Consider the following 56375-nt stretch of genomic DNA (forward strand, 5'->3'; position numbering starts at 1 on the left):
CTGGCCGTCTTGGCGTGCAGGCCGGCGGTGTTCACCAGGTACTTCTGCATGTAGGTGGTGAATGTGTAGAAAATCAGCGAACCGCCGGCGGTGTAGCCCAGCACTGTGATAAACGCGGCTTTGTGATGACGGAACAGCGCGGCCACACTGCCGGCGTTTTTGTCCTGGCGGGTTTCCTGGCTGGTGGTTTCTTTCAGGGTGCGACGCAGCAACAAGGAGATCAGCGCCGCAATCGCGCCGATCACGAACGGAATGCGCCAGCCCCAGGCGCGCAGTTCCTCTTCGCTGAGCAGCTGTTGCAGGATCACCACCACCAGCACGGCCAGCAATTGCCCGCCGATCAGCGTCACGTATTGGAACGAGGCGAAGAAGCCGCGCTGCCCCTTGAGCGCCACCTCACTCATATAAGTGGCCGTGGTGCCGTATTCGCCGCCCACCGACAACCCCTGGAACAACCGCGCCACCAGCAGCAATGCCGGGGCCCAGGCGCCGATATCCTTGTAGGTGGGCAGAAAGGCGATAACTAGCGAGCCGGCGCACATCATCAGCACCGAGATCATCATCGAGTTCTTGCGCCCGTGCTTATCGGCCACTCGACCAAACAGCCAGCCGCCGATCGGCCGCATCAGGAACCCGGCGGCGAACACACCGGCGGTGTTAAGCAGTTGAACGGTGGGATCATCCGATGGGAAAAACGCCGGAGCGAAATAAATGGCGCAGAAGGCATAGACGTAAAAGTCGAACCATTCGACCAGGTTGCCGGAAGAGGCACCGACAATCGCAAAGATGCGCTTGCTGCGTTCTTCGCCGGTGTAATGACTGGTGGTGGTGGTCATAGTGTTTTCACTCAGTGGGAACGGTTATAGCCTAGACACACTTTGCAACAGCCATGTTCCGAAAGCGGTGCCTGAGACGGCCTGATCGGGGGGCAAGCCCCTCCCACATCTTGACCGCACCGCCTATCAACTGTGGGAGGGGGCTTGCCCCCGATCAGGCCCTACCAAACGAATCAATAATCGAAGAACACCGTTTCCTTATCGGTCCCCTGCAAAATCACATTCCACTGATACACACCGTGCGCGTCCGGCTTGGCCACCAAGGTGCTCCGGCGCTCCGCGGGCACACAGGCCAGCAAAGGGTCATCCCCATTCAGTGCCTCGCCTTCGAAATAAATCCGCGTAAGCAAGTGCTTCACCAGACCACGGGCAAACACCAATATCACCAAGTGCGGTGCCTGGGTCGTGCCGTTGAGCCCCGGCACACTACCCGGTTTGATGGTGGTGAAGCGAAACCGCCCTTCGGCGTCCACCGGCACGCGGCCGAAGCCTTCAAAACTCGGGTCGAGGGCTTTGTCCTGCTCGTCCTCGGGGTGGTCGTACTTGCCGGCCGCGTTGGCCTGCCAGACTTCCAGCATGGCGTCATTGACGACCTCGCCCTTGCCATCCACCACTTGCCCGCTGATCGCCACGCGCTCGCCAAGGGTGGCCGGGGTGGTCAGGTCTTCGCGGTTCAGCCAGGTCAGACCAATGTGGTAGTACGGCCCGACGGTGTGGGACGTGGTTGCGTTGAGTGTCATCTTATTTCTCCATCGGCGTGGCATCGCGGCCGCGCAGGACGATGTCCCAGCGGTAGCCGAGGGCATAGGACGGAATGGTTTTTTCCAGATCGAAACGCGCGATCAGGCGTTCCTTGGCACGGGTGTCCGGCACGCAGTTGTAGATCGGGTCGTATTCGAGCAGCGGGTCGCCGGGGAAATACATCTGGGTCACCAAACGCGTCAGCACGCTGGGGCCGAACAGCGAAAAGTGGATATGGGCCGGACGCCACGCGTTGTGGTGGTTGCCCCACGGGTAGGCGCCGGGCTTGATGGTCTGGAACTGGTACCACCCGTCGGCGTCGGTAACGGTACGCCCGGTACCGGTGAAGTTGGGGTCCAGCGGCGCATCGTGCAGGTCGCGCGGGTGGTTGTAGCGCCCGGCCGCGTTGGCCTGCCAGATCTCCACCAGAATGCCTGGCACCGGCAGGCCGTTTTCATCCAGCACGCGGCCATGGATGATGATGCGTTCGCCCTGGGGCTCGCCGTCATGCTGGGCGGTGAGGTCGTTGTCCTTCTCACCGACCCGCTCGGCACCGATGGTCGGGCCGGTGATTTCCGACAAGGAATGGGGCAGAAACACCAACGGCTTGGACGGCGAACGCAGGTTCGTCGACTGGTACGCCGGATGCAGGTATTCAGGCTGGGTGCCCGCCTGGGGGCGCCGGTAACCGGGCTTATCACTCATGGAGCCATCCTCTCTTATTAGACTCAGACGCGTTCGATCGCCAGGGCCAGGCCTTGGCCGACGCCCACGCATAGGGTGGTCAGGCCTTTGCGGCCGCCGGTTTTTTCCAATTGATGCAGGGCCGTCAAGACCAGCCGCGCGCCGCTCATGCCCAACGGATGGCCAAGGGCAATAGCGCCGCCGTTCGGGTTGACCTGCGGCGCATCGTCGGCCAGGCCCAGTTCACGCAGCACGGCCAGGCCTTGGCTGGCGAAGGCTTCGTTGAGCTCGATCACATCGAAATCGCTTACCGCCAGGTCCAGACGGGCCAACAGTTTGCGCACCGCCGGCACCGGGCCGATGCCCATTACGCGCGGGGCTACACCGGCACTGGCCATGCCCAATACGCGGGCGCGGGCCGTCAAACCGTGTTGGCGCACAGCCTCGGCGGACGCCAGAATCAGCGCCGCCGCGCCGTCGTTGACCCCCGAGGCATTGCCGGCGGTGACGCTCTTGTCGGGGCCGTTGACCGGCTTGAGTTTGGCCAGGGCTTCCAGGGTGGTGTCCCGTGGATGCTCGTCGCGCTCCACCACGGTTTCGCCTTTTTTATGGGCGACCCGCACCGGCACGATTTCCTCGGCAAAGTAACCGGCGGCCTGCGCGGCAGCCGTGCGTTGCTGGCTGCGCAGGGCGAACGCGTCCTGGTCGGCGCGGGAGACGTTGTAATCGTCGGCCACGTTATCGGCGGTTTGCGGCATCGCATCCACACCGTATTGGGCTTTCATCAACGGGTTGATAAAACGCCAGCCGATGGTGGTGTCTTCCAGCGTCATGTTGCGCGAAAACGCGGCATCGGCCTTGCCCATCACAAAGGGCGCACGGGACATCGACTCGACGCCACCGGCAATCACCAACTCCATCTCGCCGCTGGCAATGGCACGAAACGCAGTGCCGATGGCCTCCATGCCCGAGGCGCACAAACGGTTGAGGGTCACGCCCGGCACGCTCTCCGGCAGGCCGGCCAGCAGCAACGCCATGCGCGCCACATTGCGGTTGTCTTCGCCGGCCTGGTTGGCACAGCCGAGGAACACCTCATCGACCGCGTCCCATTGCACCGACGGGTTGCGCGCCATCAGCGCCTTGATCGGCAGCGCCGCCAGGTCGTCGGCGCGTACGCTGGATAAACCACCGCCAAAGCGGCCGATGGGGGTGCGAATGGCGTCGCAGATAAATACCTCGCGCATCAGACTTCTCCCGGGGCTTGGCCATGAGCGGCGGCGGTGCGGGCTTCAAGGTCGCGCAGCGCGGTCAGCTCGACCTCAGTGGGTTCGGCGGTGGTGCTGACCTGTTCGGCGAAACGAATCGCCCAACCGGTGGCGGCCACCACCTGTTCACGGGTCACGCCGGGGTGCAGCGCGGTGACCACGAACTCATGGGTGCCCTCCTCCGGCTCCATGACGCACAGGTCGGTAATAATCCCTACAGGCCCTGCGCCTGGCAGACCCAGGCGTTTACGCGAGTCGCCGCCTTCGCCATGGCCGACCGAGGTGATGAAGTCCAGCTTGTCGACGAACGAGCGCGCCGACTGCTTGAGAATGATCAACACGCTCTTGGCCGAGCCGGCGATTTCCGGCGCGCCCCCGGCCCCCGGCAAACGCACCTTGGGCTGGTGGTAATCGCCGACCACGGTCGTGTTGATATTGCCGAAACGGTCGACCTGGGCCGCGCCGAGAAAGCCCACGTCAATGCGCCCGCCTTGCAGCCAGTAACGGAAAATTTCCCCAGTGGGCACCACGGTGTCGGCGGTTTCCGCCAGCTCGCCATCGCCGATGGACAGCGGCAGCACGGACGGCTTGGCGCCGATCGGGCCGGACTCGTAGATCAGCACCACGTCCGGCGATGAGGTCAGGCGCGCCAGGTTGGCGGCCTTGGAGGGCAGGCCGATGCCGACGAAGCACACTGAACCGTTGTTGAGGCGGCGCGCGGCGGCGACGGTCATCATCTCATTGGTCGAATAGGTCATTACTTGGCCTCCGGTGCGGCGGCCAGCTTGGCCTGGAACTCAGTGAAATCGGCAGTGCCGCGGATGTAGTCGTCGATCCATGCGGTAAAGGTCTCACGGTCGCGAGCGATTGGGTCCCACGCCTGATAGAAACGGTTATCCCGCTCGTTGTAGCCATGGGCGTAGGACGGGTGCGCGCCGCCGGGCACATGGCACACCGCTGTCAGGGCCCAGGTCGGCAGCACACAGCTGTTCATCGGCGCGTTCAGGTCGTCGACGATTTCTTCCACGGTGACGATGCAACGCTTGGCGGCCAGCGCGGCTTCTTTCTGCACACCGAGAATGCCCCAGAGCAACACGTTGCCCTTGCGGTCGGCCTTCTGCGCGTGAATCACCGTGACATCCGGGCGCACCGACGGCACCGCTGCCAGCACTTCGCCGGTGAATGGGCAAGTCACGCTCTTGATCAGCGGGTTGACCTTGGGCAAGTCGGAACCGGCGTAAGCGCGCAGCACCGCGAACGGTAGGCCGGAGGCCCCGGCTACGTAAGCATTGGCCAGGTCGGCGTGGCTGTGTTCTTCGATCTCCAGCGGTTGCGGCCACTGTTTTTCGACCGCGTCCCGCAGACGATGCAGGGAGCCTACGCCGGGGTTGCCGCCCCAGGAAAAAATCAGCTTGCGGGCACAACCGGCACCAATCAATTGGTCGTAGATCAGGTCAGGCGTCATGCGTACCAGCGTCAGGTCTTTCTTGCCTTGACGAATGATTTCATGACCCGCTGCCGTAGGAATGAGGTGGGTAAAACCTTCCAGTGCGACGGTGTCGCCGTCGTTGACGAATTGCTTTACCGCATCACGCAGGGCAAGGATTTCAGCCATGGGGGTCGGGCTCCCGATGTTGATCGAAAAAGGCGCTGAGGGCGCGCCGAGTGCTTGCAGATTAAGCCGGGCAAATGGGCCGAACAATCCGATAATCGACTAAGCGTTCGATTATCGAACTGATTGTTGGCAGGCTATCGATCAGGTCGCGTCGGCATGGCTGACCATGCCTTTGATCACAACGGCGGTGGTGGCCAGTGCGGCGGGAATAACCAGGGCGGTGAGCACTTGCTCGAAGTTCCAGCCCAGGCCCAGCAGCGTGGCGCCCATCCAGGCCCCGAGAATCGCGCCGAAACGCCCAATGCCGAGCATCCACGACACCCCAGTGGCGCGGCCTTGGGTCGGGTAGAAGCGCGCCGCCAGGGAAGGCATCGCCGATTGCGCGCCGTTGACGCACATCCCGGCGATCAGCACCAGGGTTGCCAGTAGCGTGATGTTGCCCAGGCTCTGCCCGACCGCGTAGGCAAATACACCGGCCAGCAGGTAAAACGTACCGATGACCTTGTGCGGGTTGAACCGGTCCATCGCCCAGCCCACGCCGACCGCGCTCAATACACCGCCGAACTGGAACAGCGCGCCGATAAACGCGGCCTGCTCCATGCTCGCGCCGCTATCGCGCATCAGGGTCGGCAGCCAACTGGTCAGCAGGTACACGATCACCAGGCCCATGAAGTAGGTCAGCCATAGCAACAAGGTGCCGGCGCTGTAGGTGCCGGAAAAGATCACCGCGAACACGTTGCGTGCCTTCACGGTTTTTTGTTCGGGCACACTGAAATGGGTGGCCTGGGCGACGAGATTGGGTTCGATGGGCGAGAGGGTCCGGCGCACTTTGTCGGTGCCACGGTTGCGTACCACCAGATAACGCGCCGATTCCGGCAACCACACCAGCAGCACCACGGCCAGGATCAACGGCAGAATGCCGCCGATCAACAACAGGCTATGCCAGCCAAACGCGGGGATCAGCTTGGCCGAGATAAATCCGCCGCCGGCCATGCCCAGGTTGAAGCCGCAGAACATGCTGGTCACCAGCAGCGATTTGTGGCGCTCAGGGGTGTATTCGGAGAGCAAGGTGGTGGCATTGGGCATACCCGCGCCCAGGCCCAAGCCGGTGAGAAAACGCAACACCAGCAACTGATCGACGCTGCTGCTGTAGGCCGAAGCCAGGCTGAATGCACCGAACACCAGCACCGCGCCTACCAGCACGACTTTGCGCCCGAAACGGTCGGCCAGCGGGCCGGAGCCCAGGGCACCGAACACCATGCCGATCAACGCGGCGCTCATCACCGGGCCAAGGCTGGCGCGGTCGATGCCCCAGTCCTGGGACAAAGCCGGCGCGATAAAGCCCATGGCCGCTGTATCGAGGCCATCGAGAAACACGATCAGGAAACATAGGATGACCACGCGCCACTGATAGCGCGACAGTGGCTGGCTATTGATAAAGGACTGCACGTCCAGAGAAGTACCGACAGAAGGCTGATTCATTATTTTTATTCCACACCGATGGCGGGCTGACGGCCTGGGGCCGTCATTCTTATTAAAGGGCGCTGGAACAGCGCTGCCGCACATTAATAAGCCGGGGGAAACACCGTCAATTGATCAGACCGGGATCTGTGCGGTCACCGAACACTTAGGCAAACAGCTGCGCACTCAGCTCGCGGCTGGCGCTGAGCATATTGGGCAAGAAACGCTGCTCCAGCTCGCTGCGACTGACCCGCCCGGCGTGGGTGCTCACATTCAGCGCCGCGAGCACTTGGCCGGAGGCGTCATACACCGGCACGGCGATGGAGCGCAGGCCCTGTTCGAGTTCCTGATCGACGATGCACCAGCCCTGCTGACGCACCTGTTGAAGGCATTCGAACAAGGCTTGAGGCGTGGTAAGGGTACGGCTGGTTTTGGTTTGCAGGTCGGCGTGGTCGAGATAATCCTGTAGCGATGCGTCGTCCAGCGCTGCCAGCAGGATGCGACCCATGGAGGTGCAATACGCCGGCAAACGCCCGCCGACGGAGAGGTCCACAGAGATCAGGCGCTGAGTGGTGGCCGAACGGGCGATATAGAGGATGTCGTCGCCTTCGAGGGTTGCCATGTTGCAGGCTTCATGGAGTTGCTCGCTCATGCGATCCAGATAGGGCTGTGCCGATACCGCCAGCGGCGTGGACGACAGATAAGCGTGGCCCAGGGTCAGCACCTTGGGCAGCAACGAATAGGTGCGTCCGTCAGTGGTGGCATAGCCAAGCTTGATCAGGGTGTGCAAGCAACGGCGCACGGCGGCACGCGGGATTTCGGTGCGATGGCTGATCTGGGCGATGGTCAGGTGGCGTTTGCGCTCCTGGAAGGCTTGCACCACGGCGAGGCCGCGGGCCAGGGAGGTCATGAAGTCGGGATCACCGGTAAACGCCTGGATGCGTTTTGCCGGCGAGGCAACGATCGGAGGGGCTACGGACGCGAAAGAATTGCGCAATTGATCGTTCATCTCGATGCCTTCTCTTATTGTCAGCCGCACGGGGAGGTTTGCCGGGTATTACAAGCCGCGCCGGCCGCGTGATACAAGGTAGGGCCGACGACATCGTGCGATTATCGAACGAGTATTCGATTATCGCAATTCGCCGCGCCTCCCCCGGGGGTTCCGCGCTCAACCTGATGGTTCTGCAAAGACTTATACAAATGATCTTGGCCGTTAAAGCAAATGCGGACTTTCTGACGCCAGACATTTATTAATACTCACACGTGGGTGTAACAAAACACTCACACACCGTTGAAGCTTTTTAACTTCATACCGATAGTGTTATTCAGATGCGCCGCTATAATGCACCGTGTGCTCAGGCCCATTCGACGTTGCTAGCGCAACCGGGCCCGAAACCGTGCACAGGCAGTGCATGACCGAGCGCAACTACTTGCCTGAATGACCGCCGCGTCTGTCTTCTGTATTTTCAAACTTGAACACGACAACGGTTCAACTTTGAACAATCCGGGACGGCCATCAGGCATGACGCTTGAACTTAAATACACTCAACTCATTTAGGTAACAATGTGACGAAAGATGAACTGCGCGCGGAACTTGAGCGCCAGGAACAACGTTACAAGGACGTTTACGGCGGGGAAGTCACCACCTACGCCGCCCAGCCTGAACCTGAGCGCAAACCGTGGCGCAAGCGCGCCAGCCTGCTGGATCAGGCGTTTGCCCAGGAAATCCAAAAGATAGAACAGGAACTCAAGGCCGAAGAGCCATAAGCGATTCGGTTACAGCCTGGGTGTGGCATTGGCTGCTGGCGTATGGCTAGCAGCCGGCTTCTTGGCATCTCACCACTCACAGTAAAATTTCATACAAATGTTTCCGACATGACATTTTGGTGACATTCCCCCTCCTCGCACGCCCTCTGCTTTATAAATCAAACACTTGCCAAAGCCCCGGAATCCTTGGGATACACGCCGTCCCTGGGTATTTTTTCATTGATGAATGTTACCGATGAGCAGCTAGTGCATCGATTACCGAGGTTTTCTGGCATAATCGCGCCCCCTTACGACCGGGTCAGAAAACCTTCATGATCGATTTATTCAGCGGACTGGATGCGTGGGTTCTAGTGAGCCTGTTGCTCGCCCTGGCCTTTGTCCTCGCCTTCGAGTTCATCAATGGCTTTCATGACACCGCTAACGCGGTGGCCACAGTCATCTATACCAAAGCCATGCCGCCACACCTGGCCGTGTTCTTCTCTGGGGTGTTCAACTTCCTCGGCGTGTTGCTCGGCGGTGTGGGTGTCGCTTACGCCATCGTGCATCTGCTGCCGGTGGAGCTGCTGATCAATGTGAATACCGGCCATGGTCTGGCCATGGTCTTCTCATTATTGGCGGCGGCGATCACCTGGAACCTCGGCACTTGGTATTTCGGCATCCCTGCTTCCAGTTCCCACACCTTGATCGGCTCGATCCTCGGTGTCGGCCTGGCCAACGCACTGATCAACGATATCCCCCTGGCTGACGGTGTGAACTGGCAGAAAGCGATCGATATCGGTGCCTCCCTGGTGTTCTCGCCGATGGCCGGGTTCCTGGTCGCGGCCCTGGTGCTCATCGGCCTGAAGTGGTGGCGCCCGCTGTCGAAGATGCACAAGACGCCGGACCAGCGCCGCAAGCTCGACGACAAGAAGCATCCGCCGTTCTGGAACCGTCTGGTACTGGTGATCTCGGCCATGGCCGTAAGCTTCGTGCACGGTTCCAACGATGGCCAGAAGGGTATCGGCCTGATCATGCTGGTGCTGATCGGTATCGTGCCGGCGCAGTTCGTACTCGACCTGGGCAGCACCACTTACCAGATCGAACGCACCCGCGACGCCACCGTGCATTTGAGTCAGTTCTATCAGCGCAATAACGAAACCCTCGGCGAGTTCCTGGCCCTGGGCAAAAGCATGAAGGACGACCTGCCGGGCAAGTTCCAGTGCAACCCGCAACAGACCGAGCCGACCATCAACGCGTTGGTCAACACCTTGAAAGGTGTGTCCGACTACCATTCGCTGAGCGCCGATCAACGTATCGAAGTGCGTCGCTACCTGCTTTGCCTGGACGACACCGCGAAGAAAGTCGGCAAGCTGCCAGGCCTGGATGCCCGTGAGAAATCCGACCTCGACAAGCTGCGCAAAGACCTGACCGCCACCACCGAGTACGCACCGTTCTGGGTGATCCTGGCCGTTGCACTGGCCCTGGGCCTGGGCACCATGGTTGGTTGGAAGCGCGTAGTGCTGACCATCGGCGAGAAGATCGGCAAGCAAGGCATGACCTACGCCCAAGGCATGTCGGCGCAGATCACCACGGCGAGCATGATTGGCCTGGCCAACATCTTTAGCCTGCCGGTGTCGACTACCCATGTGCTGTCGTCCGGCGTTGCCGGCACCATGGTTGCCAACAAAAGCGGCCTGCAAGGCGGCACGGTCAAGACCATCCTGATGGCCTGGGTGCTGACCTTGCCGGCGACGGTGGCGTTGTCGGCCGGGTTGTTCTGGCTGGCGTCCAAGGCGCTGGGTAGCTGATCGCCCTGCGCTGAATAAAGAAGGTGCGGCCTCGCAGGAGGACCGCACCTTTTTTTATGGCTGCGCATTAATGCCAGGCATAAATAACAGGCAAAAAAAAGGGCGACCGAAGTCGCCCAAAATGCCTTGCGTGCTCATGTAACCCGGAAAGACTTAAGGTTTTTTACGCTTATGCGCGTCTTTCCAGATAAAAATTCCAAACCCTACAAAGAACAACACCATGAGGCTGACCGTCAGCACTCCGGCAAACACCACATTATCGATAAACATGACCGGCCTCCTGTGCTTGCCCTGTTGCGATGGGGCTAAGTTAATGGAGAAGGCACATTGGAAAATTGACGGGGATCAATGTCGCCCGCAACGGGGCGTAAAGGAGGGAAATAACTGACCTGCATCAATAGATGCAGGTCATTTCAACGCTTTTTAGGTTTGTTTTTTGGTTTCTTCTTGGCTTTTCCAAGGGGCATGGCCTGTTCGAATGCCTGGCGAACTTCATTCAGACGTTTCTCGTTAAGGTCATGCACCCGCTTGGCGCGTTCGGCATTCAGGTCGATCAGCTTGGGTTCATCACTCATGGCTTGGCTTTTGTGGTGGCGGGAATGCCCCAATAATGCGGCCAACCCCGCCCCACGGCAAATCAGCGAACGACAAAAGGCAGGCCATCGACCAAGATCGGCGCATCTGCCCAACCGTTCGAGGTGCATTCAGGTGGCACTGCACAAAGACCTTCCGCCGTTGCCGGCCCTGCGAGCGTTCGAAGCCGTGGCACGCACGGAAGTTGACTTGGGCGAGCATCAATCGGGCTTGATCGCCTTCACGCTCGACGACTGAGATGGGTTCGAACTCAAACGGCGGTTGGGCTTGCTGGGCATCAACATTGGCGCCAACGGCGTGGCCTACAGCCGTGGGACATGCAGGCACGGGGCCTGTCCAGCATTGCGCGCATCTGCGTCTGCCCGCTCAGCGACGATGACGATGACGATATCGATGCCCTGCTAAACGCCCTGCGGGCGTTGCGTCGCTAGACTTCGACGTCCACCCACAGGCCCTGGCGGGGCGCGTCCTCAATCAGCGGCACTACCGGCACAGTATTATCGGCGTTGAGCAGATCGCCGGGGATGGCCAGGTGCTGCTCGGGATCTTCATCCGCCTCGCGCCGACGCTTCTGCTGCTCCTGCTGACGACGTTGTTCCTCGCGCAGCAGAAAAGTGGATTGTTCCGCATCGCCCTTTTTCAGATCGATCGTGCTTTCGTTGGAGCCTTGTTGCACGGGCACCACGGGCGGGATATCCGGCTTCTGGCGCACCGGATCGAGTTGTGACGTGACCGGCACAACGCTGACGGGCAACATGGGTGGCAGCATAAGTTTTCATCTCCTGATCTCAGGCTGTCGGCGTAGTGCGGAGCGACTTGAGCGCCACGGTTTGAAGCTGTGACCCAGTCGACACTCGCAAGTGCCCGCCACCCGTCGATTCAGCGCCCAAGGCAGCATGCAAACGGCGTAGTTTTTGTCAGAGTCCTTGGGCGGTGGACCTTGTTCCGTTAAGATAGTCGGCTTTTTCACGGCGGGAGTCAGGCAGCATGGCGCAGCAGTATCAACCGGGGCAACGCTGGATTAGTGACAGCGAAGCAGAGCTGGGGTTAGGCACCGTTCTGGCACAGGACGGCCGCTTGTTGACCGTGCTCTATCCGGCCACTGGCGACACCCGCCAGTATGCGCTACGGAATGCGCCTCTGACCCGTGTGCGGTTCTCGCCGGGCGACTCCATCACCCATTTCGAAGGCTGGAAAATGACCGTGCAGGAAGTCGACGACGTCGACGGTCTGCTGGTGTATCACGGCCTCAATGGGCAGAACGAGCAGGTCACCCTGCCGGAAACCCAACTCTCCAATTTCATTCAGTTCCGCCTGGCCAGCGACCGGTTGTTCGCCGGGCAGATCGACCCGCTGGCCTGGTTCTCGCTGCGCTACCACACCCTGGAACACACCAGCCGCCAACTGCAATCTTCGCTATGGGGCCTGGGCGGCGTACGTGCGCAACCTATCGCGCACCAACTGCATATCGCCCGTGAAGTCGCTGACCGTATCGCGCCGCGGGTATTGCTGGCCGACGAAGTGGGCTTGGGCAAAACCATCGAAGCCGGCCTGGTGATCCATCGCCAGCTGCTGTCGGGCCGCGCCAATCGCGTGCTGATCCTGGTTCCGGAAAACCTCCAGCACCAATGGCTGGTGGAAATGCGCCGCCGCTTCAACCTGCAGGTTGCGCTGTTCGACGAAGAACGTTTTATCGAAAGCGATGCCACCAACCCATTCGAAGACACCCAGCTCGCGCTGGTGGCCCTGGAATGGCTGGTGGACGACGAGAAAGCCCAGGACGCGCTATTCGCCGCCGGCTGGGACCTGCTGGTGGTCGACGAAGCCCATCACCTGGTGTGGCATGAAGACAAGGTCAGCCCGGAATACGCGCTGGTCGAGCAACTGGCCGAGGTCATTCCCGGCGTGCTGCTGCTGACCGCAACCCCGGAGCAACTGGGCCAGGACAGCCACTTCGCGCGCCTGCGCCTGCTTGACCCGAACCGCTTCCATGACCTTCAAGCCTTCCGTGCCGAGAGCGAAAACTATCGCCCGGTGGCCGAAGCCGTGCAGGAACTGCTGGACAAGGGTCGTCTGTCGCCGGCCGCACACCAGACCATCCACGGCTTCCTCGGCAACGAAGGCGAAGCGCTGCTCACCGCCGTCAACGATGGCGACACCGATGCCAGCGCCCGTCTGGTGCGTGAGCTGCTGGACCGCCACGGCACCGGCCGCGTGCTGTTCCGCAACACCCGCGCCGCGGTGCAGGGGTTCCCGGAGCGCAAGCTGCACGCCTACCCGCTGCCGAACCCGGACGAATACCTCGAACTGCCCCTGGGCGAGCACGCCGAGTTGTACCCGGAAGTCAGCTTCCAGTCGCAGCCGGATATCGACGAAGAAAACCGCTGGTGGCGTTTCGACCCACGGGTCGAGTGGCTGATCGACCAGTTGAAAATGCTCAAGCGCACCAAGGTCCTGGTGATCTGCGCCCACGCTGAAACCGCCATGGACCTGGAGGACGCCCTACGCGTGCGTTCCGGTATTCCGGCCACGGTGTTCCATGAAGGCATGAACATTCTTGAGCGTGACCGCGCCGCCGCCTACTTCGCCGATGAGGAATTCGGCGCCCAGGTGTTGATTTGTTCGGAAATCGGCAGTGAAGGCCGCAACTTCCAGTTCGCCCACCACCTGGTGCTGTTCGATCTGCCGTCCCACCCGGACCTGCTGGAGCAGCGGATCGGCCGTCTGGACCGGATCGGTCAGAAACATGTGATCGAACTGCATGTGCCGTACCTGGAAACCAGCCCGCAGGAGCGGCTGTTCCAGTGGTACCACGAGGCGCTGAACGCCTTCCTCAACACCTGCCCGACCGGCAACGCCTTGCAGCATCAGTTCGGCCCGCGCCTGCTGCCGCTGCTGGAAAACGCCGACGATGGCGAGTGGCAAGCGCTGATCGACGAGGCCCGTGCCGAGCGCGAGCGTCTGGAAGAGGAACTGCACACCGGTCGCGACCGCCTGCTGGAACTCAACTCCGGCGGTGCAGGTGAAGGCGATGCGCTGGTGGAAGCCATCCTGGAGCAGGACGATCAGTTCGCACTGCCGATCTATATGGAAACCCTGTTCGATGCGTTCGGTATCGACAGCGAAGATCATTCGGAAAATGCACTGATCCTCAAGCCCAGCGAAAAGATGCTCGACGCCAGTTTCCCCTTGGGCGACGACGAAGGCGTGACCATCACCTACGATCGCGACCAGGCGCTGTCGCGCGAAGACATGCAGTTCATCACCTGGGAACACCCGATGGTGCAGGGCGGCATGGACCTGGTGCTGTCCGGTTCCATGGGCAACACCGCCGTGGCGCTGATCAAGAACAAGGCGCTCAAACCCGGCACCGTACTGCTTGAACTGCTGTATGTCAGTGAGGTGGTGGCGCCGCGTTCGCTGCAACTGGGTCGCTACCTGCCGCCGGCGGCCCTGCGCTGCCTGCTGGACACCAATGGCAACGACCTGGCCGGTCGAGTGTCGTTCGAAACCCTCAACGATCAATTGGAAAGCGTGCCACGGGCCAGCGCCAACAAGTTCGTACAGGCCCAGCGTGATCAACTCACCCCGCGCATCAACGCCGGTGAAGAGAAGATCACCCCGCGCCATGCCGAACGCGTGGCCGAAGCCAAACGTCGCCTGGCGGCGGATACCGATGAAGAACTGGCGCGCCTGACCGCCTTGCAAGCGGTCAACCCGACCGTACGCGACAGCGAACTGGTTGCCCTGCGCCAGCAGCGCGAGCAAGGCCTGGCCATGCTCGACAAAGCTGCGCTGCGTCTGGAAGCGATTCGGGTGCTGGTGGCGGGTTGATGACTCTCCTGCCCTGGTGACCTTATCGGGGGCAAGCCCCCTCCCACATTGATCTGTGATCGACATGACAACTCGGTCAACTGTGGGAGGGGGCTTGCCCCCGATGGCATCACCTCAGTCTCAAGCGGTCGCGGCAACAGCCGGCACTTCAACCGCACTTAACCCCTCCTTCATCCGCTTGGCATCCCGCACAAAACTGCGCGAGGCCTGGAACAGAAACAGCATCGTCAACAACAGCGCCACCGGAATCAGGTACATGGCGTCGTGCAACCCCACGGCCTTGTAGGCTTCCGTCATCTGTTGCGCCCCGTCCGCATACATCGCCGAATGGGCAAAGTAGTCGGACAAACCGCCCACCACAATCGGCCCCATGCCGCCGCCCAGCAGGTACAACCCAGCAAAAAACAGCGCCATCGCCGTAGCCCGCAGGCGCGGTTCCACCACGTCTTGAATCGCGGTGTAGACACAGGTGTAGAAGTTGTACGCAAACAACCAGCCAACGCTGAACAGCGCGATAAACACGCCGATTTCAATGCGCCCGGCATGCAGGGCCCAGGCGGTAGTGACGGTGGAAATAATCAAACTGCAGGCGGCGAACAACAGCCGACCATTGGCAATCCGCTGGTGAATCTTATCGGCGATCCAGCCGCCCAGGGTCAGACCGACCAGGCCGGTCACACCGACGATAACCCCAGTGGCCACCGCCGCGTCTTGCAACGGCAGCAGAAAATAGCGCTGCAACATCGGCACCAGAAAGGAATTGCACGCGTAAGTCGCGAAGTTGAAGCACAGCCCGGCCAGTACCAGCCACAGGAATGTCGGCACCGCCAGCACACGGCGGATCGGGCGGTCGACACGCGTCTGCGACACCTGCACAGTCTCGGCCGCGCCACGCTTGGGCTCTTTGATATAGAACATGAACACCGCCAGGATCAGCCCCGGCACTGCGGCAATAAAGAACGGCGCGCGCCAGCTGTCGAACGCCTTGACCATCGCCCCGATGGTAAAGAACGCCAATAGCAGGCCCAACGGTAGACCGAGCATGAATATCCCCATGGCGCGGGCGCGGCGGTGCGCTGGGAACAGGTCGCCAATCAGCGAGTTAGCGGCCGGTGCGTAGCTGGCTTCGCCGATGCCGATGCCCATGCGCACCAGCAGAAAACTCCAGAAACTACCTACCAAGCCGTTGACCGCCGTCAGCCCGCTCCAGGCAAACAGGCCCCAGCCCATCAATTTGCTGCGCGAACCGGTATCGGCCAGACGCCCCAGGGGCAGGCCGGCGATGGCATAGACGATGGTGAAGGCGGTGCCGATGATGCCGAGCTGGAAGTCGCTCAGGTGCCATTCCATGCGAATGGGTTCGATGATGATCGCCGGGATAGTGCGATCAAAGAAATTGAACAGGTTGGCGAGGAACAGCAGGAACAGAATGCGCCAGGCATTCGCCGCTTGGGTCGAGTTCTGCATGGGTCCGTCTCTTTTATTGTTATGAGAGCTGCGATGCCCGCTGCATCCTGCTCAGGTTCCTGCAACATAGTCACGCTGGCGGTGGTTGTCTGTAATGATTCGTAAAGCTGATAGGACGTAATTTCACCCGGCGCTGCGGGACTTTGCGTACGCAAAATATATGTGCGCCCCCCTCTTCCCAATGGCGATGGCGTGGATAGAATGGCGAGCCTTCCTGTAGTGCCCCTATCCCACTTTTCGTATCGATGACGCCCATGTCCGAAGCCAGTCCGTGTCTGAGTTGCGGTGCCTGCTGTTCCTATTTTCGCGTGTCATTCTTCTGGGGCGAGTGCGCCTCGTCGGGGGGCACGGTGCCCGATGATCTGGTGGTACAGATCAACCCCACCCGCGTGGCGATGATCGGCACCGACCAAAAGCCCGCGCGTTGCTGCAGCCTAGAGGGCCAGGTGGGCGAAGGCACCCGTTGCACGGTCTACGAACAACGCTCCAGCGTCTGCCGCGAGTTTGAATCGTCTTGGAGCCAGGGCGTGCAGAACGTCGACTGCGATGCTGCGCGCGCTGCGTTCGGCCTGGCGCCGTTGCCAGCACCGTTCGAAGTGGAGCTTCCCATCAGCGCTTAGCATCAAACGCTATGAACGGCATGCCGAAATGGTCCAGAGCAAAGTGCCATTAGCCATGGAAAATCCCGCGAGGCTTCTATACTCGACCTCATAGGTCATCGCCGTAGGCAGTGACGTGACCCTATGACAGGACATGCTATGGAATGGCTAGGTCTGCACTTTTTTACCGACCTTCCAGCGAACGGGCACTTATTACTCAACTGCAGTCATAACCCATTCCTGGTGCTGCTGGCTTATTTGGTCGCCTGCGCGGCGGGGTTCGGCACGCTGGATATGGCTGAACGGGTCGGCCATGTCGAAAACCCTACCGCCCGCCGCCACTGGCGCTGGCTTGGTGCGGGTTGCCTGGCCGGCGGCATCTGGTCGACTCACTTCATCAGCATGCTGGCCTTCCAGGCTCCCATCGCGTTTCACTACGAACTGCTCACAACCTTCACGTCCCTGTTGATCGCCCTCGTCGCTTCGCTGTTCGCAATGAAAACCCTCAGCCATACGAAGGTGCGACTGCATCAATACCTGCTCGCAGCTGTGTGGATAGGCATCGGCATCGCCCTGATGCATTACGTCGGCATGTCGGCCATGCGTTCTCAGGCCCAAATGTATTTCGACTCATGGCTGCTGCTGGCCTCAATCGGCATTGCCATGGGCGCCAGCCTGGCGGCGTTGTTGCTGTCGAGTTACCTGCGCACCGGCGCCGGAATATTCCATCAACTGCTCAAATACGCCGCCAGCCTGGTGCTGGGCGCGGGCATTATCAGCATGCATTTCACCGGAATGGCAGCCCTGCAATTGGTGGTGCCAACGGGTGCAGACCTTTCGCTACGGCTGGACAACAATCCCATCCAATTGGGTCTGTCGGTGGCTGTCATCACCCTGCTGGTCATCAGCAGCAGCATCAGCGCGGCCCTGGCGGACAAGAAGCTGCAGCACAAGGAACGCGATTTGCGCCGAGTCAACGCATTGCTCAGCGAACTGGACCAAGCTCGCGCCTCCTTGCAGCAGGTGGCCCATTACGATGCGCTGACCAGCCTGCTCAATCGTCGCGGGTTCAACCAGGTCTTTGCGGAGAAAGTTGCAGAAAACACCGTTAACCACGGCATGATGGCGGTGATCTTCCTCGATATCGATCATTTCAAGCGTATCAACGATAGCCTCGGCCATGACGCCGGCGACCAGCTCCTGACAGTGCTGGCCAGCCATATCAAAGGCTCGGTACGCAGCCATGCCGACGTGGTCGCCCGGTTCGGCGGCGACGAGTTCTGCATCCTCATCAGCATTCACCACCGCGATGAAGCGCGGCATCTGGCCCAACGCATCATGCAGAAAATGAAAGAACCAGTGGAACTGGCGGGCCGTCGGATGGTGATGACCACCAGCATCGGCATCAGCCTGTTTCCCGATGACGGTCAGACATGCGAAGAGCTGCTCAAAACCGCCGACCTGGCGCTTTATCAGTCCAAAGATGCGGGGCGCAACAGCCTGAATTTCTTCAGTTCCAACTTGAAGACCCGCGCCACCCTCGAATTGCAATTGGAAGAAGAACTGCGCAGTGCCCTGCGTACCGGAACCCAATTGGTGCTGTTCTACCAACCGATCTTCGACATGAAACTGGGCAAAGTCAGTCGCCTGGAAGCCCTGGTACGCTGGCAGCATCCACAGCACGGGCTGCTAGCCCCCGATCGGTTTATCGAGATTGCCGAAAACAACGGCTTGATCGCCGACCTGGACCACTGGGTGCTGCGCCAAGCCTGCCATGACCTGAGCCTGCTCACGGACCGGGGCTACACCGACTTGACCCTCTCGGTGAACTGCTCAGCCCTGAACCTGGAGCGGGATGAGCTGGCGGATGAAATCGAAGACGCTCTGCGCTTCAGCGGCCTGGCCGCCAATCGACTGGAGCTGGAAGTGACCGAGAACGCGCTGATGGGCAATATCAGTAGCACTCTGGCGCTGCTGCGGCAAATTCGCTCACTGGGCGTGTCGCTGGCGATTGATGATTTCGGCACCGGCTATTCGTCCCTCGCCTATCTCAAACGCTTGCCGCTCAACACATTGAAGATCGATTGCTCGTTTATCCAAGATATTCCCAAGTCCACCGCCGATATGGAGATCGTCCAGGCGATCATTGGCATGGGCCATACCCTTCACCTCCAAGTAGTGACCGAAGGCGTGGAAACCCAGAGCCAATTCGAACTGCTGCACGGCCTGGGCTGCGATTTCATCCAAGGCTACCTGTTAAGTCCGGCGGTGGCCGTCAGCGACATCATTGGCGTGGTTCAGGGCATTGAGCGGCGCAACCCTCTCCACCGGATGCGCGCCGCCGCCAGCAAGGAGTCGGCACTTTTGAAGGAGCCTTCGGCCAGCCGCAGCGGCGCCGGTTCGATCGTAAGGCCCATCCGTTGATCATCAATCTTTGGCATTTCGCCATCATTTCCCTAAAGATCGCCGACGAACGGCCGATTCATCAGAGTCCGCATCAGCGTTTTCTTGAGTGCTTCAGCCTCAAGCCCAACGGCGCAGGACAACGACGCACTGTAAAGTCGCGAACTCCCATTCCGTGATGGCCTTTTGATGCACTTCAGCCATCCGCCCAGGCACATGGCGCACAATGACTTCTAAAAATAACTCTGCCAACGTGGTATCCGACGTGTTGCTCACAGCTCCTGCGGAAAAAACCTCAGGTTCAAAGTCATTGAGCACCCCCTCCGCGCTGGCCACTCAGCAGTATTTGTACTTCACCGAAACCAACACCGACCGCATTCTCGATAACCTCGACGGCCTGCGCGACATGGTGTTCCCGCGCCCACCCCACGCCGAAGGCGATGGCGAACAGCACAGCGACCAGGAATTCCCCTCGGTGTGCCTGATCGGCCTGGGCCGTTGCGGTTCCAACATCGCTCTGGACGTGGCAGAACTGGTGTACAACGCGCGCAAGTTTTACCTGAACGAGTTCAGCACTGAAGACAAGTCGATCGATAAGGGTTACAGCCCGGCCCAATGGATTCGCAACAACTTGCGGCTGGGCAGCGGCAAGGCCAGCAAACCGGTGTTCCTGGTGGAGCCGCTGGTGATGCTGGGCGACCTGGATAAAGACATCGCCGGGCGTATCCGCTTCTCGCGCAAAAACGAAAAGAGCGGCTTCCTGCGCGATTACAGCAAAATGAAAATCATGGACCTGTCGGAAGTGCATGCCGGCGGCGCCGGTAACGCCCCGATCCTCGGCCAGTACCTGGCCAAGATCATCCTCAACAAAGATACCCAGCGTTTCTCCAGCCCCGACTGGAAGATGATCCACTCGTACCTCATCGACTCCTGCGGCATCAAAGCCAACCAGTCGCGCCTGTACTTTTCGATTTTCAGCGCCGGCGGCGGCACCGGCTCGGGGATGGCGTCCGAATTCGGCCTGGCTCAACAACACTCGTACATGAACAAAACGTTCGATACCAAACCCGCCGACGAGCACGACAGCAAGAGCGGACATGCCTTTGTATTCGAGCCGATCTTCACCAGCGGCATTTGCGTACTGCCGAATATTTCCGACCACCGCAGCGAAATGTCCGAGGCCTTGCACATCAACGCCGGGCGCCTGCTGTGCAAATACCTTTCCGAAGAATGGGACTTCTCGTACAACTTCGCCAATGAAGACAGCAGCGAAGCCAGCGTGAAGGGCCGTATCCGGCCGTGGAACGCCATGATGCTGATCTCCAACGACATCATGCGTTACGCCGAAGAGAGCGACGACGGCAATATCCAGAACATTGATGTCAATGCCATGGAGAAACACGCCAACCAGTACATCTCCCAGCAGATTTTCAACATCCTCACGGCCCAGGCGGTGACCACCGACTACGACCAGAACTATTTCCGCCGCGCCGGTATCGACATCGGCGAAACCATTCGCCTGGATGCCAACGACCTGTTTATGAGCCTGGCCGGCCCGGTGGCGATTGCCTACGCCGAATCCGTGGTCCCGGAAACCCCGGCGCCGTCGAATGACAAGTTCAAGGTGTTCGAAAAAGAACCTCAGCGCCTGAACATCGACGACCTGTTCTTCCGCTCCATCGATTTGCCGCACTTCAATAAAGTCACCCAGGCCATCGAAGGCATCAGCCTATTGCCGATCGAGTCCAAGCGTTACAAGGCGTCCCTGGAACAATACAAGAACTCCGGCTATGACGCGGCGGCGCTGCACGACCTGCACTTCTTCAAGAACTGCTCGTCGGTGGTGTCGATCGTCTCGCTGCCCAAGGACTACAAGCTGTCCTATATGGACCTGAATCGGCTCAAGACTCACCTCAACAGCCTGTTCCCCAACACCACGCTCAAGCGCTATGCCCTGGTGATCGGCGCGTCGGCCAACCTGTCACTGACCACCTTGATCGCCAAGAGCCCGTGCCTGTCGGACGACTTCCTCACCTTGATCGTGGCGTTTATCAAACGCTGCTTTGCGCGCAACCCGTATCGTTTCGACGACACCCTGGACAACTCGATCCTGGACTTCATCATCCACGAGGATTTCGACGAAGACCGTATCGACGAGTTGCTCAATGAGTTTGAAAACCCGGCGAAGATCCTCGATACCAACTGGTACGCGATCAAACCGATGTATGAGAAGAAGTACCGCGAGCTGATCAACGACAAAGAGAAGTTCGTGTCGATCAATGACATTCGCCTGTCACGGGATTGCGTGAAAAAGGCGATCAAGTACCTGCGTGAGATTTACCGTCATCGGATCGGGAAGACCAAGGTCATTTCGTTGAACAACCATACCGGCAAGACCGGCTGACGTGAGGCGATGCCATCGCGGCGGGTCCGCGATGGCGCTTTGAATGAAGGCCTTCATTTCACTGGCATACTTCGAAACAATTGCCCAGGCCTTCCTAGCCCCCTGAAACTGTTCCCGTGACGTGCACGTCACCCTCGGCTGTGACCTTTCTCTACGGCAAGATGCCATCACGCCGCCAGCGGTTACTCCGCTACACACTTCTTCGAGCAGAAATCACGCACCATTCTCGTGCAGAATTTTCTTACGACGCCCTTTCCTGGATCAGAATCCACGGAGAAACCACCACCGCCCATAGGCTTGGATCACGCTCCACCAGGTCCAATGCCCGCGGGGCAGACACTTCGCCGAGGCTGCCCGCGGCCAGCCAGGCCGCGACTTTGTCGCGATTGTCCTCGGCCATTCCCTCTGCGGCTTCGATCAAATCCAGGCTGGGGTCGACCCACAATAGGGCACCCTTGGCAAAGAACGGTTCAAGCTCCTTCCAGGAGATCTCGGCGGTTTCGCCGAGCAGCTTGGCATAGAGGGTGCTAGGTTCTTGCGTCATGGGAGTTCACCTGAAGAAAAAATCGGCGCAATCATAACGTCACGCTTCAGGCAGAAAAACCCAGTTGCAAATGCGTCAACGATTGAAAAGTGTCAGGAAAGCCAAGGAATGCGCGAGATACAGGTATCACCCCCGCCGCAATTCTGTCTTTTTCTTTCATTTAAGCGACACCCCCGGATTTGCCCCTGGCAGCCAGCTTTTCAAGCGATCAACCGGCGCTCTACACTGTACCGGTACAGTTGCCAGGCGGTTGCCGGGGGGATATCCGAGATATCCGATCCGGTTCAGCAGCTCACAAGGCCGCCAGAACTATAAAAAATACAACAGTAAGAGTGGAGCACTATGAATAAGGCTACTAAGCAGATTTCCAAACTGTTTGCCGCTATGGTCCTGGCTGGGGTTGCCGGCCATTCGTTCGCAGCCGACACCATCAAGATCGGCATCGCCGGCCCTAAAACCGGCCCTGTGACTCAGTACGGCGACATGCAGTTCATGGGTGCCAAGCAGGCCATCGCCGATATCAACGCCAAAGGCGGTGTCGACGGCAAGATGCTCGAAGCCAAGGAATACGACGACGCCTGCGATCCTAAGCAAGCCGTGGCCGTAGCCAACAAAGTGGTCAACGACGGCGTCAAATTCGTAGTCGGCCACCTGTGCTCCAGCTCCACCCAACCCGCCTCGGATATTTATGAAGACGAAGGCGTCATCATGATTACCCCGGCAGCCACCAGCCCGGAAATCACCACCCGTGGCTACAAGATGATCTTCCGCACCATCGGTCTGGACAGCGCCCAGGGCCCTGCGGCCGGTAACTACATCGCCGACCACGTGAAACCGAAAGTCGTTGCGGTACTGCACGACAAACAGCAATACGGTGAAGGCATCGCCACCGCCGTCAAGCAGACCCTCGAGAAGAAAGGCGTAAAAGTAGCCGTCTTCGAAGGCCTGAACGCTGGCGATAAAGACTTCTCCTCGATCATCCAGAAGCTCAAGCAAGCCAACGTCGACTTCGTCTACTACGGCGGCTACCACCCAGAGCTGGGCCTGATCCTGCGCCAGTCCAAGGAAAAAGGCCTGAACGCCAAGTTCATGGGTCCGGAAGGCGTCGGCAACGACTCCATCTCGCAGATCGCCCAGGACGCTTCCGAAGGCCTGCTGGTGACCCTGCCGAAGTCCTTCGACACCGACCCTGCCAACAAAGCCATCGTGGAAGAGTTCACCAAGAACAAGCAGGATCCAACCGGTCCGTTCGTGTTCCCAGCCTACTCGGCCATCGAAGTCATCGCGGGTGGCATCAAAGCCGCCGAGAGCGAAGACACCGCCAAAGTGGCTGCAGCCATCCACGCGGGCACTTTCAAGACGCCTACCGGCGACCTGAGCTTCGACAAAAACGGCGACCTGAAGGACTTCAAGTTCGTGGTCTACCAGTGGCACTTCGGCAAACCTAAAACCGAAGTATCCCCTCAGTAAGCCAGGCGTTACTGGTCAACAAGCCCACTGTGAAAGCAGTGGGCTTTGTTTTACGAGGTTTATGGGCCATGTCACCCGCGATCCGGGCGCTGGCTCACCTGAAAATCTTAAAACCGTCACCAGCGGTTCGCTGGCAAACGCAACGTGCAAATGTGCTCACAGAACACAGCACGGGGCCGGAACATGACTCCACCAGTGAAATGCGTATCGGGTTTTTAGGAGCGCTGTAATGCCTGAGATCTATCATTTTTTCCAACAGCTGGTTAATGGCCTGACCATTGGCAGCACCTATGCCTTGATAGCTATTGGCTACACAATGGTTTACGGCATCATTGGAATGATCAACTTCGCCCATGGCGAGGTGTACATGATTGGTTCCTACGTGGCCTTCATCGCCCTTGCCGGGCTGGCCATGATGGGTATCCACTCCCTGCCGCTGTTGATGACCGCTGCCTTTATTGCATCGATCGTCGTAACCAGTGCCTATGGCTACAGTATCGAACGCGTCGCGTACCGCCCCTTGCGCGGCAGCAACCGTTTGATCCCGCTGATTTCCGCCATCGGCATGTCGATTTTCCTGCAGAACACTGTATTGCTGTCCCAGGACTCCAAGGATAAATCCATCCCCAACCTGATCCCGGGGAGCATCTCCTTCGGCCCGGGCGGCGCGGAAGAAGTCCTGATTTCCTACATGCAGATTCTGGTCTTCGTGGTCACGCTGGTGGCCATGCTGGGCCTGACCGTGTTTATCTCTCGCTCCCGTCTGGGGCGCGCCTGCCGGGCGTGCGCCGAAGACATCAAGATGGCCAACCTGTTGGGCATCAATACCAACAACATCATCGCCCTGACCTTCGTGATCGGTGCCGCGCTGGCTGCCGTCGCGGCGGTGCTGCTGAGCATGCAGTACGGCGTGATCAACCCCAACGCCGGATTCCTGGTGGGCCTCAAGGCCTTCACTGCGGCGGTATTGGGCGGCATCGGCAGTATTCCGGGCGCGATGCTCGGCGGGTTGGTGCTGGGTGTGGCCGAAGCGTTTGGCGCCGATATCTTCGGCGACCAGTACAAGGACGTCGTGGCGTTCGGCCTGTTGGTCCTGGTGTTGTTGTTCCGTCCGACCGGCATCCTGGGCCGTCCGGAGGTTGAGAAAGTATGAGCAGATATCTTAAATCGGCGTTTTTCAGCGCCCTGTTGGTATGGGCCGTGGCGTTCCCGGTCCTCGGCCTCAAGCTGAGCATTGTCGGCATCAACCTGGAAGTGCATGGCACCGGTCCCGTGACCCTGACCATCATTGCCCTGTGCTCGGTGCTGATGTTCCTGCGCGTGCTGTTCACCCAGCAGGTGGGCGCCTTGTTCAAAGGCAACCGTGGCCCACTGGTATCGCCCAAGGTCAGTCAATTCCTAACCTTGCCGCGTACCCAGCGCTACATCATCGTCGGCCTGATCGTGGCCGCATTGATCTGGCCATTCTTCGGCTCGCGCGGCGCGGTGGACATCGCCACCCTGATCCTGATCTACGTGTTGCTGGGCCTGGGCCTGAACATCGTGGTGGGCCTGGCTGGTCTGCTCGACCTGGGCTATGTGGGCTTCTACGCGGTGGGTGCTTACACCTATGCGCTGCTGTCGCACTATCTGGGCTGGAGCTTCTGGATCTGCCTGCCGTTGGCGGGCATGGCGGCGGCGACGTTCGGCTTCCTGCTGGGCTTCCCGGTGCTGCGCCTGCGCGGTGACTACCTGGCCATCGTGACCCTGGGCTTCGGTGAAATCATCCGCTTGTTCCTGCGTAACCTCACCGACATCACCGGCGGCCCCAACGGCATCAGCAGCATCCCAAAGCCGACGTTCTTCGGGCTGACGTTCGACCGTAACGCCGCCGAAGGCCTGCAGACGTTCCACGAATACTTCGGGATCGACTACAACCCGGTGAGCAAAGTGGTGTTCCTCTACCTGGTCGCCCTGCTGCTGGCTCTGGCCGCGCTGTTCGTGATCAACCGCCTGTTGCGCATGCCGATCGGTCGTGCCTGGGAAGCGCTGCGCGAAGATGAAATCGCCTGCCGTGCCCTCGGCCTGAACCCGACCATCATCAAGCTCTCCGCGTTCACCCTGGGTGCTGCGTTCGCCGGTTTCGCCGGCAGCTTCTTCGCCGCGCGCCAAGGCTTGGTGACGCCGGAGTCGTTTACCTTTATCGAGTCGGCGATCATTCTCGCCATCGTGGTACTGGGTGGCATGGGCTCGCAGTTGGGCGTGATCCTGGCGGCGATCGTGATGATCCTGCTGCCGGAAATGATGCGTGAGTTCAGCGAATACCGCATGTTGATGTTCGGCGCCCTGATGGTGCTGATGATGATCTGGCGACCTCAAGGCCTGCTGCCCATGCAACGTCCACACATGGAGCTGCGCAAATGAGCCGCGAGATCCTGAAAGTCGAAAACTTGAGCATGCGCTTCGGCGGCTTGCTGGCGGTCAACGGCGTAGCCCTGACCGTCAAAGAGAAACAGGTCGTGGCATTGATCGGCCCCAACGGCGCCGGCAAGACCACGGTGTTCAACTGCCTTACCGGTTTCTACAAACCGAGCGGCGGCAGCATCCTGCTGGACGGCCAACCGATCCAGGGCCTGGCCGGCCACGAGATCGCCCGCAAAGGCGTGGTGCGCACGTTCCAGAACGTGCGGCTGTTCAAGGACATGACCGCCGTAGAGAACCTGTTGATTGCCCAGCACCGTCACCTGAACACCAACTTCTTTGCCGGCCTGTTCAAGACCCCGGGGTTCCGCAAAAGCGAACGCGAGGCCATGGAATACGCCGCGTATTGGCTGGACAAGGTCAACCTCACCGAGTTTGCCAACCGTCCCGCTGGCACCCTGGCCTACGGTCAGCAACGTCGCCTGGAAATCGCCCGCTGCATGATGACCCGCCCGCGGATTCTCATGCTCGACGAACCGGCCGCCGGCCTGAACCCCAAGGAAACCGAAGACCTCAAGGCGCTAATCAGCGTGCTGCGCGAGGAAAACAACGTGACGGTGCTGCTGATCGAGCACGACATGAAACTGGTCATGAGCATCTCCGACCATATCGTGGTGATCAACCAGGGTACGCCGCTGGCTGACGGGACCCCGGAGCAGATCCGCGACAATCCCGAAGTGATCAAAGCCTATTTGGGGGAAGCGTAAAATGCTGCAATTCGAAAACGTTTCCACTTTCTACGGCAAGATCCAGGCCCTGCACAGCGTCAACGTGGAGGTACGCCAGGGCGAAATCGTCACCCTGATCGGCGCCAACGGTGCCGGCAAATCCACCCTGCTGATGACTTTGTGCGGTTCACCACAGGCCTACAGCGGCAGCATCCGCTATATGGGTGAGGAACTGGTGGGCCAGCAGTCATCACACATCATGCGCAAGAGCATTGCCGTGGTGCCGGAAGGCCGCCGGGTGTTTTCGCGCCTGACCGTGGAAGAAAACCTGGCCATGGGCGGGTTCTTCACCGACAAGGGCGACTACCAAGAGCAGATGGACAAGGTGCTGCACCTGTTCCCCCGGCTCAAGGAGCGCTTCAGCCAGCGCGGTGGCACCATGTCCGGCGGCGAGCAACAAATGCTCGCCATCGGTCGGGCGCTGATGAGCAAGCCCAAGTTGCTGCTGTTGGACGAACCGTCCCTGGGCCTGGCACCGATTATCATCCAGCAGATCTTCGACATCATCGAACAACTGCGCAAGGACGGTGTGACCGTGTTCCTGGTGGAACAGAACGCCAACCAGGCACTGAAAATCGCCGACCGTGCCTATGTGCTGGAAAACGGCCGGGTGGTGATGGAGGGCTCGGGCGAGCAGTTGTTGACCGATCCGAAAGTGCGCGAGGCGTACCTGGGCGGTTAACACCCGGTTGCTACATGAACCGGGCTATCAATGTGGGATGGGGCAACCCCTCCCACATTTTTTTTGCATTATTCGAAGTTAATTCTCCCGCCCCTGTAACGAACTGCGTCGTCCCGCCTCTAGTGGTGCAAGCAGGCATTCAAGCCCGCTCCTCAACCCACTGCTGGAGATAATTCAATGACCACCAAACTGTCCGCTACCGCCCTGATCCTCGCCCTGGGCTCGTCCCTGAGCCTGTCCGCCCTGACCACCACCGCCCACGCCGCCGACGACGTGAAATGCTATGGCATCGCAGAAGCCGGCAAGAACGATTGCGCCGCAGGCCCCGGCACTTCCTGCGCCGGCACTTCGAAAACCAAGGATCAGGCCAATGCCTGGAAACTGGTACCTGCCGGCACCTGTACCCAAACCCCTAGCACCACCTCGCCGACCGGTTTCGGCCAGGAAGCCGCATTCGACGCCAAGTCCTGAAACCCGGCCGCGCCTGAGTACTGACGATGACACCTATATTCGCGCACCCGTCCTCACCGGCTCAGGCGCCCGGCTTGCCAGATCGAGCCGGGCTGGGGCTGAAACACGAGCACTTCATCGAAGTGCTCGAAACCTCACCCGACCTCGGTTTTTTTGAAGTACACGCCGAGAACTACATGATGGCCGGCGGCCCCTTTCATCATTATTTGGGGCTGATCCGCGACCAGTACCCGCTGTCCATGCACGGCGTGGGCCTGTCCATCGGCGGCGAAGGTTCGCTCAATCGCGAGCACCTGGCGCGCTTGGCCGCGCTGATCGAACGCTATCAACCTCAAGCCTTTTCCGAACACCTGGCTTGGTCCAGTCATGGCTCGGTGTTTCTCAATGACCTGCTGCCACTGGCTTACGACAGCGCCACCCTGCACCGCGTCTGTGAACATATTGACCAGGTACAAAGCACACTCAAGCGGCCCATGCTGCTGGAAAACCCATCGACTTATCTGCAATTCGAGCGTTCCACCCTGGATGAAACCGACTTCATCACCGAGGTCATCCGTCGCACCGGTTGTGGGCTGCTGTTGGACGTCAACAATGTCTACGTCTCATGCATCAACCACCAACGTGATCCGTCTGCCTACATCGATGCACTGCCATTACAGGCCGTGGGCGAGATTCATCTGGCCGGGTTTGCCGAAGACAGCGACAGCCTCGGCGATCGCCTGCTGATCGACGATCACGGCGCGCCCGTCGATAACGCCGTGTGGCAGTTGTATGAACAGGTGCTGGCGCGCATCGGCCCGATACCGACACTGATCGAACGCGACAATCAGGTGCCCGCATTGTCGGTGCTGCTGGCTGAAGCCCAGCATGCCGATGGGCTGTTAACGCAGGTGCGCCCATGAACCATCAAGCCACCTTCGCCAAGGCCTTGCTCGCGCCCGACCAAACCTGCCCAGACGGCCTGTTCAGTGGCAACGGCGCCGACCCGGCCAGCCGTTTCGCGGTGCATCGCAACACAGTGCACAACGGGTTGATCAACGCGCTGGCAGTGGCGTACCCGGTGACGCAGCTCCTGGTGGGCGAAGCGTTCTTTCGAGCCATGGCCGGTCTTTACGTGCAGGCGTGCCCGCCCACCAGCCCGCTGATCAGCGAATACGGCAGCACATTCGCCAACTTTATCCAGGGCTTCGAACCGGCGGCGAGCGTGCCTTACCTGGCGGATATCGCACGCTTGGAACGCCTGCGGGTCCGCGCTTACCACGCCGCCGATGACCGCCCGCTGGAGCCGCACACCGTACTTGCTGCCCTGCAGGCCCGCGCCGACCTCGGCACGGTGCGCCTACGGCTGCATCCCAGCGTCGCCACCCTGGCTTCGGCGTATGCCGTGGTCACAGTGTGGGCGGCGCATCAGACCGAAGGCGGCCTGGCCGCCCTTGATCCCGGGCATGCCCAAAGCGCACTGGTCCTGCGCCAGGGCCTGGAAGTCAAAGTGTTCGCCATCGACGCAGGTTCAGTGGCCTTTATCCAGCGCCTTGCCCAGGGCGAAGCCTTGCAGACCGCCGTAGAACGGGCCCTGGAGGCCAGCAATGACTTCGACCTGCACCAATGCCTGACGCTGTTGATCAGCCATCACGCCATCACTCATTTACACCTGGACTCAAAGGTATCGCCATGAACACCAGCGCACAGTGCCTGATCAAACGGGCCATCCAGCTTTTTGAACAAATCCCTTACAGCCTGATCGCCTTCCTCGCGCGTTTTTCCATCGCCGCCGTGTTCTGGAAATCCGGGCAGACCAAGGTCCAGGGTTTTGCCATTGACCTGATCAACGGCACCTTCGAGCTGGGAGAGCCGCGCCTGGCGGCTTCGACGCTGCCGCTGTTTCGCAGCGAATACAAGGTGCCATTGCTGTCGCCGGAAGTGGCCGCGCACCTGGCCGCCTTCGCCGAGCACTTTTTCCCACTGCTGATCCTGCTGGGACTGGCCACGCGGTACTCCGCACTGGCCCTGATCGGCATGACCCTGGTGATTCAACTGTTCGTCTACCCGGACGCTTATCCAACCCACGGCACCTGGCTCACCGTACTTTTGCTGCTCGTTGCCAAGGGGCCGGGGCGTCTGTCCATCGATCACCTGATTGCACGGCGCTACGGTTAAAGCCGGTCCAAAGCCTCGCCGCTGCGCTTGAACCACTCCACCAGGTAATCGGCCAGCACCTGGGTGCGGCGCGGCAGGCCGCCCTGGTAAGGGTGAACCAGATACATCGGCTGACTTCGCGTTTGATAATCGCGCAACAGCCAGCGTAAACGTCCGTCAGCCAGCTCAGCCGGCAGTACGTAGGACGGCAGACGGGCGATCCCCGCCCCCACCAGCGCGGCTTTTTTCAGCAGGTTGTAGTGATTGGAGGCGAAGGTGCCGCTGACCCGCACCCGCAGCAATTCGTGTTGCTGGTGGTACAGCCACTCTTCGCGGCCGCTGTAGTGGCTGTTGAGCAGGCAACGGTGCGTGGCCAAGTCCGCCGGGGTTCGCGGTTCGCCGTGCTGCTCCAGGTAGGCCGGGCTGGCGCAGGTCATTTCGTGCCAGGCCAGCAATGGTTTGGCGACAAGGCGCTCATCTTCAATCGCCCCCGAGCGCACGCCCAGATCGAAACCGTCCCGCGCCAGATCCCGGTAGCGGTTGTTCAGCTCCAGCTCGATCTGGACCTGCGGATAGCGCTCAGTGAACTCCAGCAGCACGCCATCGAAGAAGGTTTCCCCCAGGGAAACCGGCACCGTCATGCGCACCGGCCCCGCCAGGTCGTCCTTGAGTCGCGCCAGGGCCTGACGCGCCCGCTCCACCTGCACCACCAAGGCCTGGGCCTGAGGTAGCAACGCCGCGCCGGCGGCCGTCAGGCTGAGCCGGCGTGTGGTGCGGTGCAGCAACACCACGCTGAACTGCGCTTCCAGCTGGCTGATGCGCTTGGACAGTTGCCCCTTGCTGCAACCCAGTTGTTCGGCAGCCAACGTAAAACTGCCCGCTTCGATCAACACGGCGAAGGCCGCCAGGTCATCCATTTCGCTCATGGATTGTTTCCATTTGAAAACCAAAGGTTGCCTATTAGCGCGTTTATCCCATGCAAAAGCCAGCCTAGACTGGCCCTTCAATCAGCCCTTGAAGGAATAGCAACATGAAAATCCTATTGATTGGCGCCAACGGCACCGTCGGTTCAGCCGTCAAGGCAGAGCTGGCTCAGCGTCACGAGGTGATCAGCATCGGTCGCAACAGCGGCGATTTCCAAGTGGACATCAGCGACAGCGCTTCCATCCGCAAGTTGTTCGAACAGACCGGCAACTTCGACGCCCTGATCTGCGCCGCCGGCAGCGTGAACTTCGTGGCGCTGGGCGAGATGCAGGACAGCGACTTCGAACTGGGCCTGCGTGACAAGCTCATGGGCCAGGTCAATCTGCTGCTGATCGGCCGCGAGTACGCCAACGATGGCGCCTCCTTTACGTTCACCAGCGGCATTCTCAACCGCGACCCGATTCGTACCGGCGCTTCGGCGGCCTTGGTCAACGGCGCAATCGATGGGTTTGTCAAAGCCGCCGCGATCGAATTGCCGCGCGGTCTTCGCGTCAACTCCGTGAGCCCGACGGTGCTGGTGGAAGCCATGGGCAGCTACGCGCCGTACTTCCGTGGCTACAAGCCGGTCACCGGTGCCGATGTGGCATTGGCCTACGCAAAAAGTGTCGAAGGCTTGCAGACCGGCCAGACGTTTATCGTGGGTTGACTGTAGCGTCTGTCAGAACTGCCTGAAGCTGGCGAGTGGGCTTGTGATGCAACGCCAGCCTGCGTAACGTGGCGGCACTTGCCTGGAGACCCTTTATGCGTGCCGCCCGTACCTTCGCCCTGTTCGCCTTGCTTCCTTTGTTCACCGCTTGCCAAATGTTCGAAAGCGAGCCAGCCAAACCCTCCCTCGCCGGGTTGACTCGCATGCAGGGCGAACTCACGGCCGATGGTGGCAAACTGCTGTTCCAGCCGTGCAACGACAAGCGCAACTACGTGGTCAAGGACACCGGCGGTACCAGTATCCTGCAGGAAGCGGCAGCGCTGGCCGGGCAGCAAGGGGCGTTATTTGCCGACTTGCGTGGCAAGTTTTCCGGCGTGGCGGCCGGCGCCCAGGGCGAAGTGGAGCTGCAGCAGCTGTACCGCGTGGAACGTTCCACCGACGCCTGCAACGACCCGGACTTCAAACGCATGATCCTGCGCGCCAACGGCCACAAGCCGGCCTGGGCCCTGAACGTGGCGGCCAAGGGCATGGTGCTCGAACGCGAAGGCCAACCACCGCTGGCGGTGCCCTATGTGGAAGAACAGTTGGGCGACGGCCGTTTCAACCTGATGACCGAAGCCAATAACGAACACATCGAACTGTGGGTGGCCCCGCAACGCTGCGTGGACAGCGTCAGCGGCAGCCTGCAGCACATGAGCGCCGAATTGCGGATCAACGGTAAAGTCCAGCGTGGCTGCGCAGCTTTCGGCGGTTCGCGGGACGATTGATCGGCGCCCGCGCTGTTTTAGCATGACGGGATACCCAGGTTGGGGCTTATAATCGCCGGTTTGCAAAACCGCCGGCCTTACCAGACGCCGCACACCGGATCCCGTCATGTTACGAATCACCGAACTCAAGCTGCCCATCGACCATCCCGAAGAAGACCTGCGGCCCGCCATCGTGCAGCGCCTGGGCATCGCCAGTGATGACCTGCTCGATTTCACCCTCTTCAAACGCAGCTACGATGCGCGCAAGAAATCGTCGGAACTGTGCTTTATTTACACCATCGACCTGACCGTCAAAGGTGACGAAGCCGCGCTACTGCGCAAGTTTGCCGATGACCGCAACGTCAACCCGGCGCCGGATGTCAGCTACAAAGTGGTCGGCCATGCCCCGGCCGATCTGGTGGAACGACCAGTAGTGGTCGGGTTCGGCCCATGCGGCATCTTTGCCGGGCTGTTGCTGGCGCAGATGGGCTTCAAGCCGATCATCCTCGAACGCGGCAAGGAAGTGCGCCAACGCACCAAGGATACCTGGGGCCTATGGCGCAAAAGCGTGCTCAACCCCGAGTCCAACGTGCAGTTCGGTGAAGGCGGCGCCGGGACGTTTTCCGACGGCAAGCTGTACAGCCAGATCAAAGACCCGCAGTTCCACGGCCGCAAAGTGCTGCACGAGTTCGTCAAGGCCGGTGCGCCGGAAGAGATCCTCTACGTCAGCAAGCCCCATATCGGCACCTTCCGCCTGACCGGCGTGGTGGAAAATATGCGTCAGCAGATCATCGCCCTCGGCGGTGAAGTGCGCTTCGAGCAACGGGTAACCGACGTGCTGATCGAAGACGGCCAATTGAACGGCGTGGTGCTCGATGGCGGCGAGCAGATTTTGTCCAAGCATGTGATCCTCGCCCTCGGCCACAGCGCGCGCGATACGTTCCGCATGCTGCACAGCCGTGGTGTGTACATGGAAGCCAAGCCGTTTTCGGTGGGCTTTCGTATCGAACACCCGCAGTCGTTGATCGACGCCGCACGCCTGGGTAAGTACGCCGGTCACCCGAAACTCGGCGCCGCCGACTACAAATTGGTGCACCACGCCAAGAACGGCCGTTCGGTCTACAGCTTCTGCATGTGCCCGGGCGGTACGGTGGTCGCCGCTACGTCCGAGCCGCACCGCGTGGTGACCAACGGCATGAGCCAGTACTCGCGTAACGAACGCAATGCCAACTCCGGCATCGTGGTCGGCATCACGCCGGAAGTGGACTACCCCGGCGGCCCGCTGGCTGGTATCGAGCTGCAGGAGCGCCTGGAATCCCACGCTTATGTTCTCGGCGGCAGCAACTACGAGGCACCGGCGCAACTGGTCGGCGACTTCATTGCGGGCAAGCCGTCCACCGCCCTGGGCAGCGTGGAACCGTCCTACAAACCGGGGGTGTCCCTGGGCGATCTGGCCTTGGCACTGCCGGACTTCGCCATCGAAGCGATTCGGGAAGCGTTGCCGGCGTTCGAGAAGCAGATCAAGGGGTACTCGCTGCACGATGCCGTGTTGACCGGTATCGAGACCCGCACCTCATCGCCGCTGCGGATTACTCGTAACGAATCGATGCAGAGCCTGAACGTAAAAGGTCTGTTTCCGGCCGGCGAAGGCGCGGGTTATGCCGGTGGAATTCTGTCGGCGGGCGTGGACGGGATCCGGATTGCCGAGGCATTGGCGCGGGATATGTTGGCCAGACGGGGCTGAAGCGGCAAGCGGTAAGCGGCAAGTGCGTTTGCTCTGACTTGCCGCTGCTCTCTTAAATATTCGCCCGCAGTACGCTGGCGGGCAGCGGTTCGCCGCGCTCCACACTGGCGGCAACGGCCGATATCAAAGCACCCAGTTCATACCCCTGCCCCGCCAGCCACGCGTGATCGTAATAGGTGGTGGCATAGCGCTCGCCACCGTCACATAGGATCGCTACGATCGAGCCCGACTCCCCCGCCGCTTTCATCTGCTGCGCGGCCATCAGCGCGCCGATCAGATTGGTCCCGCTGGACCCGCCGACGCGTCGTCCCAGGCGCTCGGCCAGGTAATGCATGGCGGCCAAGGACAGCGCATCCGGCACCTTGACCATCGCGTCGATGACTTTCGGCAGAAACGACGCTTCCACTCGTGGCCGGCCGATGCCTTCGATGCGCGAACCGCAATCCAGGCGCAGGCTGGCGTCGCCGCTCTGATAGAAGTCGAAGAACACCGAGCGTTCGGCATCGGCGCATAACACGCGGGTGCAATGCTGGCGATAGCGCACATAACGCCCCAGGGTGGCGGTGGTGCCGCCGGTGCCGGGGCTGGAAATCAGCCAGCTCGGCTCGGGGTGCTGCTCAAAGCGCATCTGCTGGAAGATCGACTCGGCAATGTTGTTGTTCGCGCGCCAGTCGGTGGCACGCTCGGCATAGGTGAACTGGTCCATGAAGTGACCGCCGCTTTCCTGCGCCAAGCGTTCGGACTCGGCGTAAATCTGGGTCGGATCCTGCACCAAATGGCTCTTGCCACCGTAGAACGCGATCTGCGCGATTTTTTCCTGGGAGGTGGTGGCGGGCATGACCGCAATGAAAGGCAAGCCGAGCAGCCGCGCAAAGTACGCCTCCGAAATCGCCGTGGAGCCGCTGGACGCTTCGATCACCGGCGCGCCTGGTTTAAGCCAGCCGTTACACAAGGCATACAGAAACAACGAGCGCGCCAAGCGATGTTTCAGGCTGCCGGTGGGGTGGCTGGACTCATCTTTGAAGTACAACTCAATTCCCGGCAAGCCCGGTAACGGCAGGGGAATCAGGTGGGTGTCGGCGCTGCGCTGGAAATCCGCTTCAATGATGCGAATGGCTTCGCGAGCCCAGGGGCGGTGGTCACTCATCGGGGGTGATCTCTCAAGGATTTTGAACGCAATCTTAGGATGTTTCCTACACTCCACACAGATACAGTGAGGACGCAATCAGACACACAATTGCTAGTGTTTGGCGCGATGCCTTTGTCGACCGCTGCTTATAACAAATAAGAATATAACTTTTGTTTTAACAACTATCGGTACGGGTTAGGGTAGCCACCTATTGAACTTGGATTGGAGAGCATCCCTTGGCTCTGCGTAGCACGTTTACCCGTTTCTTTCAGCTCGAAGCCGCCAGTGGCCTGCTGCTGATCGCCGCTGCGGCGTTGGCGCTGATCGTCAACAACTCGCCGTTGTCGCACCTTTACGCCGCGTTTCTCGACGTGCCCGTGGTGGCGCAGGTCGGTGCCTTGCAAATCGCCAAGCCGGCCCTGCTGTGGATCAACGACGGCCTGATGGCCCTGTTCTTTCTGCTGATCGGCCTTGAGGTCAAGCGCGAGCTGCTCGACGGCCACCTGTCCAAGCCCTCCCAAGTGGTGCTGCCGGGCGCCGCGGCGATTGGTGGCATGGTGGTGCCGGCGCTGATTTACTGGGCCATTAACAAGGACTACCCCGCCGCACTTTCTGGCTGGGCGATCCCGATGGCTACCGACATTGCCTTCGCCCTTGGCGTACTGGCCCTGCTCGGCAAGCGTGTACCGGTGTCGTTGAAACTGTTTCTGATGACCTTGGCCATCATCGATGACCTGGGTGCGATCATTGTGATCGCCGTGTTCTATTCCACCGACCTGTCCGGTGTCGCCCTGGCCGGCGCGGGCGCATGTCTGTTGGCGTTGATTGCGATGAACCGTCTGGGCGTGATCAAGCTCGCGCCTTACCTGATCGTCGGGCTGATCCTATGGGTATGCGTACTCAAGAGCGGCGTACACGCCACGCTGGCCGGTGTGACCCTGGCATTCTGCATTCCGATGCGCACCAAGAACGCCGAGCCTTCGCCGTTGCTGACCCTGGAACACGCCCTGCACCCGTGGGTGGCTTACGGCATTCTGCCGCTGTTCGCCTTTGCCAATGCCGGCGTCTCCCTCACTGGTGTCAGCCTGGAAAGCTTTACCCACCATGTGCCGATGGGCATCGCCACCGGGCTGTTGATCGGTAAGACCGTCGGCGTGTTCGGCTTGACCTGGCTGGCCATCAAGACCGGCCTGGCCGCGCTGCCGGAAGGGGCCAACTGGGGCCAGGTATTCGGTGTGGCGATCCTGTGCGGTATTGGCTTCACCATGAGCCTGTTCGTCGGCTCCCTGGCGTTCGTACCAGGGGCCAGCGAATTTGCCGGTGAAGACCGCATGGGCATTCTGACCGGGTCGATCCTGGCGGCCTGCATCGGCTATGCCGTGACCGCGATGGCGAGCCGCAAGAAAGCCTGATTACCCAGGTACACGGCGTACAAAAAAACCCCAACCGGTGACCCGGTTGGGGTTTTTCTTTACCTGCTGATTACGCCTTAGCGGGTAACACGGCTGGTACCGTCAACAGTCATGATGCGCACGCGGTCGCCGATGCGGAAGATTTCATTTTCCTGCACGGCCTGGACGTAGGCGCGCATGCTGCCATCGTCTTCGCGCACGGTGATTTCGACACCTTGGGTACGGGTCAGACCTTCTTCCGTAGCCGAACCCAACAGGCCACCGGCCACAGCACCGATCACCGCCGTGACGATACTGCCGCGACCGCCGCCGATGGCGCTGCCACCCACGCCGCCGATGACTGCACCGGCTGCGCCGCCGATAGGGGTTTTGGTGCCTTCGATTTTTACCGGACGCAGGGATTCGATGGTACCCATGCGAACGGTCTGTACACGACGCGCTTCATCACGGGAGTACGAGTCGCCGGTCAGACTCGAGGCGCAGCCACCCAACAGCAGAGACAAGGTGGTAAAGCAGGCAACCAGTAAAACAGACTTACGCATAGCATCAACTCCAAAGGACAGGTATTCATTAAACGCTGCCGCTTGACGCCTGTCACGGCAAGCCCGGCAAAAAACTGCTTTCATTCAGCCTGAGTACAGACAGCCCGCACCAGACAACTCGACGAACGGTAGCACCGCCCTCCGTCTCAGGACATCCATGGACTATTTCATTATTCTAGTCACAACCCTTGCCGGCCTGTATTTCCACGCCTGGCTCTACGTGCGAATCAGGCGCTGGACTGACCGCGACCTGGCACTGTCGCTGGCCGGTGACGATCCGCACAAACGCAGTTTTATGCTGCAACAGCTGGAAAGCGCCCGCCAACTGAAGATCAAACGCCGCGACTTGGCTGACTGGTTGAAGAACGCCGCCCAGCACTACACGCCCGAAGCCTCTTTAACAGAGACTGCGGGGTGAAGGGCATCATTCAGCGTAAGTGACGAAAGGTGAAGCTCAGGGCGCCAGACGCTCGCGGATCCACTGAGTATCTTGCAGGCGGTAGTTCAGGCGGTCGTGCAGGCGGCTGGCGCGGCCCTGCCAGAACTCGATGCGCTCGGGCAGCAGGCGATAGCCGCCCCAATGCTCGGGGCAATCGGGTTGGGTATCGCTGAAGCGCTGCTCGGTGACCTTGAGCAGTTCTTGCAGTTCTTCACGGTCACGGATCACCCGGCTCTGGGGCGAGGCCCAGGCACCTAAGCGGCTGCCCAGAGGGCGGACCTGGAAGTACGCGTCCGACTCTTGCGGCGTGACCTTGACCACCCGCCCTTCGATACGCACTTGGCGCTCCAGGCTCGGCCAGAAAAACGTCATTGCCGCGAACGGCCGCGCCGCGAGCTGCTGACCCTTGGCACTTTCGTAGTTGGTAAAGAAGGTAAAGCCCTGGGTATCCAGGCCCTTGAGCAACAGGATACGGCAGTGCGGCCGCCCATCCTGATCGACCGTGGCCAGGGTCATGGCATTGGCCTCCACCGGTGGCTGCTCGGTCTTCACCGCATCGGCAAACCACTGGTGAAACAGCGCAAACGGCTCGCTCGGGGCCTGGGCCTCGCTCAAACCGTCCCGTGTGTAGTCACGACGCATATCGGCCAGTGCCTGGGTCATGCGGCTTTATCCTTCTGGTTCAGCGGATCAGTTTTTTGCCTGGTCGTTGGTAGCCGGGGCAGCAGCCTTGGCTTTGGCCGGCGCTGGCTTCTTCGCGGCCGGCTTGGCGGGAGCCTTTTTTGCAGCCGGCTTGGCGGCAGCCTTCTTGGCAGCTGGTGCTTTCTTGGCCGGAGCCTTGGCAGCAGGAGCGGCCGGGGCTGGCGCGTTCTGCACTGCGACCATTTCAGCCACAGGCGGGGTTTTGCCCGAGTTGTACTTGCTCAACAGAGCCAGCATGGTGGTGCGTTGAGTGAACATGATTTCCATGCGACGGTTCAGAGCGCGACCCTGGTTGCTGTCGTTGGCGGCACGCGGCATCAGGTCGCCCATGCCACGCAGCATCAAGCGGTCCTGCTTGAGGCCGCTGAGGCTGAAGATCGAAGCGATGGACTGCGCACGTTCCTTGGTCAATGCCTGGCTGGCCGGGGCGCTGCCGGTAGCATCAACGTGACCCAACACCAGAACGGCGGTTTTGGGATCGGATTCAACCGCTTTGGCCACACGGGTAAAAGGCCCCAGGGTCACCGGCAACAACATCGCCGGGCGCTTAGGATTGTAGGAACCGTCCACCGGGGCAATGACCACCAGCACGTTGTCGCGACGTTCCAGTTGCAGGTTGCTGTCCTTGATGGCGGCACGCAGGCGCGGCTCATAGTCGTCCAACCAAGCCTGGGTGATTTTCGGATCGGGCATCTGCACGTTGGTCACATCGACCTTGGCCAGTGGCTTGGGCTTGCTTTCGAACGGCCACCACCAGTGAGTTTCGGTGTCGGTCTTGGCGACAGCTGGCGCCGGGGCCGGATCTGCGGCTTTGAGATCGGCTTTCAAGTCGGCCTTGGCATCGGCGGCCTTGGCATCAGCGTTCTTCGACGAAAATGGCCACCAGCTGGAACCGGTGTCGGCCTTGGCAACCGGTGCCGCAGTGGCAGGTGCCGGCGCAGGGGCAGGGGCAGCCGCGGTAGCTGGAGCGGCAGGCTTGGCGCCGGCGGCGGGTTTAGCGTCCGGTTTGGCATCGGTCTGGCTTACTGCGTCCTTGGCAGCCGTCTTATCCGATCCAAATGACCACCAATGCCCGCCTTCGGCATCATTTTGTGGAGTTTGTGCACATCCGGTAATAGTGAGGCAGAGCGCCAGAGCCAAGGACTTGTTCGATAACATGAGATATCCACAAAATGAGAAAAGAAACGGGGGTCTGGGTGACCCGTTAAACAGACGCTTACAGAACATTAAAGTTACATGATTTCGTTCAGCGCCTTTTATAGTTGCCTTTGTAACAAAAAATTGTGAAACGGCAAGGGTTTTACAGACAACCGGCCAATATTCTGACCAACTTCTGGGCACGCGGGTCCATAAGTACATAAGGGCCGAGTGTATTAGTCACGAAACCAAACGCTACATCATGTTCCGGATCGGCAAAACCCACCGAGCCGCCAGCCCCAGGATGGCCGAAAGCATGAGCACCAAGGCCGAATGTAGCGTTGGGCAGTTGGGGTTGATCCAACATGCAGCCCAGGCCGAAGCGGGTTTGGGTCAATAAAGTTTTATCCGGCCCGATACTGTGTTCGCGAGTCAATTGTTCGAGCATGTCGGCTTCCAACAAACTACCGTCCAACAAACCACTATAAAAACCAGCCAGGCTACGTGCATTACCGTGACCATTTGCCGCTGGCTGCTGCATACGCCGCCATTCGGGTTTATTAGTGCTGGTCAGAATAGACGGTGGATTGGCAAATGCCCGTGCGGTCATGGACGTAGGTTCACGCATCATTACTTGCAGTAAACGTTGCGCGGCTTCATCGCCCATATTGCCTTTGCTACGCGCTATATGAGCAACACGGTGAAACTGGTCATCGGCCAGCCCCACATGAAAGTCCAGCCCCAGCGGCTGCGCGACCCGCGCCACAATGGACTCGCCCGGCCCACGGCCATCGGCACGGCGCAGCAGTTCGCCCACCAGCCAGCCGTAGGTAATTGCCGCATAGCCATGGCCCTGGCCCGGTGTCCACCAAGGGGCCTCGGCGGCCAGGGTGTCGACCATCAGGTTCCAGTCATACAGCGCTTCGGCCGGCAGCATGTCGCGGATCGCCGGCAGCCCGGCCTGATGGCAGAGCAGTTGGCGCAGGGTGATGCTTTCTTTGCCGGCCGCCGCGAACTCAGGCCAGTACCGGGCGACAGGTACGTCCAATTGCAACTTGCCCTCGGCCACCAATTGCAGGGCCGTGACGGCGGTAAAGGTTTTGGTGCAGGAGAACAGGTTGACGAGCGTGTCGCTGTGCCAGGCCTCAGCCCCATCCTTGTCGGCGGTACCGGCCCACAGGTCGACGACGCTCTCACCGCCGACCTGAATGCACAGCGCCGCGCCACGCTCTTGCGGGTCATCGAACAGTGCGGCAAAGGCTTCACGTACCGCTTCGAACTGGAGCTCGTAATGACCCTGAATCTGCACCTAAGTCCCCTCGTAAAGCGCCATAAAAAGTGGCCGACATTGTTCCAGCCCTTGTGGGGTTTGTGAACCCGTCAGCCTCGAATCAATGACCGTTTCCAGCATGACCGCCGGCATGCCCGGCGCCCTGCCCCGGGCCTTTGCCTTCATGCCCCGAGCGCCCGCCCCCCTTCTCCTGAGCACTTGCGGCGGCAGAGGCCTTTTCCGCTTCCTTGCCCAGTTGCTCGACCGCCGCCAGGTTGCTCTTGCGCACGCTCTCGACAAAGCCCTGGAACGGCATATCGGTGATACCCACCAGACCGAAATGGCCGTTTTCACCGTCCAGCAAACGCCCAGTCACGGGTTGGTCCAGGTACTGAAACCAATGCACGCCGACAATCGACGGCTCAGCCATGGCTTGCTTGAGGAAGTTGGCATACGCCGCGCCGCGATCCTCTTCCCTGGTCAGTTGCGTCACACCGCCCCAGAACGGCCCGCGATCGGCCGAGCCGAAGTTGAATTCGGTGATCAGCACCGGTTTATCCAGCGCACGCAAGGCGGCGAAGTCGTAACCGTCCTGGGGTTTGAGGGTGTACATATTGAAACTCAACACATCGCAATACTGGGCGCAGGACGCCACGGCCTCCGGCGTACTGACCGCAAAGCGACCGCCCAGCAACAGTTGATTGGGGGCGTGCCATTTCAGCGAGTCGGAGATGGTCTTGAAGTACGCATCGGCGAAGGTTTTCTGGAAGTATTTGAAGTCGGCCTCGATTTCGGGATGCGCTGGGTTGGGCATCGGCGGCTCGAAGCCAGGGTCTTCCATCAGCTCCCAACCGGCCAGTTCGATCCCCCAGGCTTTCGAGAGGCCTTGCTCGTTGCGGTATTTGTCGCGCAATTGCTTTAGGAACGCCCGCTTGGCCGGCACATCGGTGGTCATGCGCAAGGTGCCGTAGGCCAGGGCATAGCGGGCCTTCGGATCGTCACCGGGGCCAGCCCAGGCCAGTTCGTTATCGGCGAAGAAGCCAATCAGCCATGGGTCGTCGCGATGGTCGCGGGCTGCGATGGCCACGGCACGTTCGGTGGCCATGGCAAAGCGCGGGTCGAACGGATCGGGCATGCCGCCCCACCAGTCGGTGCCAGTACTGATACTGGTGTAGTCGCCGACGATGGACAGCGGCAAGGTGTACGGCACACGGTCGGCGGCGGCCAGGTCCGGGTCGCTCCAGTTGCCTACGGTGTTAAAGCCCCAGGCCTGCAGGCGGTCTAGGGTATGGCTGACCCAGCGTTTCTGGTCGAACCCTGCCGTGCCGTAGGCGCGTTCCAGGTTGGCGCCATAAAAATCGTACCAACGCCCAGCGCCGAAACTGCGACCCTCGCCCGAGCCGTTGCCGGTGCGGTGATCCGCGCTGCCGTAATACTTGTCGAAAGGCTCGCCGGTCTTGGGCAAGGCGGCAAACATCCATTCGCGGCCGGCCACGTAAGTCTGGCTGTTATCCGGGGCTACGGTGTTCACCCCGAGGGAATAGAACGGATGCCCCTGGGGCGTCACCAGGTACCAGCGGCCGTCGCGTTTTTCGGTGCGGAAAAAGCCGCTGGCGGTGAAAGCCGGGCCTTTGTTCCAGCCGCCGTAAGGGTCCAGTGCGGATTTGTCCCGGGTGGCCAGCCAACCCTGCAATTGTTGCTGCTCCTTGACGGCGGCAGCCCTGAGCTGTTCGTCGCTGCTGACCTTTTCCGGCCAGCGCGCACGGGTGGATTGACCGTAGGCATCCACCAGTTCGCTGTAGGCCGCTTTGATCACCGGCTCCACATCCTGCACGCCGAAGCGCTCCACCAGGATGCTCTGAGCCACGTTGGGGTTGTGCATCGACACGGTCACAGAGACCACCTGGCTGCGGTCGATTTCGCCGGCGCTGCTGGCCAGCAGCACGCGTTGGCCGTTCACACTGATCGGCATCGGTGGGCCGGCCTTCATGCCCTGGCTCAGTGGGGAATTGGCTTGCAGCGGGATCAGCAAGGTCTGGGCAGGGCCGGCCGGCAGGTCGATGCGGCTGGTCAACGTGCGCCCATCATTGCTTTGCACCTTGACGTACAGGGTCAACGCCCAGTCCATGGCGCTCTGGATACGCAGGCTCACGGCTCCGGACTGCGACCAATCCCACGCTCCGCTTTGCGGGCTGAGCACCAGGCTCGGTTCGGCCGCGGGGTTGAAGGTGACGCGGCGCAGCACCTCGCCTTCGGGCGTTTGCTCGGCATTGTATTGGGGCAGGCTGGCGTCCTGGGTCGCCACCTTGACCACATCGGCAGGCCGGACGAAGTTGAACAGTGTTTGTTGCCCATCTGGCGCGGCCATTAAAGGCGCCGCGAACAGCAAGGCAAAAAGAGCGGGCAGCGTGCGAATCATACGAGCAAGGTTCTCCCTGACGGCCGATGAATGGCCTGTGATGACGGTGACGAGATAGACCACAAAGTGGGCGAATTCGCCCACAGTGGCTTAAGAAATTTCGCGCCGGAACGGCGGCAACGCATTGAGGATAGCCTTGCCATAGCGTTGGGTGACCAAACGCCGGTCGAGCAAGGTAATGGTGCCCCGGTCCTGTTCGGTTCGCAGCAGACGACCGCAGGCCTGCACCAACTTCAGCGAGGCATCCGGCACCGAGATCTCCATGAACGGGTTGCCGCCCCGCGCTTCGATCCACTCGGCCAGCGCCGCTTCGACCGGATCGTCCGGCACCGAGAACGGGATCTTGGCGATCACGACGTGCTCGCAATAGGCCCCCGGCAAGTCCACACCCTCGGCGAAACTCGCCAGGCCGAACAACACGCTGGAATCACCACCGTCCACCCGCGCCTTGTGCTTGTTGAGGGTTTCCTGCTTGGACAGGTTGCCCTGGATAAACACCTGCTTGCGCCAGTCGCGGTCCAGGCCGTCGAACACGTCCTGCATCTGCTTGCGCGATGAAAACAGCACCAGGGTGCCCCGGGAGCCTTCGACCAGCTCCGGCAGGTCGCGGATGATCGCCGCGGTGTGGGCCGCCGCGTCCCGTGGGTCGGCCCTGAGGTCCGGCACCCGCAGCACGCCGGCGTCGGCATGGTGGAACGGGCTCGGCACCACGGCAGTCACGGCCTTTTTCGGCAAACCGGCGCGCATGCGGAAACGATCGAACGTGCCCAGCGCAGTCAGGGTGGCCGATGTCACCAAGGCACCGTAGGCCACATTCCACAGGTTGCGCCGCAGCATCTCGGCCGCCAGGATCGGGCTGGCGTTGACCTCGATATCGAACAGGGCGCCGCTTTCGGCCAGGGTCAGCCAACGCGCCATGGGCGGGTTGTCTTCCGGGTCTTCGACGGTGAAGGCGGTCCACAACTCCCAGTTGCCCTGGGCACGGGACAGCAGGCTGCCGAACAACGGGTACCACTCCTCGGCCTGGTTGCTGGCGATGCCGATATTGACCTCGCCATCCATGCCCTCCTTGAGCAGGTCGGTGAGTCGGGTGAACAGATCGGTCAGGCGTGAAAAGCCCTTCTTCAACTCGATGCCCATTTCGCGCATGTGCTCGGGAATCAGACCGCCGACGAAGCGGTGGCGTGGCCGCTCGCGGCCTTCCACGTCTTCGCCGGGCTTGAAGTCGGCCACCTGTTCGCAGGCGCTGAACATGAACTGCTGCTGGGTCTTGATCTCCCGCGCCAGCTCCGGCACCTGTTCGATCAGCTTGCCCAGGTCGCCGGGCAGCGGGTGTTGGGCCAGCAGCTTGGTGAGGTTCTTGGCGGTGGATTCCAGCCAATCGGCAGTGGAACGCAGCCGCGTGTAATGGGCGAAGTGGCCGATGGCCTTGTCGGGCAGGTGGTGGCCTTCGTCGAAGACGTACAGCGTGTCGCGCGGATCGGGCAACACCGCACCGCCGCCCAGTGCCAGGTCGGCCAGCACCATGTCGTGGTTGGTGACGATCACGTCGACCTTGCCCATGCCCTCGCGAGCCTTATAGAAGGCGCATTGACCGAAGTTCGGGCAATGACGGTTGGTGCACTGGCTGTGGTCGGTGGTCAGGCGTGCCCAGTCGGCATCCTCCAGGGCAGTGGGCCAACTGTCGCGGTCGCCGTCCCACTTATTGCCGGCCAGTTTTTCGATCATGCTGGTAAAAAGCTTCTGGCTGGCCTCATCGACTTCGATCTTGAAGCCTTCTTCTTCGAACAGCTGCGCGGTGGCGGTTTGCGCGTGACCTTCCTGCAACAGCACGTCGAGCTTGGACAGGCACATATAGCGGCCACGCCCTTTGGCCAGGGCGAACGTGAAGTTCAGGCCGCTGTTGCGCATCAGGTCGGGCAGGTCCTTGTAGACGATTTGCTCTTGCAGGGCGACCGTGGCGGTAGCGATTACCAGGCGTTTACCGGCGGCCTTGGCAGTAGGGATCGCGGCCAAGCTGTAGGCCACGGTCTTGCCGGTGCCGGTGCCGGCCTCGACGGCCACGACCGCCGGCTCGCCTTCGCGGCGGCCTTCGTCGTCGGTGTCGATATCCCCGAGGACTTTTGCCACTTCGGCGATCATCAGGCGTTGGCCGTAGCGCGGTTTCAAGCTCTTGGCTTCGAGAAAACGCGTGTAGGCGCCCTGGATCGTGGTTTTGAGTTCAGTGCTGATCATGAATAGTCGGGCGCAAAAAACGCTGGATAAATTTTCAGTGGTTCGGATCGGCGGCTATCATACCCCGCTAATTAATCCCGCGCAGAACGGAGTACCGCAATGACCGTCTTTAGCCTCGCTTACACCCTGCATGTCCTGGCCGCCCTGGTGTGGGTCGGCGGTATGTTTTTCGCCTGGATGATCCTGCGCCCCGCCGCTGTGGCGGCACTTGAAGGCCCTGCCCGGCTCAAGTTGTGGGCGAATGTGTTTCAACGTTTTTTCGTGTGGGTCTGGGCGGCGGTGCTGATTTTGCCGATCAGCGGTGTCGGCCTGTTGCATCTGCGCTTCAATGGGTTTGAAACCGCGCCACGTTATGTGCAGGTGATGATGGGCCTGTATCTGGTGATGACCGCATTGTTTATCCGCATCCAGGCGTTGAAATTCCCGGCGCTGCGCACGGCGGTGGCGGCCGAGGACTGGCCGGCGGGCGCCACGGCCCTGGGGCAAATTCGCACGTTGGTGGGGATCAACTTGATCGTGGGGCTGCTGGTGGTGGCGATTGCTTCAGCGCGACCGATGTTCTAAACGGCAAGCCTGGGCTTGCCGATTGAGGTGGGGGCACGTCAGAGCCGTTCAATAGTGACGGCACCCGCCGGCCCGGCCGGCCCTGGCTGCCCTTCCAAGCCTGGGCGGCCTTTTTCGCCGCCATCGGCGCGGTACACCAAACAGCCCTTGGATTGCCCGCCCTTACCCGGTTTGCCTGCCGTGCCCGCCAGGCCCCCCGGGCCGCCGTCGACCCATACCTTGATCTGCTGGGCCGGAAAGTCTTTCGGCACCTCCACTCGCACCTGCGCACCTGCCGCGCCTGGCAAGCCATCGCCGCCGTTATCGCCATTGGCGCCGCGCCCAGCCGCGCCCCAGGTGCAGCCGGGGTCTTCGCCGTTGGCGCCATCCAGACCGGCGTAGCCTTGGGCTCCGGCACCGCCACGGGCATCCACCGAGAGCTCTTCAGCCGTCAGGGCATTGATGCGCAAATTCAGGTCACGTCCGGGCTTAGCAGGTTTTTCGTGAGTGCCGGGAGCGCCGCGCGAGGTGATCTGACTGCCGTGATCCAATTGCGCATGGCGCACCTGCAATTGCAGCGCGGTGTTGCCGGGCACAATGGCGATGCGCGCGTCGCGGCCCAGGTGCAGCTCGTCCACGCTGACTTGGCTGATGGTGGCCGGCACCAGCAAGGTGCCATAGTCCGCCACGTCCAGGCGCTCCAACTGCAACACACTGGTGCTGCTGGGCAGGCGCATCAATGAGTTGGTTTCCACACTGACGCTCTGGGCCAGGGCAATGGGGCTGACCAACAGGGCCAACAGAAAAACCTTACGCATCATGGGGCTCCTGAGTGTTTTCAAATTTTTCTTTGGACGCACAGTAACGACTTCTACCGGCGCTTTGCCAGTGAAGGATCAAAAAACTTGAGAACGGAGCGATGCAGATCGGCAATGCCCCTGTGGGTCCCACAGGGGCAAGGGCTGTCAGCGGTTGATTTGGATTTCCGTACGGCGATTCAGCGCACGACCTTCGGCCGTTTTATTGTCGGCGACTGGATGGCTCTCGCCCGCCCCGGTGACCGAGACAAAACTGCTGCGCGGCACGCCGGCACTGATCAGGTATTCGGTGACCGAATGGGCGCGTTGTTCCGAGAGTTTCTGGTTGTAGGCGTCTTTACCGACACTGTCGGTGTGCCCGCTGACACGCAACTGGGCGTTCGGTGCTTCCTGTTTAAGGCGCGTGACAATGGTGTCGAGCTTGGTTTTATCCGCTGTCGTCAACTTGGCCGAATCGAATTGGAAGTGTACGTCGCGAATCACGATGGTTTCTTCCTTGACCACCACCACTTCCTCGACCACTGCTGCTTGCGGCGCGGGCGGGCAGCCATTGGCATCGACCTGCACGCCTCTAGGGGTGCCGGGGCACTTGTCGCGGCTGTCCGGCACGCCGTCGCCATCCTCGTCGCCATCGCCATGCACCCAGCAATAGGCGCCGGCCAGACCACCGACCAGCAATGCACCGCCGCCGGCCCATGACGAACTTTCGGTGGCGCCCAACGCCGCGCCTGTCACACCGCCTACGGCGGCACAGGTGGGCCAGTCGGTTTTTTGCAAGCCTGCGCAACCTGTCAATACTCCGGTTAGCAGAACCAAGGGTAGAGCTGTCCGCATGATGCTCATCTGATTTCTCCTGAGGGGATCGGCGAAGGCCGATGGATGCAGTTAAGACCGCTCTTTTCAACTGCGCCACTGCGTCACACCCCCGTATTTATTAAGGATGAGGGCTCAGCCGGGACTTTTCTCCACCACCCGCTCTAGGCCCGCACGTTCAGCCGCGCTAGTCTCTAGGGTTCTGATGTGAGGATCTGTGATGACCGCTGGTAATTCTGCCCGTACACCCCAGCAAGCCCTGGCTGCCTTGCTCGACCTGCACTCGCCCCAACGCCTGCTGGTGCTGGGCGCCAGCCGGTTCCCGGCACTGGACGCTTTTGAAAAGGCGCATCCGCGGAGCCAGGTGTCTTTCGCCGCGCCCGGCGCGCTGCCCGCAGACCTGGCCGCCCAGCGTTTTGACCTGGCGCTGGTGGTCGATTGCCTGGAGCACCTGTCAAAACCGCAAGGGCTGACCCTGCTCGGCGGCATCCGCAACCTCAATGCCAGCCGCATCGCCGTGCTGGTGGACCTGGCCGCCTGCGACTGGAAGGACACTGACTTCTTCTCCCTGGCACTACAGGCCGGCGAGCGTTTCCAGCGCGACGAGCAGGTGTTGACCCTGTTCACCTACGATCTGCTTGACTATAAACAGGTGCCCGACTGGCTCAACGCCCGGTTCTGGGCCAACCCGGAAAATTTCGGAAAGTATTGGTGGTGATCCCGATGAGTACATCCATTTGCCCCTGCGGTAGCGGCAACCTGCTGGATGCCTGCTGCGGCCATTATCACGCCGGCCACCCGGCACCTTGCGCCAGCGCGTTGATGCGTTCGCGCTACAGCGCCTACGTCCTGGGCCTGGTGGACTATCTGGTGGCCACCACTCTGCCTGCGCAACAGGCCGGCCTGGACCGCGAAGCCATCGCCGCGTGGAGCGCCCAAAGCACCTGGTTGGGTCTTGAAGTGGAAAGCTCCGAAGTGTTCGGCGGCCAGCCGGAACACGCGTTCGTGACCTTTACCGCACGCTGGCACGACAGCACCGGCGAACATAGCCACCGCGAGCAGTCTTCTTTCGTACAGAATGACGGGCGCTGGTACTTCATCGATCCTACGGTGCAAGTTAAAGCCAGTCGCAACGACGCCTGCCTGTGCGGCAGCGGGCAGAAATTCAAGAAGTGTTGTTCCAGCTACCTCTAACCCTTACAGGACTGACGCCATGCTCCGGATATACAGCTTGATGCTGGCGTTGACCCTCGGCCTGAGCGGTTGCGCATCGTGGTTCGAAGACGATTCTCCACCGCCTCATGTTTCCCTGGTGAAGGTGGAGGTGGTGCGCGCCAAACTGCTTGAGCAGAAATTCAAGCTGTTCTTTCGCGTGGACAACCGCGATGACGACGACCTGACCGTGCGCGGCCTGATCTACAAGGTGACCTTGGGTGATTTTGTGCTGACCGAGGGCGAATCCAATGAATGGTTGACGGTGCCGCCGCGCAGCCATGCGGTGTTCAAAGTCACGGTGCGCACCAACCTCTGGCCGCAGATCCGCGATGTGGTGCAGATGCTGAAAAACCCGGACAGACCTGTGCCCTACCGCCTCGAAGGCGAACTGAAAACCGGATTATTCATCGGTTATGACGTGCAGGTGAACCACAATGGCGAGATAATCCCCGGCGATTTTATTCCGGAGCGACATCAATGACTCAGCAACCCCATGTCCATGGTCCTGACTGCAACCACGATCACGATCACCATGATCACGACCACGGCCATGTCCACGGCCCGAACTGCGGCCACGCTCACCAAGAGCCGGTGCGCAATGCCCTGAAGGACGTTGGTCGCAACGATCCTTGCCCGTGCGGCAGCGAGAAAAAATTCAAGAAGTGCCACGGCGCCTGATCGCGACGCATGACATTCGCTTGACCCTGTGGGAGGACGCCCAGCGCCTCCCACACTGTTTTGCCCCAGGCTTACGCAATTACACAACTCCTGCTTGCGTCGTTTCACCGCGCTCACTAACGTAGCGCCTTTACTGACGCTACCCCCCGCAGGAGCTTTGCCATGGCCTCGCCAGCCCTCTCACATTTTCTTCCCCGGTTCGGCGTTGCCGCGGCAGTTGCCAGTGCATTGAGCCTGGCCGGTTGCCAGCTCCAAAGCACCCAAGACACCTTGCCGCCGGTGGCCGGCGTGCAGCCCATCAAGGGCCTGGCGCAGAATGTGTCGGTACGCCGCAATGCCCAAGGTATGCCGCTGATCGAGAGCAACACCTTCCACGATGCGCTGTTCAGCCTCGGTTACGTGCATGCCAGCGACCGCATCCAGCAGATGGTCACCCTGCGCCTGCTGGCCCAGGGCCGTCTGGCGGAAATGTCGGGGTCTGAGGTGCTGGACGTCGACCGCTTTATGCGAGCGGTCAACCTGAAAAAAAGCGCCGGCGAGTTGTATAACGCCTCATCGCCGCGCCTCAAGCGCTTCTTCGAGGTGTACGCCCGCGGCGTCAACGCCTATCTGTTCCGTTATCGCGACAAGCTGCCGCCGGACCTGGCCCAGACCGGCTACAAGCCCGAGTACTGGAAACCGGAAGATTCCGCGCTGCTGTTCTGCCTGCTCAATTTCAGCGAGTCGGCCAACCTGCAGGAAGAACTGGGCTCCTTGGTGCTGGGGCAAAAAGTCGGCGTCGATAAACTTGCCTGGCTCACGCCAAGCGCGCCCGACGAGCCGATCCCACTGGCCGAAGCCGACAAACTCAAGGGCATCAACCTGGGCCAGATCACCGGTCTGGCGGGGCTGGATGCGGTCAGTCAGCAGTTGAACAGCCTCAATGCACTGGCGGTCACCACTTCAAGCAACTGGGCCATCGGCCCGCAACGCAGCCGCGCCGGCAAAAGCCTGCTGGCCAACGACTTGGCGGCGCAGCCACAGGCACCGTCGCCATGGAGCTACGTGCAGATCCGCGCACCTAAGTACCAGGCCGTGGGTGTCTCGATTGCCGGCCTGCCTACGCTGCTGTCCGGGTTCAACGGCAAAGTGGCGTGGAGCATGAGCGCGGTCAAGGGCGACACCCAGGACCTGTTCCTGGAAAAGGTTAAACGCCAGGGCAGCGCGCTTTACTACGAAAACAACGGAAAATGGCTACCTGCCGGCGTTCGTAACGAAACCTTCTTCATCAAGGGCCAACGCTCGATCCGCGAAGTCGTCTACGAAACCCGCCACGGTGCCCTGCTCAATAGCAGCCAGGCCTTGACCAGCGGTTTGGGCTTGGCCTTGCAAAGCGCCGACTTCAAAGACGACAAGAGCCTGGACGCCTTCTTCGACCTGTCGCGCGCGCAGAATGCCGGCAAAGCCTCGGACGCCACCCGGGAAATCCGCGCAATCGCCTTGAACATGATCTTCGCCGACGCCAGCAATATCGGCTGGCAGGTCACCGGGCGCTTCCCCAATCGCCGCGAAGGTGAAGGGCTATTGCCGTCGCCAGGGTGGGACGGGCGCTTCGACTGGGACGGTTACGCCGATGCCATGCTGCACCCCTATGACCAGGACCCGCCCCAAGGCTGGATCGGCACCGCCAACCAGCGCACTGCACCGCGCGGCTATGGCATGCAATTGTCCAACACCTGGGATGCCCCTGAGCGCAGCGAACGCCTGGCGCAATTGGCCAATGCCGGCAAGCATGACAGTCGCAGCCTGATCGCTATGCAGTACGACCAAACCACCCCCTTCGCCGCCAAACTCAAGAGCATGTTCCAGGCCCCAGGCATGGCTCAGCCGCTCAAGCAGGCGATCGAGGCGTTACCCGCTGCCGAGCAGGCCAAGGCCCGCGAAGCCCTTACCCGCCTGATGGCTTTCGATGGTCGCCTGGTGTCGACCTCCGCCGATGCTGCGCTCTATGAACTGTTCCTACAGGAAAGTACGCGGCAGATCTTCCTCGACGAACTCGGCCCGGAAACCAGCGCCAGTTGGAAAGCTTTTGTGAGCAACGCGCGCTTGTCCTACGCCGCCCAGGCCGACCACCTGCTGGGCCGTGAAGACAGCCCTTTCTGGGACGATGTGCGCACCCCGCAGAAAGAAGACAAACCGGCGATCCTCGCACGCAGCCTGGCGGCCGCCATCACCGCCGGCGACAGCCAACTGGGTGCGGACCACAAGGCCTGGCAGTGGGGCAAATTGCACAGCACCACCTGGAAAAACGTGCAAGGCCAAGTGATCCGTGGGCCGCTGGCCAGTGGCGGCGATCACAACACCTTGAACCCGGCGCCCTACAGCTGGGGCCAGGATTTCAACACCACCCAGGTACCGGCGCTGCGCATGATCGTCGACTTCGGCCAGGCGGAACCGATGATGGGCCAGGGCGGCATCGGCCAATCCGGCAACCCGGTCAGCCCGCACTACGCCAATGGCATTGACGCGGCGCTCAAGGCGCAATACCTGAGTTTCCCGATGCAGCCACAGAACTTTGACAAGGTGTATGGCAAGACCCGCCTGACCCTCACCCCAGTCAAGTAAACGCTGCAAAATGCAAGAGGGGCTTGTTGTGGTGAGGCTGCTCACCCCAGCAAGCCTGCTCAGTGTCGAATGTCTATTGAAGTACGATCAGCCGGTTTCGCTGTTGATCATCGGTAGCCTGCTAGAACCACCAGGATCCACATGCACTTAGATAGAACTTCTGCGTTCGCCCCTGCCTCATAAGTAACAAGCCCACCTCCCCGGTCACCCCATGGACCTTGTCATCGCCCGCCCGGAAGGCCTCTATTGCCCCGCCGGAGATTTCTACATCGACCCCTGGCGCCCGGTGGAGCGGTCGGTTATCACCCACGCCCACGGCGATCACGCCCGCACCGGCAACACCCATTACCTTGCGGCCGCGCCCGGCGAAGGCATCCTGCGCTCGCGCCTGGGCCAGGACATCAACCTGCAGACCCTGCCCTACGGCGAACGCCTGGTGCACCACGGCGTGACCTTGAGTTTCCATCCCGCCGGACATGTGCTCGGTTCTGCCCAGGTACGCCTCGAATACCAGGGTGAAGTCTGGGTAGCCTCTGGTGACTATAAAGTCGAACCCGACGGCACTTGCGCGCCGTTCGAACCGGTGCGATGCCACACGTTTATCACCGAATCCACCTTCGGCCTGCCGATCTACCGCTGGCAGCCCCAGGCGCAGATCTTTGCGGGAATCAATGAGTGGTGGCGTGGGAATATCGCCAACGGCAAGGCCAGCGTGCTGTTTTGTTACTCCTTCGGCAAAGCCCAGCGCATCCTGCATGGCATCGACGCCAGCATCGGCCCGATCCTCAGCCACGGCGCGGTCGAGCCATTGAACCGGGTGTATCGCGACGCCGGCATCTATATCCCGGAGACGCTATACGCTGGCGATTTCAAGAAAAACGACCCGTTGCTGCGCCAGGCGCTGATCATCGCGCCGCCCTCCGCCGGCGGTAGCACCTGGATACGCCGCTTCGGCGACTACAGCGATGCCTTCGCCAGCGGTTGGATGCGCCTGCGCGGCACCCGTAGGCGGCGTGGGGTGGACCGAGGTTTTGTGCTGTCGGACCATGCCGACTGGCCCGGCTTGTTGTGGGCCATCGAGCAAACCGGGGCCGAACGGGTGATGGTCACCCACGGTTCCGTCGGCGTATTGGTACGTCACCTGCGCGAAAAAGGCCTGGATGCCCAAGGGTTCACCACCGAATACGGGGACGATGAAGAAGAGGTCACGGCATGAAGGCCTTCGCCGAGTTGTACGCCAACCTCGACGCTACCACCTCTAGCAACGCCAAGCTCGCCGCCTTGCAGAGCTATTTCCGCCAGGCGCCGCCAGCCGACGCCGCGTGGGCGGTGTATTTCCTTTCCGGTGGGCGCCCACGGCAGTTGGTGCCGACGCGGCTGCTGCGCGACATGGCCACCGAGGCTTCGGGCATCGAACCCTGGCTGTTCGAAGAAAGTTACCAATCGGTAGGCGACCTGGCCGAGACAATTTCCCTGCTGTTGCCAGAATCGACCTACACCTCCGAGGACGGCCTGGCGGTGTGGCTGGAAGAAAAACTGCTGCCCTTGCGCGGCCTGCCGCCGACGGAACTGGCCGAACGCTTGCCGGCGCTGTGGGCGCAACTGGATCAACCGAGTTTGATGGTGTGTATCAAGCTGATCACCGGCAGTTTCCGCGTGGGCGTTTCGAAACTGCTGGTCACCCGCGCCCTGGCCGCGATGGCCGAGTTGGACAGCAAACGGGTGGCGCAGCGGTTGGTGGGCTATACCGACTTGTCCAACCGTCCTACAGCCGAGGGCTATCTCAAGCTGATCGCCGCCGAATCGTCCGACGAACACGCGCAGCGTGGCGGGCAACCGTATCCGTTTTTTCTGGCCCATGGCCTGGCGCAACCGGTGGAGCAGTTCGACGCCCTGCTGGGCTCCCCCGCCGACTGGCAGGTGGAATGGAAGTGGGACGGCATTCGCGCGCAAGTGGTTAAGCGCGAGGGGCGCCTGTGGGTCTGGTCCCGTGGCGAGGAACTGGTAACCGAGCGTTTTCCGGAGCTGCATGCGCTGGTCAGTGGTCTGCCGGATGGTACGGTGATCGACGGTGAGATCGTGGTGTGGAAGGACGCGGTGCAACCCTTCGCCCTGCTGCAACAGCGGATCGGTCGCAAGACCTTGAGCAAAAAAGTCCTGGAGGACGCGCCAGTGGCAGTGCTCGCCTATGACCTGCTGGAGCACCAGGGCGACGATTGGCGCAACCATTCCCAAGCCGAACGCCGCGCACAGTTGGAGCAGGTAATCGCACAGTGCAACCAACCGGTGCTACTGCCCTCGCCGCTGTTGACGGGCAGTACTTGGCAGGACTTGGCCCGGCAACGTGAAGACTCCCGCAAACTGGGGGTGGAGGGCATGATGCTCAAGGCGCGCGACGGCCTCTACGGCGTGGGCCGCACCAAAGACATGGGCGTGTGGTGGAAGTGGAAGGTCGATCCGTTCAGCGTCGACGCGGTATTGATCTACGCCCAGCGCGGCCACGGCCGACGCGCCAGCCTCTACAGCGACTACACCTTTGCGGTGTGGGATGGGCCGCCGGGCAGCGAGCGCACCCTGGTGCCATTTGCCAAAGCCTATTCCGGGCTGACCGATGAAGAAATGCGCAAAGTCGACGCCATTGTGCGCAAGACCACCGTGGAAAAATTTGGCCCGGTCAGCAGCGTGACGCCGAGCATGGTGTTCGAGCTGGGCTTCGAGGGCATCGCCCTGTCCAAACGCCACAAAAGCGGAATTGCGGTGCGGTTTCCGCGGATGCTGCGTTGGCGCCAGGATAAACACGTGGAAGACGCCGATAACCTCGGCACCTTGCAAGACCTGCTGAACTGAGCCCCATCACCCAAAATGGTGCATTGAAAAATCGATGCCCATTTTTGGGCATCTCCTACACTCACATCGCCACCTTCTTGCCTTTTAAAACGCTCATTCGGAACTATGGTGCAGAAATTGCTACTTGGGATCCGTCTGACACCGTTCAGTAACAGTCCTAATCGCGCCACAAGCGCTTATCTTGGTTTCAAGGGATTACATAATGAAAAAAGCATTGCTGACCCTTTCTGCACTGGCTCTGTGCATGGCCGCCGGTACCGCGTTGGCCAAGGAATACAAGGAATTGCGTTTTGGTGTCGACCCGTCCTACGCACCGTTCGAATCCAAGGCAGCCGACGGCAGCCTGGTGGGCTTCGATATCGACCTGGGCAATGCCATCTGTGCCGAGCTGAAGGTCAAGTGCAAATGGGTCGAAAGTGATTTCGACGGCATGATTCCGGGCCTGAAAGCCAATAAGTTCGACGGCGTGATTTCGTCCATGACCGTGACCCCGGTGCGTGAGAAAGCCATCGACTTCTCCAGCGAACTGTTCTCCGGCCCAACCTCACTGGTATTCAAGAAAGGCGCGGGCTACTCGACGCCGGAATCCCTCAAGGGCAAATCGGTAGGCTATGAGCAAGGCACCATTCAGGAAGCCTACGCCAAGGCGGTACTGGATAAAGCCGGTGTGACCACCAAGGCCTACGCTAACCAAGACCAAGTGTATGCCGACCTGACTTCCGGCCGCCTCGACGCTTCGGTGCAAGACATGCTGCAAGCCGAACTGGGCTTTTTGAAGTCGCCAGCAGGCGCCGGCTATGAAGTCAGCGCGGCTATCGACGACCCTCTGCTGCCGTCCAAAACCGCCATCGGTATCAAAAAAGGTAACACTGAGCTGAAGGCCCTTTTGGATAAAGGTATCAAAGCGTTACACGATGATGGCACCTACGCCACCATCCAGAAGAAACACTTTGGCGATCTGAACCTGTACAGCGGCAAATAATGCCTGGGGCGCCCCTGGGTTTGCAGGGGCGCTTTTTTATCGCCATAGGTCCCGATTTATGTTCGAAGAACTGTTGCAAACCCTCGGGCTGAGCGCACTCAGCCTGAAGGGTTTCGGCCCGCTATTGCTGCAAGGCACCTGGATGACCATCAAGTTATCGGTACTGTCCCTGGCCGTCAGCGTGTTGCTGGGTTTGCTCGGCGCCAGCGCCAAACTATCCAGCCTGCCTTTTTTGCGCATCCCCGCGCAGCTCTATACCACCCTGATTCGCGGCGTCCCCGACCTGGTGCTGATGCTGCTGATTTTCTATAGCCTGCAAACCTGGCTCACCGGCCTGACCGACTTTATGGAATGGGAATACATCGAGATCGACCCATTCAGCGCCGGGGTGATCACCCTGGGCTTTATCTACGGTGCTTACTTCACCGAGACTTTCCGCGGCGCGATCCTCGCCGTGCCCCGCGGCCAACTGGAAGCCGCCACTGCTTACGGGCTCAAGCGCGGCCAGCGGTTTCGCTACGT

The 56375-nt window shown here is 60.8% G+C and carries 53 protein-coding genes and 1 pseudogene (2 of these 54 cut by a window edge); 31 read left to right on the top strand and 23 right to left on the bottom strand.

Annotated features, from left to right (window positions below; genetic code table 11):
• The 8 genes from ACFZPT_RS04655 to pcaR all read right to left on the bottom strand — a co-directional run.
• Nucleotides 1-836: the 5' portion of an MFS family transporter gene (locus ACFZPT_RS04655; RefSeq protein WP_034096318.1), read on the bottom strand. 460 nt of this gene lie to the left of the window's left edge; the window shows 836 of its 1296 coding nt (coding positions 1-836); it begins with the start codon at nt 834-836; its stop codon lies off the left edge, out of view.
• 173 nt (nt 837-1009) lie between these two features.
• Nucleotides 1010-1576: a protocatechuate 3,4-dioxygenase subunit alpha gene (pcaG, locus tag ACFZPT_RS04660; RefSeq protein ID WP_034096317.1), complete on the bottom strand. Its 567-nt coding sequence runs from the start codon at nt 1574-1576 to the stop codon at nt 1010-1012.
• Between the two features lies 1 nt (nt 1577).
• Nucleotides 1578-2282 carry a protocatechuate 3,4-dioxygenase subunit beta gene (gene pcaH, locus ACFZPT_RS04665; protein ID WP_034096316.1) on the bottom strand — a complete coding sequence of 235 codons (705 nt, stop codon included), beginning with the start codon at nt 2280-2282 and terminating at the stop codon, nt 1578-1580.
• Between the two features lie 23 nt (nt 2283-2305).
• Nucleotides 2306-3508, bottom strand: coding sequence for a 3-oxoadipyl-CoA thiolase (gene pcaF / locus ACFZPT_RS04670; protein WP_173603576.1), 1203 nt, complete (start codon nt 3506-3508; stop codon nt 2306-2308).
• Entirely contained in the window at nt 3505-4284 is a 780-nt protein-coding gene (locus tag ACFZPT_RS04675; protein ID WP_047881519.1) for a CoA-transferase subunit beta, read from the bottom strand. The genes pcaF and ACFZPT_RS04675 overlap by 4 nt, the downstream gene beginning before the upstream one ends.
• Complete coding sequence (locus ACFZPT_RS04680) at nt 4284-5141, bottom strand: CoA transferase subunit A (protein WP_034096313.1); 858 nt, start codon at nt 5139-5141, stop codon at nt 4284-4286. The genes ACFZPT_RS04675 and ACFZPT_RS04680 overlap by 1 nt, the downstream gene beginning before the upstream one ends.
• 141 nt (nt 5142-5282) lie before the next feature.
• Entirely contained in the window at nt 5283-6623 is a 1341-nt protein-coding gene (locus ACFZPT_RS04685; RefSeq protein ID WP_034096312.1) for an MFS transporter, read from the bottom strand.
• A gap of 145 nt (nt 6624-6768) precedes the next feature.
• Entirely contained in the window at nt 6769-7611 is an 843-nt protein-coding gene (gene pcaR / locus ACFZPT_RS04690; RefSeq protein ID WP_034112318.1) for a pca regulon transcriptional regulator PcaR, read from the bottom strand.
• 557 nt (nt 7612-8168) lie between these two features.
• Between pcaR and ACFZPT_RS04695 the strand changes: the two genes are divergently transcribed.
• On the top strand, nt 8169-8369 hold the full coding sequence (locus tag ACFZPT_RS04695; RefSeq protein WP_003172389.1) for a hypothetical protein: 201 nt from the start codon (nt 8169-8171) through the stop codon (nt 8367-8369).
• Between the two features lie 311 nt (nt 8370-8680).
• On the top strand, nt 8681-10156 hold the full coding sequence (locus ACFZPT_RS04700) for an inorganic phosphate transporter (protein WP_034096310.1): 1476 nt from the start codon (nt 8681-8683) through the stop codon (nt 10154-10156).
• Between the two features lie 153 nt (nt 10157-10309).
• On the opposite strand, the gene ccoM is transcribed toward ACFZPT_RS04700, so the two are convergent.
• Together ccoM and ACFZPT_RS04710 are read right to left on the bottom strand one after the other, a co-directional pair.
• Entirely contained in the window at nt 10310-10426 is a 117-nt protein-coding gene (gene ccoM / locus ACFZPT_RS04705; protein ID WP_034096309.1) for a cytochrome c oxidase subunit CcoM, read from the bottom strand.
• A gap of 143 nt (nt 10427-10569) precedes the next feature.
• On the bottom strand, nt 10570-10731 hold the full coding sequence (locus ACFZPT_RS04710; RefSeq protein WP_094064713.1) for a hypothetical protein: 162 nt from the start codon (nt 10729-10731) through the stop codon (nt 10570-10572).
• 205 nt (nt 10732-10936) lie between these two features.
• Here ACFZPT_RS04710 and ACFZPT_RS04715 point away from each other — a divergent pair.
• A pseudogene (locus ACFZPT_RS04715) lies at nt 10937-11181 on the top strand (aminotransferase); the annotation flags it as partial.
• On the opposite strand, the gene ACFZPT_RS04720 reads toward ACFZPT_RS04715, so the two are convergent.
• Nucleotides 11178-11519, bottom strand: a complete 342-nt coding sequence (locus ACFZPT_RS04720; protein ID WP_034096307.1) for a hypothetical protein — start codon at nt 11517-11519, stop codon at nt 11178-11180. The pseudogene ACFZPT_RS04715 and the gene ACFZPT_RS04720 overlap by 4 nt on opposite strands.
• Nucleotides 11520-11737: 218 nt before the next feature.
• Here ACFZPT_RS04720 and rapA point away from each other — a divergent pair, with 218 nt between their 5' ends.
• Entirely contained in the window at nt 11738-14584 is a 2847-nt protein-coding gene (gene rapA, locus ACFZPT_RS04725; protein WP_034096306.1) for an RNA polymerase-associated protein RapA, read from the top strand.
• Nucleotides 14585-14704: 120 nt separating this feature from the next.
• Here rapA and ACFZPT_RS04730 read toward each other — a convergent pair whose 3' ends face one another.
• Nucleotides 14705-16051, bottom strand: a complete 1347-nt coding sequence (locus ACFZPT_RS04730) for an MFS transporter (RefSeq protein ID WP_034096305.1) — start codon at nt 16049-16051, stop codon at nt 14705-14707.
• A 254-nt stretch (nt 16052-16305) separates the two neighbouring features.
• Here ACFZPT_RS04730 and ACFZPT_RS04735 point away from each other — a divergent pair, with 254 nt between their 5' ends.
• The 3 genes from ACFZPT_RS04735 to ACFZPT_RS04745 all read left to right on the top strand — a co-directional run bounded on the left by ACFZPT_RS04735 (nt 16306) and on the right by ACFZPT_RS04745 (nt 21457).
• Nucleotides 16306-16671 carry a YkgJ family cysteine cluster protein gene (locus ACFZPT_RS04735; protein ID WP_099312675.1) on the top strand — a complete coding sequence of 122 codons (366 nt, stop codon included), beginning with the start codon at nt 16306-16308 and terminating at the stop codon, nt 16669-16671.
• Nucleotides 16672-16809: 138 nt separating this feature from the next.
• A complete protein-coding gene (locus ACFZPT_RS04740; RefSeq protein ID WP_047881523.1) occupies nt 16810-19074 on the top strand; it encodes a bifunctional diguanylate cyclase/phosphodiesterase in 2265 nt (754 codons plus the stop codon).
• Between the two features lie 205 nt (nt 19075-19279).
• Complete coding sequence (locus ACFZPT_RS04745) at nt 19280-21457, top strand: hypothetical protein (protein WP_034096302.1); 2178 nt, start codon at nt 19280-19282, stop codon at nt 21455-21457.
• 241 nt (nt 21458-21698) lie between these two features.
• Here the strand turns inward: ACFZPT_RS04745 and ACFZPT_RS04750 are convergent, their stop codons facing one another.
• The gene (locus ACFZPT_RS04750; RefSeq protein WP_034096301.1) at nt 21699-22001 is read right to left on the bottom strand and encodes a DUF2288 domain-containing protein; all 303 of its coding nucleotides are present in this window, start codon (nt 21999-22001) and stop codon (nt 21699-21701) included.
• Nucleotides 22002-22343: 342 nt separating this feature from the next.
• Between ACFZPT_RS04750 and ACFZPT_RS04755 the strand changes: the two genes are divergently transcribed.
• The 9 genes from ACFZPT_RS04755 to ACFZPT_RS04795 all read left to right on the top strand — a co-directional run bounded on the left by ACFZPT_RS04755 (nt 22344) and on the right by ACFZPT_RS04795 (nt 29969).
• A complete protein-coding gene (locus ACFZPT_RS04755) occupies nt 22344-23471 on the top strand; it encodes a branched-chain amino acid ABC transporter substrate-binding protein (RefSeq protein ID WP_034096300.1) in 1128 nt (375 codons plus the stop codon).
• A gap of 229 nt (nt 23472-23700) precedes the next feature.
• Complete coding sequence (gene livH / locus ACFZPT_RS04760; protein WP_034096299.1) at nt 23701-24624, top strand: high-affinity branched-chain amino acid ABC transporter permease LivH; 924 nt, start codon at nt 23701-23703, stop codon at nt 24622-24624.
• Nucleotides 24621-25874 (top strand): high-affinity branched-chain amino acid ABC transporter permease LivM, encoded by a 1254-nt coding sequence (locus tag ACFZPT_RS04765; RefSeq protein WP_034096298.1) that lies wholly within the window; start codon nt 24621-24623, stop codon nt 25872-25874. Before livH ends, ACFZPT_RS04765 begins: the two co-directional genes overlap by 4 nt.
• Complete coding sequence (gene livG / locus ACFZPT_RS04770; protein ID WP_034096297.1) at nt 25871-26638, top strand: high-affinity branched-chain amino acid ABC transporter ATP-binding protein LivG; 768 nt, start codon at nt 25871-25873, stop codon at nt 26636-26638. Before ACFZPT_RS04765 ends, livG begins: the two co-directional genes overlap by 4 nt.
• 1 nt (nt 26639) lies before the next feature.
• The gene (locus ACFZPT_RS04775) at nt 26640-27341 is read left to right on the top strand and encodes an ABC transporter ATP-binding protein (RefSeq protein ID WP_034096296.1); all 702 of its coding nucleotides are present in this window, start codon (nt 26640-26642) and stop codon (nt 27339-27341) included.
• A 177-nt stretch (nt 27342-27518) separates the two neighbouring features.
• On the top strand, nt 27519-27812 hold the full coding sequence (locus tag ACFZPT_RS04780; protein ID WP_034112215.1) for a DUF2282 domain-containing protein: 294 nt from the start codon (nt 27519-27521) through the stop codon (nt 27810-27812).
• 26 nt (nt 27813-27838) lie between these two features.
• Nucleotides 27839-28714 carry a DUF692 domain-containing protein gene (locus ACFZPT_RS04785; RefSeq protein WP_040267523.1) on the top strand — a complete coding sequence of 292 codons (876 nt, stop codon included), beginning with the start codon at nt 27839-27841 and terminating at the stop codon, nt 28712-28714.
• The gene (locus tag ACFZPT_RS04790; protein ID WP_099312677.1) at nt 28711-29487 is read left to right on the top strand and encodes a DNA-binding domain-containing protein; all 777 of its coding nucleotides are present in this window, start codon (nt 28711-28713) and stop codon (nt 29485-29487) included. Before ACFZPT_RS04785 ends, ACFZPT_RS04790 begins: the two co-directional genes overlap by 4 nt.
• Nucleotides 29484-29969, top strand: a complete 486-nt coding sequence (locus ACFZPT_RS04795; RefSeq protein ID WP_099312679.1) for a DoxX family protein — start codon at nt 29484-29486, stop codon at nt 29967-29969. Before ACFZPT_RS04790 ends, ACFZPT_RS04795 begins: the two co-directional genes overlap by 4 nt.
• Here ACFZPT_RS04795 and ACFZPT_RS04800 read toward each other — a convergent pair.
• Nucleotides 29966-30874, bottom strand: a complete 909-nt coding sequence (locus ACFZPT_RS04800) for a LysR family transcriptional regulator (RefSeq protein ID WP_034096291.1) — start codon at nt 30872-30874, stop codon at nt 29966-29968. The genes ACFZPT_RS04795 and ACFZPT_RS04800 overlap by 4 nt on opposite strands.
• 104 nt (nt 30875-30978) lie before the next feature.
• Here ACFZPT_RS04800 and ACFZPT_RS04805 point away from each other — a divergent pair, with 104 nt between their 5' ends.
• The 3 genes from ACFZPT_RS04805 to ACFZPT_RS04815 all read left to right on the top strand — a co-directional run bounded on the left by ACFZPT_RS04805 (nt 30979) and on the right by ACFZPT_RS04815 (nt 34068).
• A complete protein-coding gene (locus ACFZPT_RS04805; RefSeq protein ID WP_034112210.1) occupies nt 30979-31578 on the top strand; it encodes a short chain dehydrogenase in 600 nt (199 codons plus the stop codon).
• A 95-nt stretch (nt 31579-31673) separates the two neighbouring features.
• Nucleotides 31674-32345 carry a COG3650 family protein gene (locus ACFZPT_RS04810; RefSeq protein ID WP_034096289.1) on the top strand — a complete coding sequence of 224 codons (672 nt, stop codon included), beginning with the start codon at nt 31674-31676 and terminating at the stop codon, nt 32343-32345.
• Nucleotides 32346-32451: 106 nt separating this feature from the next.
• Nucleotides 32452-34068 carry an NAD(P)/FAD-dependent oxidoreductase gene (locus tag ACFZPT_RS04815; RefSeq protein ID WP_047881526.1) on the top strand — a complete coding sequence of 539 codons (1617 nt, stop codon included), beginning with the start codon at nt 32452-32454 and terminating at the stop codon, nt 34066-34068.
• 52 nt (nt 34069-34120) lie between these two features.
• Here the strand turns inward: ACFZPT_RS04815 and ACFZPT_RS04820 are convergent, their stop codons facing one another.
• Nucleotides 34121-35215, bottom strand: coding sequence for a PLP-dependent cysteine synthase family protein (locus tag ACFZPT_RS04820; protein ID WP_034112209.1), 1095 nt, complete (start codon nt 35213-35215; stop codon nt 34121-34123).
• A 218-nt stretch (nt 35216-35433) separates the two neighbouring features.
• Here ACFZPT_RS04820 and nhaA point away from each other — a divergent pair, with 218 nt between their 5' ends.
• Nucleotides 35434-36609, top strand: coding sequence for a Na+/H+ antiporter NhaA (gene nhaA, locus ACFZPT_RS04825; protein ID WP_099312681.1), 1176 nt, complete (start codon nt 35434-35436; stop codon nt 36607-36609).
• Between the two features lie 77 nt (nt 36610-36686).
• On the opposite strand, the gene ACFZPT_RS04830 is transcribed toward nhaA, so the two are convergent.
• Nucleotides 36687-37151 carry a glycine zipper 2TM domain-containing protein gene (locus ACFZPT_RS04830; RefSeq protein ID WP_003189251.1) on the bottom strand — a complete coding sequence of 155 codons (465 nt, stop codon included), beginning with the start codon at nt 37149-37151 and terminating at the stop codon, nt 36687-36689.
• A 157-nt stretch (nt 37152-37308) separates the two neighbouring features.
• Here ACFZPT_RS04830 and ACFZPT_RS04835 point away from each other — a divergent pair, with 157 nt between their 5' ends.
• Nucleotides 37309-37569 (top strand): hypothetical protein, encoded by a 261-nt coding sequence (locus tag ACFZPT_RS04835; protein WP_034112208.1) that lies wholly within the window; start codon nt 37309-37311, stop codon nt 37567-37569.
• Nucleotides 37570-37605: 36 nt separating this feature from the next.
• Here the strand turns inward: ACFZPT_RS04835 and pdxH are convergent, their stop codons facing one another.
• The 5 genes from pdxH to dinG form a co-directional block, all read right to left on the bottom strand.
• Complete coding sequence (pdxH, locus tag ACFZPT_RS04840) at nt 37606-38253, bottom strand: pyridoxamine 5'-phosphate oxidase (protein ID WP_034112207.1); 648 nt, start codon at nt 38251-38253, stop codon at nt 37606-37608.
• 27 nt (nt 38254-38280) lie between these two features.
• Nucleotides 38281-39450: an OmpA family protein gene (locus tag ACFZPT_RS04845; RefSeq protein ID WP_099312683.1), complete on the bottom strand. Its 1170-nt coding sequence runs from the start codon at nt 39448-39450 to the stop codon at nt 38281-38283.
• A 142-nt stretch (nt 39451-39592) separates the two neighbouring features.
• Nucleotides 39593-40738 (bottom strand): serine hydrolase domain-containing protein, encoded by a 1146-nt coding sequence (locus tag ACFZPT_RS04850; RefSeq protein WP_099312685.1) that lies wholly within the window; start codon nt 40736-40738, stop codon nt 39593-39595.
• A gap of 82 nt (nt 40739-40820) precedes the next feature.
• Nucleotides 40821-43118: a beta-galactosidase gene (locus tag ACFZPT_RS04855; RefSeq protein WP_099312687.1), complete on the bottom strand. Its 2298-nt coding sequence runs from the start codon at nt 43116-43118 to the stop codon at nt 40821-40823.
• Between the two features lie 90 nt (nt 43119-43208).
• Nucleotides 43209-45353 (bottom strand): ATP-dependent DNA helicase DinG, encoded by a 2145-nt coding sequence (gene dinG / locus ACFZPT_RS04860; protein ID WP_034096280.1) that lies wholly within the window; start codon nt 45351-45353, stop codon nt 43209-43211.
• A gap of 99 nt (nt 45354-45452) precedes the next feature.
• Between dinG and ACFZPT_RS04865 the strand changes: the two genes are divergently transcribed.
• Complete coding sequence (locus ACFZPT_RS04865; RefSeq protein ID WP_094064730.1) at nt 45453-45917, top strand: CopD family protein; 465 nt, start codon at nt 45453-45455, stop codon at nt 45915-45917.
• 38 nt (nt 45918-45955) lie between these two features.
• On the opposite strand, the gene ACFZPT_RS04870 is transcribed toward ACFZPT_RS04865, so the two are convergent.
• Together ACFZPT_RS04870 and ACFZPT_RS04875 are read right to left on the bottom strand one after the other, a co-directional pair.
• Nucleotides 45956-46714 carry a hypothetical protein gene (locus ACFZPT_RS04870; RefSeq protein ID WP_099312689.1) on the bottom strand — a complete coding sequence of 253 codons (759 nt, stop codon included), beginning with the start codon at nt 46712-46714 and terminating at the stop codon, nt 45956-45958.
• Nucleotides 46715-46861: 147 nt separating this feature from the next.
• Nucleotides 46862-47557, bottom strand: a complete 696-nt coding sequence (locus ACFZPT_RS04875) for an OmpA family protein (protein WP_099312691.1) — start codon at nt 47555-47557, stop codon at nt 46862-46864.
• 190 nt (nt 47558-47747) lie between these two features.
• Between ACFZPT_RS04875 and ACFZPT_RS04880 the strand changes: the two genes are divergently transcribed.
• From ACFZPT_RS04880 to ACFZPT_RS04920, 9 genes are all read left to right on the top strand, one after another.
• On the top strand, nt 47748-48245 hold the full coding sequence (locus tag ACFZPT_RS04880) for a DUF6231 family protein (RefSeq protein ID WP_094064733.1): 498 nt from the start codon (nt 47748-47750) through the stop codon (nt 48243-48245).
• A 5-nt stretch (nt 48246-48250) separates the two neighbouring features.
• Nucleotides 48251-48721, top strand: a complete 471-nt coding sequence (locus tag ACFZPT_RS04885) for a YchJ family protein (protein ID WP_099312843.1) — start codon at nt 48251-48253, stop codon at nt 48719-48721.
• A 19-nt stretch (nt 48722-48740) separates the two neighbouring features.
• Nucleotides 48741-49223: an LEA type 2 family protein gene (locus ACFZPT_RS04890; RefSeq protein ID WP_034096275.1), complete on the top strand. Its 483-nt coding sequence runs from the start codon at nt 48741-48743 to the stop codon at nt 49221-49223.
• Nucleotides 49220-49420 carry an SEC-C metal-binding domain-containing protein gene (locus tag ACFZPT_RS04895; protein ID WP_003189235.1) on the top strand — a complete coding sequence of 67 codons (201 nt, stop codon included), beginning with the start codon at nt 49220-49222 and terminating at the stop codon, nt 49418-49420. Before ACFZPT_RS04890 ends, ACFZPT_RS04895 begins: the two co-directional genes overlap by 4 nt.
• Before the next feature lie 162 nt (nt 49421-49582).
• Nucleotides 49583-52024: a penicillin acylase family protein gene (locus ACFZPT_RS04900; protein ID WP_379554976.1), complete on the top strand. Its 2442-nt coding sequence runs from the start codon at nt 49583-49585 to the stop codon at nt 52022-52024.
• A gap of 211 nt (nt 52025-52235) precedes the next feature.
• Nucleotides 52236-53240, top strand: a complete 1005-nt coding sequence (locus ACFZPT_RS04905) for a ligase-associated DNA damage response exonuclease (protein ID WP_034137260.1) — start codon at nt 52236-52238, stop codon at nt 53238-53240.
• A complete protein-coding gene (locus tag ACFZPT_RS04910) occupies nt 53237-54871 on the top strand; it encodes an ATP-dependent DNA ligase (RefSeq protein WP_099312695.1) in 1635 nt (544 codons plus the stop codon). The genes ACFZPT_RS04905 and ACFZPT_RS04910 overlap by 4 nt, the downstream gene beginning before the upstream one ends.
• A 202-nt stretch (nt 54872-55073) precedes the next feature.
• Nucleotides 55074-55853 (top strand): transporter substrate-binding domain-containing protein, encoded by a 780-nt coding sequence (locus ACFZPT_RS04915; RefSeq protein WP_027604451.1) that lies wholly within the window; start codon nt 55074-55076, stop codon nt 55851-55853.
• Between the two features lie 58 nt (nt 55854-55911).
• On the top strand, nt 55912-56375 hold the 5' portion of the coding sequence (locus ACFZPT_RS04920) for an ABC transporter permease (RefSeq protein WP_010212412.1). The gene runs 265 nt beyond the window's last position; 464 of the gene's 729 nt are visible here — the first part of the coding sequence; the start codon lies at nt 55912-55914; its stop codon lies beyond the right edge, outside the window.

The organism is Pseudomonas sp. MD330_10 (assembly GCF_042610415.1).
GTDB lineage: Bacteria > Pseudomonadota > Gammaproteobacteria > Pseudomonadales > Pseudomonadaceae > Aquipseudomonas > Aquipseudomonas rhodesiae.

Excerpts from the sequence above, each read along its gene's own strand:
- ACFZPT_RS04680 (WP_034096313.1), bottom strand. The coding sequence starts at position 5,141 with ATGGCTGAAATCCTTGCCCTGCGTGATGCGGTAAAGCAATTCGTCAAC.
- ACFZPT_RS04750 (WP_034096301.1), bottom strand. The coding sequence starts at position 22,001 with ATGACGCAAGAACCTAGCACCCTCTATGCCAAGCTGCTCGGCGAAACC.
- ACFZPT_RS04675 (WP_047881519.1), bottom strand. The coding sequence starts at position 4,284 with ATGACCTATTCGACCAATGAGATGATGACCGTCGCCGCCGCGCGCCGC.
- ACFZPT_RS04735 (WP_099312675.1), top strand. The coding sequence starts at position 16,306 with ATGTCCGAAGCCAGTCCGTGTCTGAGTTGCGGTGCCTGCTGTTCCTAT.
- ACFZPT_RS04720 (WP_034096307.1), bottom strand. The coding sequence starts at position 11,519 with ATGCTGCCACCCATGTTGCCCGTCAGCGTTGTGCCGGTCACGTCACAA.
- ACFZPT_RS04740 (WP_047881523.1), top strand. The coding sequence starts at position 16,810 with ATGGAATGGCTAGGTCTGCACTTTTTTACCGACCTTCCAGCGAACGGG.
- ACFZPT_RS04830 (WP_003189251.1), bottom strand. The coding sequence starts at position 37,151 with ATGCGTAAGTCTGTTTTACTGGTTGCCTGCTTTACCACCTTGTCTCTG.
- ACFZPT_RS04685 (WP_034096312.1), bottom strand. The coding sequence starts at position 6,623 with ATGAATCAGCCTTCTGTCGGTACTTCTCTGGACGTGCAGTCCTTTATC.
- ACFZPT_RS04730 (WP_034096305.1), bottom strand. The coding sequence starts at position 16,051 with ATGCAGAACTCGACCCAAGCGGCGAATGCCTGGCGCATTCTGTTCCTG.
- rapA (WP_034096306.1), top strand. The coding sequence starts at position 11,738 with ATGGCGCAGCAGTATCAACCGGGGCAACGCTGGATTAGTGACAGCGAA.
- ACFZPT_RS04875 (WP_099312691.1), bottom strand. The coding sequence starts at position 47,557 with ATGAGCATCATGCGGACAGCTCTACCCTTGGTTCTGCTAACCGGAGTA.
- pcaR (WP_034112318.1), bottom strand. The coding sequence starts at position 7,611 with ATGAACGATCAATTGCGCAATTCTTTCGCGTCCGTAGCCCCTCCGATC.
- pcaH (WP_034096316.1), bottom strand. The coding sequence starts at position 2,282 with ATGAGTGATAAGCCCGGTTACCGGCGCCCCCAGGCGGGCACCCAGCCT.
- ccoM (WP_034096309.1), bottom strand. The coding sequence starts at position 10,426 with ATGTTTATCGATAATGTGGTGTTTGCCGGAGTGCTGACGGTCAGCCTC.
- ACFZPT_RS04815 (WP_047881526.1), top strand. The coding sequence starts at position 32,452 with ATGTTACGAATCACCGAACTCAAGCTGCCCATCGACCATCCCGAAGAA.
- ACFZPT_RS04780 (WP_034112215.1), top strand. The coding sequence starts at position 27,519 with ATGACCACCAAACTGTCCGCTACCGCCCTGATCCTCGCCCTGGGCTCG.
- ACFZPT_RS04845 (WP_099312683.1), bottom strand. The coding sequence starts at position 39,450 with ATGTTATCGAACAAGTCCTTGGCTCTGGCGCTCTGCCTCACTATTACC.
- ACFZPT_RS04855 (WP_099312687.1), bottom strand. The coding sequence starts at position 43,118 with ATGATTCGCACGCTGCCCGCTCTTTTTGCCTTGCTGTTCGCGGCGCCT.
- ACFZPT_RS04880 (WP_094064733.1), top strand. The coding sequence starts at position 47,748 with ATGACCGCTGGTAATTCTGCCCGTACACCCCAGCAAGCCCTGGCTGCC.
- ACFZPT_RS04800 (WP_034096291.1), bottom strand. The coding sequence starts at position 30,874 with ATGAGCGAAATGGATGACCTGGCGGCCTTCGCCGTGTTGATCGAAGCG.
- ACFZPT_RS04835 (WP_034112208.1), top strand. The coding sequence starts at position 37,309 with ATGGACTATTTCATTATTCTAGTCACAACCCTTGCCGGCCTGTATTTC.
- ACFZPT_RS04805 (WP_034112210.1), top strand. The coding sequence starts at position 30,979 with ATGAAAATCCTATTGATTGGCGCCAACGGCACCGTCGGTTCAGCCGTC.
- ACFZPT_RS04915 (WP_027604451.1), top strand. The coding sequence starts at position 55,074 with ATGAAAAAAGCATTGCTGACCCTTTCTGCACTGGCTCTGTGCATGGCC.
- ACFZPT_RS04870 (WP_099312689.1), bottom strand. The coding sequence starts at position 46,714 with ATGCGTAAGGTTTTTCTGTTGGCCCTGTTGGTCAGCCCCATTGCCCTG.
- pdxH (WP_034112207.1), bottom strand. The coding sequence starts at position 38,253 with ATGACCCAGGCACTGGCCGATATGCGTCGTGACTACACACGGGACGGT.
- pcaG (WP_034096317.1), bottom strand. The coding sequence starts at position 1,576 with ATGACACTCAACGCAACCACGTCCCACACCGTCGGGCCGTACTACCAC.
- ACFZPT_RS04820 (WP_034112209.1), bottom strand. The coding sequence starts at position 35,215 with ATGAGTGACCACCGCCCCTGGGCTCGCGAAGCCATTCGCATCATTGAA.
- ACFZPT_RS04885 (WP_099312843.1), top strand. The coding sequence starts at position 48,251 with ATGAGTACATCCATTTGCCCCTGCGGTAGCGGCAACCTGCTGGATGCC.
- ACFZPT_RS04790 (WP_099312677.1), top strand. The coding sequence starts at position 28,711 with ATGAACCATCAAGCCACCTTCGCCAAGGCCTTGCTCGCGCCCGACCAA.
- ACFZPT_RS04755 (WP_034096300.1), top strand. The coding sequence starts at position 22,344 with ATGAATAAGGCTACTAAGCAGATTTCCAAACTGTTTGCCGCTATGGTC.
- ACFZPT_RS04795 (WP_099312679.1), top strand. The coding sequence starts at position 29,484 with ATGAACACCAGCGCACAGTGCCTGATCAAACGGGCCATCCAGCTTTTT.
- ACFZPT_RS04785 (WP_040267523.1), top strand. The coding sequence starts at position 27,839 with ATGACACCTATATTCGCGCACCCGTCCTCACCGGCTCAGGCGCCCGGC.
- ACFZPT_RS04710 (WP_094064713.1), bottom strand. The coding sequence starts at position 10,731 with ATGAGTGATGAACCCAAGCTGATCGACCTGAATGCCGAACGCGCCAAG.
- ACFZPT_RS04900 (WP_379554976.1), top strand. The coding sequence starts at position 49,583 with ATGGCCTCGCCAGCCCTCTCACATTTTCTTCCCCGGTTCGGCGTTGCC.
- ACFZPT_RS04775 (WP_034096296.1), top strand. The coding sequence starts at position 26,640 with ATGCTGCAATTCGAAAACGTTTCCACTTTCTACGGCAAGATCCAGGCC.
- ACFZPT_RS04895 (WP_003189235.1), top strand. The coding sequence starts at position 49,220 with ATGACTCAGCAACCCCATGTCCATGGTCCTGACTGCAACCACGATCAC.
- ACFZPT_RS04810 (WP_034096289.1), top strand. The coding sequence starts at position 31,674 with ATGCGTGCCGCCCGTACCTTCGCCCTGTTCGCCTTGCTTCCTTTGTTC.
- livH (WP_034096299.1), top strand. The coding sequence starts at position 23,701 with ATGCCTGAGATCTATCATTTTTTCCAACAGCTGGTTAATGGCCTGACC.
- ACFZPT_RS04745 (WP_034096302.1), top strand. The coding sequence starts at position 19,280 with ATGACTTCTAAAAATAACTCTGCCAACGTGGTATCCGACGTGTTGCTC.
- ACFZPT_RS04910 (WP_099312695.1), top strand. The coding sequence starts at position 53,237 with ATGAAGGCCTTCGCCGAGTTGTACGCCAACCTCGACGCTACCACCTCT.
- dinG (WP_034096280.1), bottom strand. The coding sequence starts at position 45,353 with ATGATCAGCACTGAACTCAAAACCACGATCCAGGGCGCCTACACGCGT.
- livG (WP_034096297.1), top strand. The coding sequence starts at position 25,871 with ATGAGCCGCGAGATCCTGAAAGTCGAAAACTTGAGCATGCGCTTCGGC.
- ACFZPT_RS04905 (WP_034137260.1), top strand. The coding sequence starts at position 52,236 with ATGGACCTTGTCATCGCCCGCCCGGAAGGCCTCTATTGCCCCGCCGGA.
- ACFZPT_RS04700 (WP_034096310.1), top strand. The coding sequence starts at position 8,681 with ATGATCGATTTATTCAGCGGACTGGATGCGTGGGTTCTAGTGAGCCTG.
- ACFZPT_RS04890 (WP_034096275.1), top strand. The coding sequence starts at position 48,741 with ATGCTCCGGATATACAGCTTGATGCTGGCGTTGACCCTCGGCCTGAGC.
- ACFZPT_RS04765 (WP_034096298.1), top strand. The coding sequence starts at position 24,621 with ATGAGCAGATATCTTAAATCGGCGTTTTTCAGCGCCCTGTTGGTATGG.
- ACFZPT_RS04865 (WP_094064730.1), top strand. The coding sequence starts at position 45,453 with ATGACCGTCTTTAGCCTCGCTTACACCCTGCATGTCCTGGCCGCCCTG.